Annotated in this window: 54 protein-coding genes (2 of these 54 running past the window's edge); 24 read left to right on the top strand and 30 right to left on the bottom strand. The window is 64.8% G+C overall.

The features are described 5' to 3' along the window. Positions 1–457 carry the 5' portion of a DUF1330 domain-containing protein gene (locus KUV82_RS04645; protein WP_219955721.1) on the bottom strand. It extends 317 nt beyond the left edge of the window, so only the first 457 of its 774 coding nucleotides appear in the window; the start codon lies at positions 455–457; its stop codon lies beyond the left edge, outside the window. Positions 458–559: 102 nt separating this feature from the next. Here KUV82_RS04645 and KUV82_RS04640 point away from each other — a divergent pair, with 102 nt between their 5' ends. The 3 genes from KUV82_RS04640 (at position 560) to KUV82_RS04630 (ending at position 3,563) form a co-directional block, all read left to right on the top strand. Beyond that, on the top strand, positions 560–1,429 hold the full coding sequence (locus KUV82_RS04640) for a LysR family transcriptional regulator (protein ID WP_219955720.1): 870 nt from the start codon (positions 560–562) through the stop codon (positions 1,427–1,429). A 97-nt stretch (positions 1,430–1,526) separates the two neighbouring features. Further along, the gene (locus KUV82_RS04635; protein WP_219955719.1) at positions 1,527–2,906 is read left to right on the top strand and encodes an NAD-dependent succinate-semialdehyde dehydrogenase; all 1,380 of its coding nucleotides are present in this window, start codon (positions 1,527–1,529) and stop codon (positions 2,904–2,906) included. Positions 2,907–2,963: 57 nt separating this feature from the next. Next, positions 2,964–3,563 carry an SDR family oxidoreductase gene (locus tag KUV82_RS04630; protein ID WP_219955718.1) on the top strand — a complete coding sequence of 200 codons (600 nt, stop codon included), beginning with the start codon at positions 2,964–2,966 and terminating at the stop codon, positions 3,561–3,563. Between the two features lie 88 nt (positions 3,564–3,651). Here the strand turns inward: KUV82_RS04630 and KUV82_RS04625 are convergent, their stop codons facing one another. Beyond that, entirely contained in the window at positions 3,652–4,437 is a 786-nt protein-coding gene (locus tag KUV82_RS04625; RefSeq protein WP_219955717.1) for an SDR family NAD(P)-dependent oxidoreductase, read from the bottom strand. Positions 4,438–4,465: 28 nt separating this feature from the next. Continuing rightward, positions 4,466–5,638, bottom strand: a complete 1,173-nt coding sequence (locus KUV82_RS04620) for an acetyl-CoA C-acetyltransferase (RefSeq protein ID WP_219955716.1) — start codon at positions 5,636–5,638, stop codon at positions 4,466–4,468. A 367-nt stretch (positions 5,639–6,005) separates the two neighbouring features. Between KUV82_RS04620 and KUV82_RS04615 the strand changes: the two genes are divergently transcribed. The 4 genes from KUV82_RS04615 (at position 6,006) to KUV82_RS04600 (ending at position 10,283) form a co-directional block, all read left to right on the top strand. Further along, positions 6,006–8,990 (top strand): TonB-dependent receptor domain-containing protein, encoded by a 2,985-nt coding sequence (locus KUV82_RS04615; protein ID WP_309148096.1) that lies wholly within the window; start codon positions 6,006–6,008, stop codon positions 8,988–8,990. A 185-nt stretch (positions 8,991–9,175) separates the two neighbouring features. After that, a complete protein-coding gene (locus KUV82_RS04610) occupies positions 9,176–9,454 on the top strand; it encodes a hypothetical protein (RefSeq protein ID WP_219955715.1) in 279 nt (92 codons plus the stop codon). A 130-nt stretch (positions 9,455–9,584) separates the two neighbouring features. Beyond that, on the top strand, positions 9,585–9,872 hold the full coding sequence (locus tag KUV82_RS04605; protein WP_219955714.1) for a hypothetical protein: 288 nt from the start codon (positions 9,585–9,587) through the stop codon (positions 9,870–9,872). A gap of 93 nt (positions 9,873–9,965) precedes the next feature. Continuing rightward, positions 9,966–10,283 carry a hypothetical protein gene (locus tag KUV82_RS04600; protein WP_219955713.1) on the top strand — a complete coding sequence of 106 codons (318 nt, stop codon included), beginning with the start codon at positions 9,966–9,968 and terminating at the stop codon, positions 10,281–10,283. Positions 10,284–10,299: 16 nt separating this feature from the next. Here KUV82_RS04600 and KUV82_RS04595 read toward each other — a convergent pair whose 3' ends face one another. The 3 genes from KUV82_RS04595 to clpB all read right to left on the bottom strand — a co-directional run bounded on the left by KUV82_RS04595 (position 10,300) and on the right by clpB (position 14,508). Continuing rightward, a complete protein-coding gene (locus KUV82_RS04595) occupies positions 10,300–11,319 on the bottom strand; it encodes a hypothetical protein (RefSeq protein ID WP_219955712.1) in 1,020 nt (339 codons plus the stop codon). A 25-nt stretch (positions 11,320–11,344) separates the two neighbouring features. Next, positions 11,345–11,812, bottom strand: a complete 468-nt coding sequence (locus KUV82_RS04590; RefSeq protein WP_219955711.1) for a hypothetical protein — start codon at positions 11,810–11,812, stop codon at positions 11,345–11,347. A gap of 119 nt (positions 11,813–11,931) precedes the next feature. After that, positions 11,932–14,508: an ATP-dependent chaperone ClpB gene (gene clpB, locus KUV82_RS04585; protein ID WP_219955710.1), complete on the bottom strand. Its 2,577-nt coding sequence runs from the start codon at positions 14,506–14,508 to the stop codon at positions 11,932–11,934. A 185-nt stretch (positions 14,509–14,693) separates the two neighbouring features. Here clpB and KUV82_RS04580 point away from each other — a divergent pair, with 185 nt between their 5' ends. After that, a complete protein-coding gene (locus KUV82_RS04580; protein WP_219955709.1) occupies positions 14,694–15,869 on the top strand; it encodes an acyl-CoA dehydrogenase family protein in 1,176 nt (391 codons plus the stop codon). On the opposite strand, the gene KUV82_RS04575 is transcribed toward KUV82_RS04580, so the two are convergent. Continuing rightward, positions 15,866–17,314, bottom strand: coding sequence for an ATP-binding protein (locus tag KUV82_RS04575; protein ID WP_219955708.1), 1,449 nt, complete (start codon positions 17,312–17,314; stop codon positions 15,866–15,868). The genes KUV82_RS04580 and KUV82_RS04575 overlap by 4 nt on opposite strands. A gap of 118 nt (positions 17,315–17,432) precedes the next feature. Between KUV82_RS04575 and KUV82_RS04570 the strand changes: the two genes are divergently transcribed. The 3 genes from KUV82_RS04570 to KUV82_RS04560 all read left to right on the top strand — a co-directional run bounded on the left by KUV82_RS04570 (position 17,433) and on the right by KUV82_RS04560 (position 22,945). Beyond that, positions 17,433–19,655, top strand: a complete 2,223-nt coding sequence (locus KUV82_RS04570; protein ID WP_219955707.1) for a penicillin acylase family protein — start codon at positions 17,433–17,435, stop codon at positions 19,653–19,655. 50 nt (positions 19,656–19,705) lie between these two features. Next, positions 19,706–22,573, top strand: coding sequence for a M16 family metallopeptidase (locus tag KUV82_RS04565; RefSeq protein WP_219955706.1), 2,868 nt, complete (start codon positions 19,706–19,708; stop codon positions 22,571–22,573). 66 nt (positions 22,574–22,639) lie between these two features. Further along, positions 22,640–22,945, top strand: a complete 306-nt coding sequence (locus KUV82_RS04560; protein WP_219955705.1) for a hypothetical protein — start codon at positions 22,640–22,642, stop codon at positions 22,943–22,945. Between the two features lie 72 nt (positions 22,946–23,017). Here KUV82_RS04560 and KUV82_RS04555 read toward each other — a convergent pair whose 3' ends face one another. Then, positions 23,018–23,194, bottom strand: a complete 177-nt coding sequence (locus KUV82_RS04555) for a hypothetical protein (RefSeq protein ID WP_219955704.1) — start codon at positions 23,192–23,194, stop codon at positions 23,018–23,020. A gap of 166 nt (positions 23,195–23,360) precedes the next feature. Here KUV82_RS04555 and KUV82_RS04550 point away from each other — a divergent pair, with 166 nt between their 5' ends. The 3 genes from KUV82_RS04550 to KUV82_RS04540 are packed head-to-tail and all read left to right on the top strand — an operon-like array spanning position 23,361 to position 25,368. Next, the gene (locus KUV82_RS04550; protein WP_219955703.1) at positions 23,361–24,149 is read left to right on the top strand and encodes a hypothetical protein; all 789 of its coding nucleotides are present in this window, start codon (positions 23,361–23,363) and stop codon (positions 24,147–24,149) included. Positions 24,150–24,160: 11 nt separating this feature from the next. After that, positions 24,161–24,841, top strand: a complete 681-nt coding sequence (locus KUV82_RS04545) for a hypothetical protein (protein ID WP_219955702.1) — start codon at positions 24,161–24,163, stop codon at positions 24,839–24,841. Continuing rightward, a complete protein-coding gene (locus KUV82_RS04540; protein ID WP_219955701.1) occupies positions 24,838–25,368 on the top strand; it encodes a hypothetical protein in 531 nt (176 codons plus the stop codon). The genes KUV82_RS04545 and KUV82_RS04540 overlap by 4 nt, the downstream gene beginning before the upstream one ends. Positions 25,369–25,371: 3 nt before the next feature. On the opposite strand, the gene KUV82_RS04535 is transcribed toward KUV82_RS04540, so the two are convergent. The 6 genes from KUV82_RS04535 to gatB all read right to left on the bottom strand — a co-directional run bounded on the left by KUV82_RS04535 (position 25,372) and on the right by gatB (position 32,274). Further along, the gene (locus tag KUV82_RS04535; RefSeq protein WP_219955700.1) at positions 25,372–25,608 is read right to left on the bottom strand and encodes a hypothetical protein; all 237 of its coding nucleotides are present in this window, start codon (positions 25,606–25,608) and stop codon (positions 25,372–25,374) included. Positions 25,609–25,715: 107 nt separating this feature from the next. Next, positions 25,716–26,312: a hypothetical protein gene (locus tag KUV82_RS04530; protein ID WP_219955699.1), complete on the bottom strand. Its 597-nt coding sequence runs from the start codon at positions 26,310–26,312 to the stop codon at positions 25,716–25,718. Beyond that, positions 26,309–27,496 carry a M48 family metallopeptidase gene (locus KUV82_RS04525; protein WP_219955698.1) on the bottom strand — a complete coding sequence of 396 codons (1,188 nt, stop codon included), beginning with the start codon at positions 27,494–27,496 and terminating at the stop codon, positions 26,309–26,311. The genes KUV82_RS04530 and KUV82_RS04525 overlap by 4 nt, the downstream gene beginning before the upstream one ends. Positions 27,497–27,528: 32 nt before the next feature. After that, a complete protein-coding gene (locus tag KUV82_RS04520; RefSeq protein WP_219955697.1) occupies positions 27,529–28,338 on the bottom strand; it encodes a hypothetical protein in 810 nt (269 codons plus the stop codon). Positions 28,339–28,529: 191 nt separating this feature from the next. Then, the gene (locus tag KUV82_RS04515) at positions 28,530–30,692 is read right to left on the bottom strand and encodes a S46 family peptidase (RefSeq protein WP_219955696.1); all 2,163 of its coding nucleotides are present in this window, start codon (positions 30,690–30,692) and stop codon (positions 28,530–28,532) included. Between the two features lie 79 nt (positions 30,693–30,771). After that, positions 30,772–32,274, bottom strand: a complete 1,503-nt coding sequence (gene gatB / locus KUV82_RS04510) for an Asp-tRNA(Asn)/Glu-tRNA(Gln) amidotransferase subunit GatB (protein ID WP_219955695.1) — start codon at positions 32,272–32,274, stop codon at positions 30,772–30,774. Between the two features lie 66 nt (positions 32,275–32,340). Between gatB and KUV82_RS04505 the strand changes: the two genes are divergently transcribed. After that, positions 32,341–33,081, top strand: a complete 741-nt coding sequence (locus tag KUV82_RS04505; RefSeq protein ID WP_219955694.1) for a class I SAM-dependent methyltransferase — start codon at positions 32,341–32,343, stop codon at positions 33,079–33,081. 17 nt (positions 33,082–33,098) lie between these two features. On the opposite strand, the gene KUV82_RS04500 is transcribed toward KUV82_RS04505, so the two are convergent. The 6 genes from KUV82_RS04500 to rpsU all read right to left on the bottom strand — a co-directional run bounded on the left by KUV82_RS04500 (position 33,099) and on the right by rpsU (position 37,729). Then, positions 33,099–33,299, bottom strand: coding sequence for a hypothetical protein (locus KUV82_RS04500; RefSeq protein ID WP_219955693.1), 201 nt, complete (start codon positions 33,297–33,299; stop codon positions 33,099–33,101). Then, complete coding sequence (gatA, locus tag KUV82_RS04495) at positions 33,299–34,780, bottom strand: Asp-tRNA(Asn)/Glu-tRNA(Gln) amidotransferase subunit GatA (protein ID WP_219955692.1); 1,482 nt, start codon at positions 34,778–34,780, stop codon at positions 33,299–33,301. The genes KUV82_RS04500 and gatA overlap by 1 nt, the downstream gene beginning before the upstream one ends. Beyond that, positions 34,780–35,082 carry an Asp-tRNA(Asn)/Glu-tRNA(Gln) amidotransferase subunit GatC gene (gene gatC / locus KUV82_RS04490; protein ID WP_219955691.1) on the bottom strand — a complete coding sequence of 101 codons (303 nt, stop codon included), beginning with the start codon at positions 35,080–35,082 and terminating at the stop codon, positions 34,780–34,782. Before gatC ends, gatA begins: the two co-directional genes overlap by 1 nt. A 58-nt stretch (positions 35,083–35,140) precedes the next feature. Beyond that, entirely contained in the window at positions 35,141–36,844 is a 1,704-nt protein-coding gene (locus KUV82_RS04485) for a DUF4153 domain-containing protein (RefSeq protein WP_219955690.1), read from the bottom strand. 21 nt (positions 36,845–36,865) lie between these two features. Next, entirely contained in the window at positions 36,866–37,426 is a 561-nt protein-coding gene (locus tag KUV82_RS04480; RefSeq protein ID WP_219955689.1) for an FKBP-type peptidyl-prolyl cis-trans isomerase, read from the bottom strand. Positions 37,427–37,522: 96 nt separating this feature from the next. After that, the gene (gene rpsU, locus KUV82_RS04475; RefSeq protein ID WP_034952298.1) at positions 37,523–37,729 is read right to left on the bottom strand and encodes a 30S ribosomal protein S21; all 207 of its coding nucleotides are present in this window, start codon (positions 37,727–37,729) and stop codon (positions 37,523–37,525) included. A gap of 216 nt (positions 37,730–37,945) precedes the next feature. Between rpsU and crcB the strand changes: the two genes are divergently transcribed. The 6 genes from crcB to KUV82_RS04445 are packed head-to-tail and all read left to right on the top strand — an operon-like array spanning position 37,946 to position 41,620. Continuing rightward, entirely contained in the window at positions 37,946–38,353 is a 408-nt protein-coding gene (crcB, locus tag KUV82_RS04470; RefSeq protein WP_219955688.1) for a fluoride efflux transporter CrcB, read from the top strand. After that, the gene (locus tag KUV82_RS04465; RefSeq protein ID WP_219955687.1) at positions 38,350–39,477 is read left to right on the top strand and encodes an RluA family pseudouridine synthase; all 1,128 of its coding nucleotides are present in this window, start codon (positions 38,350–38,352) and stop codon (positions 39,475–39,477) included. Before crcB ends, KUV82_RS04465 begins: the two co-directional genes overlap by 4 nt. Then, positions 39,477–40,076 (top strand): FMN-binding negative transcriptional regulator, encoded by a 600-nt coding sequence (locus tag KUV82_RS04460; protein WP_219955686.1) that lies wholly within the window; start codon positions 39,477–39,479, stop codon positions 40,074–40,076. The genes KUV82_RS04465 and KUV82_RS04460 overlap by 1 nt, the downstream gene beginning before the upstream one ends. After that, positions 40,073–40,732: an HAD-IA family hydrolase gene (locus KUV82_RS04455; protein ID WP_219955685.1), complete on the top strand. Its 660-nt coding sequence runs from the start codon at positions 40,073–40,075 to the stop codon at positions 40,730–40,732. The genes KUV82_RS04460 and KUV82_RS04455 overlap by 4 nt, the downstream gene beginning before the upstream one ends. Further along, positions 40,719–40,928: a hypothetical protein gene (locus tag KUV82_RS04450; protein ID WP_219955684.1), complete on the top strand. Its 210-nt coding sequence runs from the start codon at positions 40,719–40,721 to the stop codon at positions 40,926–40,928. Before KUV82_RS04455 ends, KUV82_RS04450 begins: the two co-directional genes overlap by 14 nt. After that, a complete protein-coding gene (locus tag KUV82_RS04445) occupies positions 40,925–41,620 on the top strand; it encodes an ATP12 family chaperone protein (RefSeq protein ID WP_219955683.1) in 696 nt (231 codons plus the stop codon). The genes KUV82_RS04450 and KUV82_RS04445 overlap by 4 nt, the downstream gene beginning before the upstream one ends. A 4-nt stretch (positions 41,621–41,624) precedes the next feature. On the opposite strand, the gene KUV82_RS04440 is transcribed toward KUV82_RS04445, so the two are convergent. Genes KUV82_RS04440 through KUV82_RS04420 form a run of 5 tightly spaced genes read right to left on the bottom strand, consistent with a single transcriptional unit; the run spans position 41,625 to position 45,887 of the window. Further along, positions 41,625–42,284, bottom strand: coding sequence for a DJ-1/PfpI family protein (locus KUV82_RS04440; protein WP_258319846.1), 660 nt, complete (start codon positions 42,282–42,284; stop codon positions 41,625–41,627). Between the two features lie 32 nt (positions 42,285–42,316). Next, positions 42,317–42,901 carry an ABC-type transport auxiliary lipoprotein family protein gene (locus KUV82_RS04435; protein ID WP_219955681.1) on the bottom strand — a complete coding sequence of 195 codons (585 nt, stop codon included), beginning with the start codon at positions 42,899–42,901 and terminating at the stop codon, positions 42,317–42,319. 11 nt (positions 42,902–42,912) lie between these two features. After that, positions 42,913–43,863 carry an MlaD family protein gene (locus tag KUV82_RS04430; RefSeq protein WP_219955680.1) on the bottom strand — a complete coding sequence of 317 codons (951 nt, stop codon included), beginning with the start codon at positions 43,861–43,863 and terminating at the stop codon, positions 42,913–42,915. Between the two features lie 3 nt (positions 43,864–43,866). After that, the gene (locus KUV82_RS04425) at positions 43,867–44,775 is read right to left on the bottom strand and encodes an ABC transporter ATP-binding protein (RefSeq protein ID WP_219955679.1); all 909 of its coding nucleotides are present in this window, start codon (positions 44,773–44,775) and stop codon (positions 43,867–43,869) included. After that, positions 44,775–45,887, bottom strand: a complete 1,113-nt coding sequence (locus KUV82_RS04420; RefSeq protein WP_219955678.1) for an MlaE family ABC transporter permease — start codon at positions 45,885–45,887, stop codon at positions 44,775–44,777. The genes KUV82_RS04425 and KUV82_RS04420 overlap by 1 nt, the downstream gene beginning before the upstream one ends. Positions 45,888–46,106: 219 nt before the next feature. Here KUV82_RS04420 and KUV82_RS04415 point away from each other — a divergent pair, with 219 nt between their 5' ends. The 3 genes from KUV82_RS04415 (at position 46,107) to KUV82_RS04405 (ending at position 50,496) form a co-directional block, all read left to right on the top strand. Further along, a complete protein-coding gene (locus KUV82_RS04415; protein WP_219955677.1) occupies positions 46,107–48,815 on the top strand; it encodes a valine--tRNA ligase in 2,709 nt (902 codons plus the stop codon). A gap of 43 nt (positions 48,816–48,858) precedes the next feature. Continuing rightward, complete coding sequence (locus tag KUV82_RS04410; RefSeq protein WP_219955676.1) at positions 48,859–49,674, top strand: M90 family metallopeptidase; 816 nt, start codon at positions 48,859–48,861, stop codon at positions 49,672–49,674. Between the two features lie 87 nt (positions 49,675–49,761). Next, positions 49,762–50,496, top strand: coding sequence for a 7-carboxy-7-deazaguanine synthase QueE (locus tag KUV82_RS04405; protein ID WP_219955675.1), 735 nt, complete (start codon positions 49,762–49,764; stop codon positions 50,494–50,496). A gap of 125 nt (positions 50,497–50,621) precedes the next feature. On the opposite strand, the gene KUV82_RS04400 is transcribed toward KUV82_RS04405, so the two are convergent. The 5 genes from KUV82_RS04400 to KUV82_RS04380 form a co-directional block, all read right to left on the bottom strand. Beyond that, the gene (locus KUV82_RS04400) at positions 50,622–52,640 is read right to left on the bottom strand and encodes an ATP-binding protein (RefSeq protein ID WP_258319845.1); all 2,019 of its coding nucleotides are present in this window, start codon (positions 52,638–52,640) and stop codon (positions 50,622–50,624) included. A 97-nt stretch (positions 52,641–52,737) separates the two neighbouring features. Next, positions 52,738–53,451, bottom strand: a complete 714-nt coding sequence (locus KUV82_RS04395; protein ID WP_219956211.1) for a TIGR02186 family protein — start codon at positions 53,449–53,451, stop codon at positions 52,738–52,740. 35 nt (positions 53,452–53,486) lie between these two features. Further along, positions 53,487–54,392: a sulfite exporter TauE/SafE family protein gene (locus KUV82_RS04390; protein ID WP_219955674.1), complete on the bottom strand. Its 906-nt coding sequence runs from the start codon at positions 54,390–54,392 to the stop codon at positions 53,487–53,489. A 46-nt stretch (positions 54,393–54,438) separates the two neighbouring features. Continuing rightward, entirely contained in the window at positions 54,439–55,569 is a 1,131-nt protein-coding gene (locus tag KUV82_RS04385) for a hypothetical protein (protein WP_219955673.1), read from the bottom strand. Continuing rightward, on the bottom strand, positions 55,566–55,792 hold the 3' portion of the coding sequence (locus tag KUV82_RS04380) for a glycosyl transferase family protein (protein ID WP_258319844.1). It continues 1,177 nt past the right edge of the window; only the last 227 of its 1,404 coding nucleotides appear in the window; its start codon lies beyond the right edge, outside the window — the gene reads right to left on this strand; the stop codon is at positions 55,566–55,568. The genes KUV82_RS04385 and KUV82_RS04380 overlap by 4 nt, the downstream gene beginning before the upstream one ends.

The following is a 55,792-nucleotide window of genomic DNA, read 5'->3' as shown; positions in this document are numbered from 1 at the left end:
AGGTCAGCGCGAGGTCCTGCTCCAGCTCAACGGTGTAGATCTTCAGTTCCTCCCAGCCGTCCGGACGCTGGTCGCGATAGGCCGGCCATTCGGGATGCGCCTCGAACATCGTGAAAGAAGCCGCGTCGGGCCAGGAGAAGAACAGGAAGGCGCCGGGATCGTAGTCGCTCACGACCTTCTGGCGCACGCTGAGGCCGCCCAGCCTCTCGAAACCCAACCGTTCGGCCTGGGGCAGGACGAAATCGTAATAGGCCTGCCGGGCTGCGCGGCTGTTTTCGCGCGATTGCGGGGCAATGATCTGGAGGACCTCGCCCGCCTCGAGCGCGAAGGAGACGGGCTGCACCGGCGCCGCGGCCTCGGTCGTCTGCGCCAGGAGTGGCGAGGCGACCGGCACGGTGAAGAGCGATCCGGCGGCAAGGCAGGCGCAGAGCAGAGCGTTGCGGGGGGTGAGATGCACGGCGGTTTCCTTTGACCTATTGAAACGTTTGTGCACCAATATCGCGGTCAAATCGCCCGATCATGGCTAGACTTTGGCCACGAGTGGTGCAAAATCGTTCCAATGCAGGATTGGGACGATTACCGCGTCATTCTCGCCGTCGCGCGCGCCGGATCACTGCGCGGTGCGGCCGGCCTGCTCGGCCTCACCCACACCACCATCGCCCGGCGGCTGGCTGCGCTACAGGATCGCCGCGGCATCCTGTTCGAGCGGACGCCCACCGGCTACCTGCCCACCGAACAAGGGCAGGCGGTTATCGATACGGCCGAACGGATGGAGCAGCTCGACCTCGCAAGCGAGCGAGCAGTCAAGGCGCGCGGTGAGGCAATTTCCGGATCACTGACCGTCTCGCTGCCCGAACCGATTGCGCAGTTCCTCCTGCTGGAAGAGCTGGTCGCGTTTACAGAGCTCTATCCCGAAGTCGATCTCAAGGTCGAAACCACCGCGCGCTTCGTCGACCTCGATCGCTCGGAAGCCGATGTGGTGCTGCGCGGTGTGAAGCAGCCGCCCGAACACCTCGTGGGTCGGCGCCTGTTTCCTGCCGGCCTCACCTACTACGCCAATCGCGAGTACCTGGAGCGAACCCCACCGGACAAGCTGCGCTGGATCGCTCCGGTGGACGATGGCGTGTGGCCCGACTGGCGCGAGCAGTCGCCCTTCCCCGACGCGCCGGTCGCGCTGCGGATCGACGACATCACCGCCCGCCACCGCGCGCTGGTCGCCGGGCTCGGCCTCGGACGCGGCGCGTGCTTCATGGCCGATCCCGAACCCGCGCTCATTCGCCTTACCGACCGCCCGCCGGTTCCCCAGCAGGACATCTGGATCCTGACCCATCCGGACCTGCGCGGGACGCCGCGTGTGCGGGTCTTCATGGCCTTCCTGGCCGAAGCGCTGCTGGCGAAGCGTTCACTGGTGACGGGCGCGCGCGACTGACTTTCGGGTTCCCGATTCTGCGAAAAATATTCTGCGGAACGCGCGGCATGTCGGCCTCGTTCGATGGACATACCCTCACACGAAAATCAGGTGCTCAATGCCCACTATCGAAACCAACAACCCTGCCACCCGCGAGCCGCTGGAAACCTATCAGCTGATGACGAAGGACGAAGCCTTCGGGATCATCGACGCAGCGCATGAGGCTTTCCTCGACTGGAAGACCCGCAGCCACGAAGAACGCGGCGAAGTGCTGCGCGCGATTGCCAAGGTGCTGCGCGACAACACCGACCGCATCAGCGCTCTGATGACCGCGGAAACCGGCAAGCTGCTGCGCGACGGCAAGGGCGAAGTCGAAATCTGCGCCCGCATCTTCGAATACACCGCCGACAACGGCCCCAGCGTACTCGCCGATGAAGAGCGCACCCATTCGGGCGGCAAGAAACAGGGCCTGGTGACCTATTCGCCGATTGGCGTGATCTACTCGGTCCAGCCGTGGAATTTCCCGCTTTACCAGCCGGTCCGCGTGCTCGCGGCAAACGCCATGGCGGGCAACGCGGTGGTCCTCAAGCACGCCTCGATCTGCACCGGCAGCGGGCTGCTGCTGCGCGACCTGTGCCTCGAAGCGGGCCTGCCCAAGGGCCTGTTCGACGTGATCCTGGTCGATCACGACCTGTCGGACGAGATCATCGCCCACGACAAGGTCCGGGCGGTCACCATGACCGGCAGCGATGGCGCGGGCCGCCACATCGGTACCAAGGCCGCCGAAGCGCTGAAGAAAACCGTGCTCGAACTGGGTTCGAACGACGCCTACCTCGTGCTGGAAGACGCCGACGTCGAGCTGGCAATCAAGACCTGCGTCACAGGGCGCCTCTACAACAATGGCGAAACTTGCGTGTCGGCCAAGCGCTTTGTCGTGACCGAGGCGGTCTATGACCAGTTCGTCGAAGGTTTCGTCGAACGGATGAAGGCGGCCAAGATGGGCGATCCCACGAAGGACGACACCCAGCTCGGCCCGGTTTCCAGCAAGGAACAGTTCGACACGCTGGTCGAACAGGTCGGCAAGAGCCTCGATGGCGGGGCGACCCTGCTGTGCGGCGGCGATCCGGAAGACGATCCCGATGGCTGGTACTACCCCGCCACCGTGCTCGCCGACTGCAAGCCGGGCACTCCGGCCTATGACGACGAGCTGTTCGGCCCGGTCGCCTCGATCATCCGCGCGAAGGACGACGAGGACGCGATGCGCATCGCCAACGACAGCCGCTACGGCCTTGGCGGCGGCATTTTCACCAAGGACCAGGACAAGGCCGTGCGCCTTGCCCGCGAACACTTCGATACCGGCATGGTGCGGATCAATTCCTTCGGCGCGGCCGACCCCAACATGCCCTTCGGCGGGGTTAAGGATTCGGGATACGGCCGCGAACACGGCGGCTTCGGCATGAAGGAATTCGTGAACACCAAGGCGGTGTACCTTCCCTGAGGCAAGGCTGCGCCCTGCGCCCTCCTACCCCTGCCTGAATTTCAACGGAGCAATTCCATGAACATCCTTATCGCAGGCGCCACCGGCAACACCGGTACGCGCCTCACAAGAGAGCTGTGCGAGCGCGGCCACACGCCCGTCGCCCTGGTGCGCGAATCCTCCGACACCAGCGCCCTTCCCGAGGGCGCGCAGCAGCGCATCGGCGATCTCACCGATCTGGCCGACGATGTCACCGATGGCTGTCACGCGGTGGTCTTTGCCGCCGGATCGGGCGGCGACACCAGCGCGGAAATGACCGACAAGGTCGACCGCGACGGGGCCAAACGACTGATCGATATCGCGGCAAAGTCCGGCGTCGATCGCTTCGTCATGCTGAGTTCCGTCGGAGCGGACAATCCCGAGCCCGAGGGCAAGCTGGCCCATTACCTCAAGGCCAAGCACGAAGCCGATGAACATCTCAAGCAGAGCGGTCTCGACTACGCCATCCTGCGCCCGGTCAGCCTGACGGACGAAGGACCGACCGGCTCGGTTCGCCTGGGCGACGATGTCGATCCCAAGGGCGAAGCTGCGCGCGGCGATGTTGCCGTGCTGCTGGCCGATGCAGTCGAACAGGACAGCTGGAGCGGAGCGATCCGCCTGATGGAAACCGTGGGCTGACCGCTCAAGGTTTCCACACCGGAAACGACAACGCCGCCCGCGCAGCGATGCGCGGGCGGCGTCTTTTGTTTGCCAGAGGGCCTAGTGCTTAGCGCGGAGCCATGCGGATCGCGCCGTCGAGGCGGACGTCCTCGCCGTTGAAATAGCCGGTCTCAATCATGGTCATGGCGAGTCGGGCGTATTCTTCGGGGTAACCGAGGCGCTTGGGGAACGGGACGGATGCGGCCAGCGCTTCCTTCACCTGCGGCGGGGCGGCGTTCATCAGCGGGGTGTTGAAGATGCCCGGCAGGATCGTGTTCACGCGGATGCCTTCGCGCATCAGGTCGCGCGCGATCGGCAGGGTCATGCCGACAACGCCGCCCTTCGATGCCGAATAGGCTGCCTGGCCCATCTGGCCGTCTTCGGCTGCCACCGAAGCGGTGTTGACGATGGCGCCGCGATCGCCGTCCTCGCTCAGCGGATCGAGCGTCATCATGCCCGCTGCCGACTTGGCGATGCAGCGGAAGGTGCCGATGAGGTTCACCTGGATCACGAAGTCGAAGGCCTGCAGCGGGAAGTGCTTGATTTCGCCCGTCTGCTTGTCACGGCTGGCGGTCTTGATCGCGTTGCCGATGCCGGCGCAGTTGACCAGGATACGCTCCTGGCCGTGGGCTTCACGGGCCTTGGCGAAACCGGCGTCGACGTCTTCGTCGCTGGTCACGTTGACCTTGCAGAAGATGCCGCCGATGTCCTTGGCGACCGCTTCGCCCTTTTCTTCGTTCATGTCGAAGATGGCGACCTTGGCGCCCTTTGCCGCGATGGCGCGGGCGGTGGCTTCACCGAGACCCGAGGCACCGCCGGTGACGACGGCGGGGGTATTGCTGCTGACTTCCATGGATATTCCTCTCGTGGGATTAAGGGCTTTAAAGGGCTTCGACGATGGTCACGTTGGCGACACCGCCGCCTTCGCACATCGTCTGGAGGCCGTACTTCTTGCCGCGCGCCTTGAGCGCGTGGACCAGCGTGGCCATGAGCTTGGTGCCCGAAGCGCCCAGCGGATGGCCGAGCGCAATCGCACCGCCATTGACGTTGAGCTTGTCCGGGTCGGCGCCGGTGTGCTTGAGCCAGGCAAGCGGCACGGGCGCGAAGGCTTCGTTGACTTCGTAAAGGTCGATATCGCCGATCGACATGCCGGCGCGCTGCAGCGCGCGGTCGGTGGCGAACAGCGGCTCTTCCAGCATGATGACCGGATCGCCCGCCGTAACGGTGAGATTGTGGATACGCGCCATCGGGGTGAGGCCGTGGTCCTTCAGCGCCTGTTCGCTGACGACCAGAACCGCGCTTGACCCGTCGCAGATCTGGCTGCTGGTGGCGGCGGTGATCTTGCCTTCGGGGCTCAGCAGCTTGACGCCGGCAATGCCTTCGAGCGTGGCATCGAAGCGAATGCCTTCATCGACCGTGTGCAGCTGCTCGCCCTCGGGCGTCTCCACCGGCACGCCGACGATTTCCTTCTCGAAGGCGCCCGACTTGGTCGCCTCGATTGCCTTTTCGTGGCTGGCGAGCGCGAAGCGGTCGAGGTCGTCCTTGGAGAAGCCGTGCTTCTGGGCGATCATCTCCGCGCCCATGAACTGGCTCCACTGGATGCCGGGGTATTTCTCTTCGAGGCCGGGCGATTTGTAGTTCCCGAGGCCTTCCTTCATGTGGAACATCGCGGTCGAACCCATCGGCACGCGGCTCATGCTTTCCACGCCGCTGGCGATGACCACGTCCTGTGTTCCGCTCATCACCGCCTGCGCGGCGAACTGGATTGCCTGCTGCGAGGAGCCGCACTGGCGGTCGATAGTGACCGCGGGCACGCCTTCGCCGAGGTGCTTGCTGGCAAGCACGGCGTTGCGGCCGACCTGCATGGCCTGTTCGCCGCCCTGGCTGACGCAGCCCATCACGACATCGTCCACCGCCTTCGCGTCGAGGCCGCTGCGCTCCATGATCGCATCGAGCGACTGGGCGGCGAGATCGACCGGGTGGACACCGGCGAGGCGACCGCCGCGGCGACCCCCGGCCGTACGGACGGCTTCAACGATATAGGCTTCAGGCATAGTCATCCTCTTGTCGTATTTCTGGAAGCGGTAGGTTTTGAATAGGGACCGGTTGCGTAGGCCCGCCTTACGTAAACGTCAACCGAAAGGGGGCAGGCGGTTTCCGACTCTTGCCGAGTCGCACCGTGCAGGCGAAATTTTTGGCCAAACTCTAGGTGTGACATAGGCGTCACACCCCTCACGCCAATCCGTCCAGAGTGTAACAAAAGCTTTGCATTGGACTGGGCCATAAAGGCACATGCGACCTTCCACTGGAGGGATTGCGCATACGTATGGCCGGAAGGCATGTGCGGATTCTCCTTCTCTCCCAGGGGTTCCTTGGAGATCCGACCTCAGGGGTCGGTCGATCAATAGAGGGATTATCAGAGTGAAACTCCACACTTACTTCAAAGCCAGTGCGGCACCCGCCGCTCTCGGTCTTGCGCTGATCGCGCAGCCGGCGATGGCTCAGGACGACGGCGAAACCGCCGAAGCGCCTGCAGCTACCACCGGTCCTGCGATCGTCGTTACGGGTTCGCGCATTTCGAACCCGAACCTTGAGCTGGCCAGCCCGGTTAGCGTCGTCAGCAGCGACGACCTTGAACTCGCCCAGACCAACGTTGCGGAAGAATTCCTTCGCGAACTGCCCTCGGCGGTTCCGAGCGTCGGTTCGGCCGTTAACAACGGCAACGGCGGTTCGAGCTTCGTCAACCTGCGCGGCGTTGGCTCCAACCGTAACCTCGTGCTGCTCGACGGTCGCCGCTTCACGCCGGCTGACACGACCGGCCGTGTTGACCTTAACAACATTCCGCTCGCCGTTATCGAGCGTACGGAAATCCTGACCGGCGGCGCAACCACCACCTACGGTGCTGACGCTATCGGCGGTGTTGTTAACTTCATCACCAAGCGCGACTTCGAAGGCGTCGAAGCAACCGCTTCGCAGCAGATCACCGAAGAAGGCGACGGCAACGTTTTCCGTGCCGACGTCACCATCGGTGCCAACTTCGACGACGGCCGCGGTAACGCAGTCCTGAGCATCGGCTACCAGAACCAGGACGCCGTCTACCAGGGCGACCGTGACTTCTCGCTGTTCAACATCGGTTCGTTCAGCGGCAACCCCTCGGGTTCGTCGAACTCGATCCCCGCAGTTATCGTCGGCCCCGTGCCGTCGGGCTTCGGTCAGATCGCACCGGACGGCGTTGGCTTCCGTGACGGCAGCTTCTACCAGCCGTTCAACTTCAACCCGTTCAACATCTTCCTGACGCCGTTCGAGCGCTTCAATGTTTACGGCTCGGCCCGTTACGAAGTGTCGGACGCTGTGGAAGTGTTCACGCAGGCTTCGTTCTCGAAGAACACCGTCTCGACGATCATCGCTCCGGGTGGTTCGTTCTTCAACACCTACCAGCAGAACCTGAACAACCCGTTCCTGCCTGCTGGTCTGGCACAGGCCTACTGTGACGGCCTCGGCCTCACCGCTGCCGAATGTACCGCTGGCATCAACACGCCGTTCGGTCCGACGCTGGCAGACGGTTCGCCGAACCCCGACTACGTCCAGTTCGGCAGCTCGATCCGTCGTCGTACGGTCGAAGCCGGCACGCGTAACTCGGACTTCACCACGACGCTGTTCAACCTGGTTGGCGGCCTGCGTGGCTCGATCACCGACAACATCAACTGGGAAGTCTCGGGCACCTACGGTGAGAGCGAGCGTATCCAGCGTCAGGGCGGCTTTGCTCGCTTCGACCGCCTCCAGCAGTCGATGCTCGCAATCCCCGACGGTGCTGGCGGCGTCCAGTGTATCGACACCTCGGGCGGCTGTGCTCCGATCAACCTCTTCGGTCTTCAGGGTAACCTGGGCACCCAGGAAGCGATCGACTACGTCTTCAGCCTGACCCAGCAGGTGATCACCCAGGCCTCGCTGCAGCAGGTCCAGGCGATCATCGACGGTGATCTCGGCTTCGGCATCGCGCCGACCCCGATCTCGTTCGCAGTCGGTGCCGAATACCGTAAGTACACCGCAACCCGCCTGTCGGACGAAGCTTCGCAGACCCCGGGTGCAGTTGTCGGTGGCGGCGGTGCCGCTCCGGACATCGACGGTTCGTACAACGTGAAGGACGTCTTCGCCGAGCTCGTTATCCCGGTCATCGAAGACTCGTTCTTCCGTGAAGTGACCCTGGAACTCGGTGGCCGTTATTCGGACTACTCGACCGCAGGTGGTGAATTCACCTGGAAGGCCGGCGGTACGATCACTCCGATCGACGAGCTGACCATCCGTGGTAACTACCAGCGTTCGTCGCGTGCGCCGAACATCGGTGAGCTGTTCTCGCCGGTCACCACTGGCCTGTCGAACCTGGCAGTCGACCCCTGCGCGGGCTCGAACCCGGTTGGCAACGCTGCCCTTACCGCAGTCTGCGTCCAGCAGATCGTGGCTGGTGGCGCCAGTGCCGCAACGGCCCAGAGCCTGATCGGCAGCATCCTGCAGCCGGCAGCTGGCCAGATCAACGTCACCGGTGGCGGTAACCCGCTCCTCGGCGTTGAAACGGCAACGACCTGGACCATCGGTGCGATCATCGAACCGATCTACAACCTGTCGCTGACCGTCGACTACTGGAACATCAAGGTCGAAGACGCGATCACGAGCCCGGCCGTGGCCGACATCACCGGTGGCTGCTACAACGCCCCGAGCACGTCGAACCCGTTCTGCTCGCTGATCTCGCGTAGTGCGACGACTGGTGGCCTCGACGGTTCGCCGAACGAAGTTCTGGGTCTGCTCCTGCAGTCCTCGAACCTCGGCCTGATCAAGACCGACGGCATCGACATCAGCCTGCGTTATCGTACGGACCTCACCGACAACATCGGTGTGCGTTTCTCGACCGACGCAACCTGGGTCAACAAGAACGTCTTCCAGGCAACCCCGACTTCGATCGAACGTGACTGCGTTGGCTTCTACTCGGTCAACTGTGGTTCGATCCAGCCGGAGTGGGTGGCCAACACCCGCCTGACGTTCTCGTTCTTCGATGAGCTGGATGTCTCGCTCCTGTGGCGTTACCTCAGCGGCGTCGAGTTCGAGCCCCTGCAGCGTGCTGCAAGCGGCGACGCCTTCATCGGCCAGATCGGTGCAGGCGCTGGTCCGGTTTCGGGTCAGGACGTCGACTTCAACGAGATCCCGTCGGAAAGCTATTTCGACCTGAGCGCTCGTTGGGCGGCCACGGAGAACATCGAGTTCGTCGTGACGATCCAGAACCTGTTCGACAACGATCCGACGATCGTCGGTTCGGACATCGGTTCGACCGCGTTCAACTCGGGTAACATCTACCCGTCGACCTACGACGCCCTCGGCCGTCGTTACGCGGCTGCGGTGAAGCTTCGCTTCTAATCGCATCCAACGGATGAAAAGAGTGGGGGCGGTGCTTCGGCACCGCCCCCATTTTTTTGGCCTGATGGCCCTGGTCGAACGGGCCTCGACCGCCCGCATTTCTCCCTCGCCCCCCCTGTGTGGTATCCTCGCTTTGCCGAGCTACCTCTGCTTGGCCTCAATCCCTACGCACTGGAGCGAATTCTATGAGCCGTCTCCCACTGATCCTGGCAGCTGCCACGCTGGCCGTGCTCCCCCTCACCGCCGCTGCGCAAACCGGGACCACACCCGCCGCAACGGCACCGGCTGAGGACGCCAAGGCGGAGGACCCGGTAATCTGCCGGACGGAGAAGGTGATCGGCTCGCGCGCAAAGAAGCGCAAAACCTGCATGAAGCGCTCGCAATGGGCGGCTGTCAGCCGGAAGGGCAACACCTTCGCTCGCCAGATGGTTATCGACCACGCGTCGATCTACAGCGCTCACTGATATCCGGATCACAGACTCGCTTTCGTCGGGCCGGCCAGGCACCGCCGATTTGTCCCTGATGGGCCGAACCGGGGGTTTCTTTCGTTCTGTAACAATGCAATGCTATAGGCTGCCCCAGCTAACGGAGAATATGATGCGAACCCTTTTTGCTGCCACCGCCGCGACCCTGCTTCTGGCCAGCGCTCCCGCTCTAGCCCAGACCAGCACGGACGAGCCGGAACGCGACGCCAAGGGCAAGATCACCGACAAGACGCACCCCGACTACGTAAAGTGCCGCACCGAATCCGTGATCGGCTCGCGCGCGAAGAAGCGTCGGGTGTGCCTGACGAACCGCGAATGGGAACGCGTTGCCCGCGATGGCAATAACGTCGCCGATCGCCTGGTCGAAGACATGGCTTCCGGCATGACCGGCAACTGATCGAGACGCCTCCGTTTCAGGAGGTCGGAAGGGGTCGCAACCGGCGCAACAGCCGGTCCCGGACAATCGACAGCTTCGAAACGGAGGCATCTTATGACGAACACCTACCTGCGCCCCCTGGCCCTTGCGGCCGTAGCGGGCGCGCTGGCTCTCTCGGCTCCCTCATCCGCACAGGAACCGGAAACCGCTGGATCCGGCGAAGCCGCAGCTGCGGACACCAAGGCCGAGGATAAGAAGCTCATCTGCCGGACCGAGAAGGTCATCGGGTCGCGCGCCAAGCGCCGCAAGACCTGCCTGACCCGCGCGCAGTGGGAACAGGTAGCGCGCAAGGGCAACGCCTTTTCCCGGGCGCTTGTCGCAAACGCAGCAACCGGCATGTGGGACGGCGCCCCGGACACTCCGGGCAACTAATCCCTCTCCAGTCAGACTAAGCGAGCAGGCTTGCTCCGGGCGCAATATCGATTCCCGCGCTCTGCGCCACTGCGCGCACCCATTCGGCGACCTTGGCAATCTCATCCGCGTTCGCAGCGCGCGTGGCCGCGATCTGCTCTTCGCGGTCTTCGCGCGAATAGTCGGAGCGATCCTTGGAATTCTGCGTGAAAGCGGGCCCTGTGGCGATCGTGGCCGCCTCCCCCTCGCCAAGTTCCAGCCCGAAATGCGAGAAACTGGCGCGGACTGTCGCTTCCGGATCGGCCAGCAGTGTCCGGCTGTCGCACAGCTTGATGCGATCCGCGCCGAAACGTTCGAGCAGCCGCGCGTAAATCCCGTGATGCGATAGCCAGCCCAGCCCTGCGACCTGCAAATCGGTCAACTCGAACAGCTCCTCGCCGCTCAATTGTTGCGCGACAACGCCGTCCTGTACCTGGCCGAGCAAGGCCTGGCGCACCCAGCGGCGGCCCCACAAACCCTTGACCGCGATGGAGGACAGGAAATCGTCGATCGGGGCGTAGAGCAGGATGGCCCGCGCATCCGGCCGCAGCCCCATCATGGCGGGAGCCAGCGAATTGACGATGTTCGATGGCTTCACCACCACCGCCTTGTCGCCCTCCATCGGGCGGGCGAGCAGCGCCAGCGCGGTATCGAGGACAGCGGCGATCCTCTGCGGCTCGGCCCCGCGGCGGCGCCAGCCGACGATGTCGTTGAGCACCACCGGTTCTTTCAGGCCCATCGCATGACCCGGCGCATCGAACATGCGCGCGACCAGCGTCGAGCAGCAATAGGCGGAGTGGAACACGAAATGGATCGGTCCCGTCGCCAGCGCCTTACGATCGATGGAGCCCGCGGCGACCGGTGTCGCCTTGTCCGTGCCGGTCAGGTGCTCTTCGGTCAGGAAGGTGACCGCGCGCTGCGCCTCGCGCGGGAGGTGCAGGAAGCGAAAAGTGTCGCCCATCTCGTCGTAGCGATGGGGCAGCCAGGCGGCGTCGCCGAGTAGGGATGCGTCAGTCATGCGAAACGGTGTGGCTCTACGCGGCTCAGCGCACGCGGATGACGCCCTTGAAGCCGGTCTTCTCCGGAATGCGGACCCGGTAGCCGCCCATCCCGCTCTCGCTGATGATGACCGTCATGCCGGGCTTGATGCGGGCGCGCAGACCGCCGCTGCTGGTGAGACGCCAGACCTGGCCGTTGTCGAGGCCGAAGGTGATCATGCCGGAGCGCAAATCTTCATCGACGCCGCTGACGACCGCCTCAAGTTCGGTCATCCGCATGCCCGAATCGTCCACCGGCAGGCCGAAACGGTCACGGCGGTACTGGGCGCGCTTTTCCTTCAGCTCTTCGCTGACGCCGTATTGCGCGTCGAGCGCTTCGTCATAGCAGCGCAGGCGGTCCTTATCGCTGCCGATCTCGCGGCACTCGAGAAGCGCCTGCGAGCCGCCGTCCTGCGCCGAAGCGGCGGCGGGGAAGGCAACAAGGGCGGCGACAATCAGACCGGTGCGAAGCATGCGATTTCCTTTGCGAAACTGTCGTTGGTGCATGCCTAGCCAGCCAGCCGCCGCTTGGCCAGAAAAAGGGGCCCCGGATCGCTCCGGAGCCCCTTGGGGTTCTTTGGGTCAGGCCGAGGTCAGGACACCTTCATGTCGAGCGCGCCGTCGCCTTCGTCGATCTTCACCGTCGAGCCATCGGGCACATCGCCGGCCAGGATCATGTCGGCCAGCGGGTCCTGCACATAGCGCTGCACCGCGCGCTTCAGCGGGCGTGCGCCATAGACCGGGTCGTAGCCGACGCGGCCGAGCCACTTCTTCGCGCCCTCCGTCAGGTCGAGCACAATCTTGCGCTCCTTCAACAGCTTCTGCACGCGCGCCACCTGGATCTCGACGATCGGGGCCATGTGCTCCTGTGCGAGGCGGTGGAACAGGATGATCTCGTCCAGCCGGTTGAGGAATTCGGGGCGGAAGTGCCCGCGTACCACGTCCATCACCTGCGGTTCGACATCCTCGACCTTCTGGTCGTCCTCCATCTGGGCAAGATACTGGCTGCCCAGGTTGGAGGTGAGGATGATCAGCGTATTCGAGAAATCGACCACGCGGCCCTGCCCGTCGGTCAGGCGCCCGTCGTCGAGCACCTGCAGCAGCACATTGAAGACATCGGTGTGCGCCTTCTCGACCTCGTCGAACAGCACCACCTGGTACGGCCGGCGGCGGACAGCTTCGGTCAGCACGCCGCCTTCCTCGTAGCCGACATAACCCGGAGGCGCGCCGATCAGGCGGGCGACCGCGTGCTTTTCCATGAATTCGCTCATGTCGATGCGCACCATCGCGTCGTCATCGTCGAACAGGAAGCCGGCAAGCGCCTTGGTGAGCTCGGTCTTGCCGACACCCGTGGGACCGAGGAACAGGAAGCTGCCGAGCGGACGGCCCGGGTCCTGCAGGCCCGCACGCGCGCGGCGCACGGCCTTGGAAACGGCGTCGATCGCCTGGCTCTGGCCGATCACCCGCTTCGACAGGATGTTTTCCATGTCGAGCAGCTTTTCGCGCTCGCCTTCCATCATCTTGTCGACCGGAATACCGGTCCAGCGGCTGACGACACCGGCGATGTCGTCTTCGGTCACTTCCTCACGCAGCAGCGCGTTGTCGGTCTGGCCGCTGGCTTCCTCGAGCTTGGTCTCGAGCGCGGGGATCGTGCCGTATTGCAGCTCACCCGCCTTGGCGAGGTCGCCGGCACGCTGGGCCTGTTCCAGCTCGAGCCGCGCCTGATCGAGCTCTTCCTTGATCCGGCCTTCGGCGTGGATCTTGTCGCGCTCGTTCTGCCAGCGCGTAGTCAGCTCGCTTGACTGCTGTTCGAGTTCGGACAGCTCCTTGCGCAGTGCCTCGAGGCGGTCCTTCGAGGCGCTGTCGGTTTCCTTCTGCAGCGCCTGTTCCTCGATGCGCAGCTGGATGATGCGGCGGTCGAGGCCTTCGATTTCTTCGGGCTTCGATTCCACTTCCATGCGGATGCGGCTGGCCGCTTCGTCCATCAGGTCGATGGCCTTGTCGGGCAGGAAGCGGTTCTGGATGTAGCGGTCGGACAGGCGCGCTGCGGCAACGATCGCGCCATCGGTGATGCGCACGCCGTGGTGCAGCTCGTACTTGTCCTTGATGCCGCGCAGGATCGAGACGGTGTCTTCCACGCTCGGCTCGTCAATATAGACCGACTGGAAGCGCCGCTGCAGCGCGGGATCCTTCTCGACATACTTCTGGTATTCATCGAGCGTGGTTGCGCCGATGCAGTGCAGCTCGCCGCGCGAAAGGGCGGGCTTCAGCAGGTTGGAGGCATCCATGCTGCCTTCGCTCGCGCCCGCGCCGATCAGCGTGTGCATCTCGTCGATGAACAGGATGATCTGCCCGTCGGCGCCCTTCACCTCGTCGAGCACGGCCTTGAGGCGTTCTTCGAACTCACCGCGATACTTCGCGCCTGCGATCAGCGCGCCCATGTCGAGCGACATGAGCGTGCGGCCCTTGAGGCTGTCGGGCACGTCGCCATTGGCGATGCGCAGCGCGAGGCCTTCGGCGATCGCGGTCTTGCCGGTGCCGGGTTCGCCGATAAGCGCCGGGTTGTTCTTGGTGCGGCGGGCGAGAATTTGCACCGTGCGACGGATTTCCTCGTCGCGGCCGATCACGGGGTCGAGCTTGCCGTCGCGCGCCGCCTGGGTGAGGTCGCGCGCATATTTTTTCATCGCGTCGTAGCTCTCTTCTGCCCCGGCGCTGTCGGCGCTGCGGCCGCCGGTAACTTCCTGGATGGCTTCCTCGAGCGACTTGGCATCGACCATCGCCGCCTTCAGCGCCTTGCCCGCGGGCGTGTCGCCAAGGGCAAGCGCCTGCAGCAGGCGCTGCACGGGCACGAAGCTGTCGCCAGCCTTCTCCGCCAGCTGTTCGGCCTGGTCGAGCGCACGCACGGCGTCGTTGTCGAGACCCGGCGTCTGCTGGGCTCCGCCACCCGAAACGGCCGGCACCTTGGCCAGCGCGTTGTCGATTTCGGTAATCGCCACGCCCGGATTGCCGCCCGCGCGCTGGATCAGCTGCGCGGCCATGCCCTGCTCGTCGTCGAGCAGCGCCTTGAGCAGGTGCGCGGGCGAAATCCGCTGGTGGTTCATGCGGATAGCGACGGTCTGCGCCGCCTGCAGGAAGCCCTTGGCGCGGTCGGTGAACTTTTCGAGATTCATGCAAACACCCCAATCAATAATGCCGCTCGAATATGGTGTTGCGATAATGCAACACAACCCCTCCCCCGCGTTTTCTCGCGAGGTGTGTTACTCGCATATAGGGGTCAGGACCGCGTTGACGAGGGGGAGCGACAAATTTTTGTCCCGGATTGACCGCGCGGCCCGACCGCGCAAGTCTCTGCTCCATGACAGCTTTCGACGAGTGGCGCGCCCGTTCCCCCTTCTATGACGAGACCCATGAGGCGCTCGCACAAAGCGTGCGGCGCTTCGTCGAGCGCGAGATTTCGCCGCATATCGACCGCTGGGAGGCGGAAGGCGAATTGCCGCGCGAGCTGCACCGCAAGGCGGCTGAGGCGGGCATTCTCGGCCTGCGCTATCCAGAGGAATACGGCGGGCACGAGGAAGGCTTCGACATCTTCCACGGGCTGGTGATCACCGAGGAACTGGCCGCCGTCGGCGCGGGCGGCCTCGGTGCCTCGCTGATGACGCATGGGATCGGCCTGCCGCCCATCCTTGCGCTCGGATCGGACGAGCTGAAGCAGCGTATCGCCCCGCCCGTCCTGGCGGGCGAGAAGATCATCGCTCTCGGCATTACCGAAGCGGGCGGCGGCTCTGACGTCGCGAATCTTGCCACCACGGCGGTGCGCGACGGCGACCATTACGTCGTCAACGGCGGCAAGATGTTCATCACCTCCGGCATGCGCGCCGACTGGCTCACCTGCGCCGTGCGCACTGGCGGCCCAGGCGCAGGCGGCATTTCGCTGCTGCTGATCGAAATGGACAGCGAAGGGGTGGAGCGGACCCGGCTCGACAAGATGGGCTGGCGCTGTTCCGATACCGCCGCGATCCATTTCTCCGACGTACGTGTGCCTGCGGAGAACCTCATCGGGCCGGAGAACGGCGGCTTCATCGGCATCATGCGCAATTTCAATGGCGAGCGGCTGGGTATGGCGATGGGCTGCTGCGCCTATGCGCGCGTGGCCATGGCCGAGGCCGCAGACTGGGCGCAGAACCGCGAGACCTTTGGCAAGCCGCTGGTCGGCCACCAGTCGATCCGCATCAAGCTCGCCGACATGGAACGCCAGATCGAGGCGACGCAGGCCTGGGTGGACCTATGCGCCTGGCAAGTGCGCGAAGGCCGCGACCGTCCCGCCGATTTCGCCATGCTCAAGGTCCAGGCCACCCGCATGCTCGAACATGTCGCGCGCGAGGCGGCGCAGGTGCTCGGCGGCGCGAGCTACATCACCGGCAGCAAGGTTGAGCGGATCTACCGCGAGGTGCGGGTGAACGCGATCGGCGGAGGCAGCGAGGAAATCATGCTCGACCTTGCAGGCCGGCAGCTGTTCGGCGGGTCGCGCTAGCCGGCGCCCACGCCTTCGAGGCCGGGCACCATGACGGTGCGATCGCCGCCGAAGTCTTCGCGCACGACCACCAGGCCCTGCCGTTCCAGATGGTCGAGCAACCGGCGAATACGCCCCGGAGAGCTCGTGCCATAGGCACGGGCCAGTTCGTTTTCGTCGACCTGGGTTTCCCCGGCATGGGCTGCCTTTGCGATCACCAGGAAGGGGCCGAGCAGGTCCTCTTCCACCGCGCTGGCAAGCTGCATGATCCGCGCCTGCATCGCCTCATCGAGTTCGTCCAGCCCAGCGCCCGCAATGGCGAAACGGCGGCGGAAGGCGCGCATATCGGGCATCGGGCCGATAAGCCGCTCGCGGCGGCAGCGCGTCAGGAAAGTCTGGTACTGCGCGCTGGCCGACTGGAAGGCGATGCCCTCCTCGCCCGCCAGTTCGGCGATCAGTTCCTCGATCCGGATGGCGACGTGCGAGGTGTCGATCGGTTCGGCTGGCGCATCGACTTGGCGTTCCTCGGCGCGGGCGATGCTGTCTTCCATCTCATCCACCCGCGGGGCGGGCGGCGGCGCCGGAGGAGGCGGCGCGGCGGCGACTTCGCTCGCCAGATCGGCGGTGAGCAAGGCTTCCATGTCTTCAGGCGCGGTGTCCGGCAGCGCCATCAGCCCTTCGCTCTGCACCGTATGGCCGGTCTGCACCGGGCCGATCTTGCAGGCGAGCGGCACGCGGGTGATGGCCGGGCCGAGCGCGAGGAAATGCCCGCGCTCGAGCTCGCGGATGCGCTCCGCCTGCCGCCGCTCCATGCCCAGCAGGTCGGCCGCGCGCACCATGTCGATATCGAGGAAGGTGCGCCCCATCAGGAAGTTGGAGGCTTCGGCGGCCACGTTCTTGGCCAGCTTCGCCAGCCGCTGGGTCGCGACAATCCCGGCAAGGCCGCGCTTGCGCCCGCGGCACATCAGGTTGGTCATGGCGCCTAGCGTCATTCGGCGGGTGTCTTCCGCCATCTCGCCTGCGGCGGCGGGCGCAAACATTTGCGCTTCATCGACCACAACCAGCGCGGGGTACCAATGTTCGCGCGGAGCATCGAACAGGGCAGTCAGGAACTGGGCGGCGCAGCGGATCTGCTGTTCGACCTCCAGCCCGTCGAGGTCGAGCACCACGCTGGCGCGGTGTTCACGGATGCGGCGCGCCAGCGCCTCGATCTCGGGCGGAGAGTAAGCGGCGCCGTCGATCACCACATGGCCGAACTTCTCGGCCAGCGAGGGGAAGTCCCCTTCCGGGTCGATCACCACCTGCTGGACCATTCCAGCGCTTTCTTCGAGCAAGCGGCGCAGCAGGTGCGACTTGCCGCTCCCCGAATTGCCCTGGACGAGCAAGCGGGTCGCGAGAAGCTCCTCGATATCGAATTCGACCGGTTTGCCGGAGGATTCGTGGCCGATGGTGATCTGCGCTGTCACAGAGGTCTGGGTAGCGCGGCGAATCCGCAAACGGGAACAGGCGTTCGCGCGGTTTTGCCCAACCGCATTGCGGCTGGCCCGCCCTGCGGCTAGGCAGGGCGCAAGAGAGGACACATTCATGACGTCATGGTTGGGGCGCATCGGGTTTGCGCTGCTGATACTCGTGCTGGCCGCGTTCATCGCGCTCGCCACCTGGGAGCCCTTCTGGGCCAAGCGCGACGGCGTGGCCCTGTCGGACGAGACCTACACCGCCGAGATCATCCGCGACGAATTCGGCGTGCCGCACATCTACGGCGAGCGCGACCGCGACGTGGCCTATGGCGTGGCGATCGCCCATGCGGAGGACGATTTCAGCACCCTGCAGGACGTGATCGCGATGGCGCGCGGGCGCTACGGCGCGATTGCCGGGCAGGACGGCGCGGCAATCGACTATGTCTACCACTTGCTCGATGCGCGCGGCACCGCGGAGAGCGAGTATCCCAAGCTGCCCGCCGATACACAGGCGCTGTTCGAAGCCTACGCAACCGGTCTCAACGACTACGCCGCGCAGCACCCGGGCGAGCTGAAGCTCGGCAATCTCTTCCCGGTCGAAGGCAAGGATGTCGCCGCCGGCTTCGCGCTGCGCCAACCGTTCTTCTTCGGCCTCAACGGGGTGATCGAACCGCTGGTGACAGGCGGCGACCTGCGACGCGAATTCGGGCCCGACATTCCCGGTTTCCCGCGCGAAGGCTCGTCCGACACCGCGCTCCAGCCGGCAGAAGATGCCGCAGAAGATGCAGAAAAGGAAAGCCTCGCCTACTCGCCCTTCGGCCGCGATGGCGCGCACAATGGCTCCAACGCCTTTGCCGTGACGCCCGAACGATCCGGCGGACCGACCACGCTTATCTCCAACAGCCACCAGCCGCTGCGCGGCGGGGTCGCGTGGTACGAATTCAGCGTGGAAAGCGAAGAAGGCTGGCACTTCACTGGGGCGAATTTCCCCGGCTCGCCCTTCCCCTTCCTCGGCCACAACCGCACGCTCGGCTGGACCAACACGGTCAACATGCCCGACATGGTCGACGTCTACGAGCTCGAGCTGGATGAGAGCGGCACGCGCTATCGCTTTGCCGACGAGTGGCGCGATCTGGAAACGCGCACCGTGACCCTGCCCGTGCGCTTTGGCCCCGTGGTCCTGCCGATCCGCCGCGAGATCCACCGCAGCGTCCACGGCCCGGTGATCAAGAACGACAAGGGCGCCTTTGCCTTCCGCTATGGCGGGATCGGCAATCTCGGCCAACTCGACGCCTATTACCGGCTCAACAAGGCGACCAATCTGGAAGAATGGGAAGCCGTGCTCTCCCGCATGGATATTCCCTCGACCAACTTCATCTACGCCGACGCCGAGGGCAACATCGCCTATGTCTACAACGCAGCGATCCCCGACCGGCCGGAAGGGGCCAACTGGCGCGGCGTCCTCGACGGGTCGGACCCTGCTCTCCTGACCGACGGCCCGGTCGAATACGAAGAGCTGCCCCGCTACGTGAACCCGGCGAGCGGCTGGCTCTACAACGCCAACAACACGCCGTTTACCGCAGCAGGCGAAGGCAGCGACCTCGCACCGGAAGACTTCGCGCCCGAACTTGGCGTTGAACTCAAGCAGACCAACCGCTCGCGCATGGCCTGGAAGCTGCTGAGCGAGGCCGGCCAGCTCGACCGCGCCGCGCTGGAGCGGGTCAAGTATGACACCGGATACATGCGCGCAGGTTACATCGCGGACCTCTGGGACGGGCTTGAAGCGCTCGACTTGTCCGAGCGTCCTGACTTGGCCCCGGCGCGCGATCTCCTGATCGAATGGGACTTCACTGCCGACAATATCGGGCCGGCCGACAGCCTCGCCCTGCTGATCATCCGCGAGTTCATGTCCTGCCGCTACCAGAACAAGGGCTGCCCGACCGTGCTCGAAGAGCTGGAGAAAGCCGTGACCCACCTCGACACGCATTTCGGCCGCCTCGACGTTCCGATGAGCGAGCTGCTGCGCCTGCGCCAGGGCGATGTCGACCTGCCGCTCGATGGCGGCTCCGACACCCTGCGCGCCTCGACCCTGTGGCACGTTCATGATGACGGCCGCCTCGCGCTGCGCCATGGCGACAGTTTCATCCAGTGGGTCGAATGGATGCCGGGCGAACGCGTTACCTCGCGCTCGATCCAGCCCTTCGGCGCGGCGACCACCCGGCCCCGCTCGCCGCACTACACCGACCAGATGCAGCTGTTCGTCGAGAAGCGGCTGAAACCCGTCCATTTCTGGCGCGAGGACGTCCTTGCAAACGCCCAGACCCGCAAAACGGTGACGAACCGCCGCTGAGGCGATAGCGTCCCGTCCGACACATCCATCGAATCGACTATCGAGGTACCATGCGCAAACAGCATTTCCTGACCGCCAGCGCCTTTGCCCTAGCCCTTGGGCTGGGGGTCACCGTTACCGCTCCGACCATTGCCCAGGCGCAGGCCGCGGCGGCCGATGAGGTCAAGCCCGCAGAGCTCACCGCGCTGGTCGACGAAGTCGATATTCCCTACGAGAAGTTCACGCTCGACAACGGCCTCGACGTCATCGTCCATACCGATCGCAAGGCGCCCATCGTGGCCGTGGCCGTGTGGTACAATGTCGGTTCGAAGGACGAGCCGGAAGGCAAGTCGGGCTTTGCCCACCTGTTCGAACACCTGATGTTCAACGGCTCGGAAAACGCACCCAACGACTATTTCCAGTACCTGCAGGAAATGGGCGCGACCGATTACAACGGCACCACCAATTTCGACCGCACCAACTACTTCCAGACCGTTCCGCGCCCGGCGCTGGAACGCGCGCTGTGGCTGGAAAGCGACCGCATGGGCTACTTGCTGGGTGCCGTCACGCAGGAGAAGCTCGATAACCAGCGCGGCGTGGTGCAGAACGAAAAGCGTCAGGGCGACAACCAGCCCGGCGGCCTGATCTTCTACGAGATCATCAACACGCTCTTCCCGGCACCCCACCCCTACGACCACTCGCCGATCGGTTCGATGGCCGACCTCGACAGCGCGAGCATGGACGATGTGCGCGGCTGGTTCCGTGACAAGTACGGCCCGAACAACGCCACCATCGTGCTGGCCGGCGATGTCAGTGCCGAAGAAGCCCGCCCGCTGGTCGAGAAGTACTTCGGCCCCATCGCTCGCGGCCCGGTGAACAACCCGGCCGAAGCGGAGATCACCGAGCTTGCCGAAGATGTTCGCACCGTGATGCGCGACCAGGTCGCGGCCACCAGCATCAACAAGTACTGGACCGCGCCGGGCATTACCGACCGTGAACTTATCGCGCTGGACATCGGCGCGCAGATCCTCGGCGGCCTGTCCTCGAGCCGCCTCGACAACGCGCTGGTGCGCGATGAAGGGCTGGCCGTCAGCGTTTCGGGCGGCAACTTTGCCTTCCAGCGCGTCGGTATCCTCACCGTTTCCGCGACCGCAGCGCCGGACGCCGATCCGGCCGTGGTCGAACAGCGCCTCAACGAACTCGTCGCGCAGTTCATCGCCGAAGGCCCGACCGAAGACGAAGTACGCCGCGCCGCCACCAGCAGCGTAGCCGACACCATCCGCGGCCTCGAACAGGTCGGTGGATTCGGCGGCAAGGCCGTGACGCTCGCGCAGGGAGAGGTCCTGGCCGACGCGCCGGACTTCTACGCCAAGCAGTTCGAAGTCCTCTCCTCGCTCACCCCGGCTGATGTCCAGGCGGCAATGCAGCGCTGGCTGACCCGTCCGTCGATGACGCTGGTCCTTGAACCGGGCGAGCGCGACAGCGATTACGAAGAAGCCGCAAGCGTGGCCGCCGAAGCCGATGATGCCGTAGCCGATCCCGCCGCAAGTGAGCTCACCGTCACCAAGGTGCGCCCGGCCCCGCCGATTGAATCGGTCGCGGAACTCGACTTCCCCGATGTCGAACGCACCACTCTCGCCAACGGCATGACGCTGCATTACGCCAACCGCACGGCAATCCCGGCGACCTATGTGACGCTGTCGTTCAACGCCGGCAGCGCCGCCGATCCGGCCGACAAGCGCGGCCTTGAAAGCCTCGCGCTGCGCCTGTTCGAAGAAGGCACCACGACCAAGAGCTCGCGCGTCATCGCCGAGACCAGCGAACGCCTTGGTGCGGACATTTCGCTGGGTGGCGGCGCCGACCGGTCGACCTTCACCCTGTCGGCGCTTTCGGCCAACCTCGTACCTTCGCTCGAGCTGATGTCCGACATGGTCCGCAACCCGGCCTTCGCCCCGGCGGAGATCGAGCGCGTGCGTGCCCAGCAGGTCACCAGCGTCCAGCAGGCGATGCGCACCCCTGCCTCGATTGCAGCCCGCACGGCCGCCCCGCTGATCTACGGCGCGGACAGCCCCTATGCGGGTCCGGGCGATGGCACGGTGGCCTCGCTTGGCGCCATCACGCGTGAGGACATCACAGGGTTCAAGAACCGCTGGATCCGCCCCGACAACGGCGAAGTGTTCGTCGTCTCCGACCGTCCGCTGGAAGAGGTCGCTGCTGCGCTCAACGAAGTGTTCGGCGACTGGCAGGCTCCGGCCGTTGCCAAGGGCGAAAAGACCTTTGCCAGCGCCGCGGCCTCTTCGGATGAAGGCAGCCGCATCGTGCTGGTCAACCGGCCCAACTCGCCGCAGAGCTACATCTACGGCGGCCAGCTGACCCCGGCTGATGCGCGCGACGAGACCTATGTCGACTTCCTCAACGCCAACAACGCGCTGGGCGGCAACTTCCTCGCTCGCCTCAACATGAACCTGCGCGAAAGCAAAGGCTGGAGCTACGGCGTACGCGGCGCTCCGCTGACCAACGAGAACGCGGTTGCCTACACCGTGCGCGCACCGGTCCAGGCCGACCGCACGGGCGATGCGCTGGCCGAGCTGATCCGCGAGACGGGCGAGTTCCTCAGCACCAACGGCGTGAACGAGGAGGAAATCACCCGCATCGTCACCGCCGAGATCGGAGAGCTTCCGGGCCAGTTCGAAACCTCGGGCGCGATCCTGCGCGCGATGCAGAACAACGCGCTCTACGGCCGTCCCGACAACTATTACGAGCTGCTGGCCGATCGCTACCGTGCGCAGACGCAGGCCAGCCTCGATGCCGCTGCACGCGCCACCATCGATCCGGACGGTTTCGTCTGGGTGGTTGTGGGCGATGCCGAGGTGGTCGCACCCCAGCTTGAGCAGCTCGGCCTCCCGGTCGAGCAGGTCGAGATGGGCTCAACCGAGTAATTGACATTCATGTCAGCAACGCCGAAGGAACGGCAATCTTACCCCTAGCCAAAGAGAGGAATACCCATGTCCGTAGCAGGTACCTATGACACCGTCGTGAAGAGCCCGATGGGCGACCAGAAGGGCACCCTCACTGTCGTGCCGAGCGATGACGGCAGCAGCTTCACCGGCTCGATGGCCGGCGGCATGGGCTCGATGGACATCACCGACGGTTCGGTCGATGGCGACACCATCAACTGGAAGATGGACATGACCGTCCCGATGCCGATGACCCTCAACTGCACCGCCACCGTCAATGGCGACCAGCTGACCGGCACCGTCAACGCCGGTGCGTTCGGCGACATGGCCCTGACCGGCCAGCGCCAGGGCTAAGCGGTCCTACACGTTACACGAAGGGCGTCGGGAGCGATCCCGGCGCCCTTTTTGCGTCCGCTGGTGGAGGCCTCAGTGAGAATAGGGCCAGACGATATTGAAGATGGTCATGACGATAAAGACGCCCACGAATATCCGCCAGTCCCAGCGACGTTTCGCATCGGGAGGATCGTTTCGCCGGATCAGCCAAATCGTGAGAAAAATGAGTACGGCGGCCACGGCTGCGTGGGCGATGTCGAGATGGGTCATGGGTTCCTCTCCTCAATTCTCGCCGAGTCTGCCGTCAAGCTACCAAAAACGGTAGTCTTTTCTTTCGAGTGCTTCGTGATAGCTTTGCTCTTGCATGCCGAGTCGTTTCGGCGAGCGAGACGGCCCGGATCGTGCACGCTGACACGATGGAGAGGGACTGTTCGCCATGAGAAAGCTGCTTTCGAAAACCGCCCTGCTGGCCGCCGCAACCGCCATGACGGCGACCCCGGTGCTGGCTGAAAAGGCCAACCAGCTGGTCGACATCAACGGCATGTATGGCCGCGACGGTGAACGCGCGCTGCGCGATCGCGGGTTCTCCCACGTGTCCACGCACAAGAACAACATGGGCTACGTCTACAGCTATTGGTGGGACGAGCGCGACGATGATTGCGTCAATGTCGAGGTCTACGACGGCCGCATCATGACGATCAACGATGCCTCCGACCAGGATTGCGGCCATCACAAGGGCGGCGGTGCGGGCGCTGCGGTCGGCATTGCGGCGGGCGCCGCCATCCTCGGCGCCCTGCTGAGCCACAAGTCGCATCACCATGACAATGGCCGGCATCACGACGACCGTGACGACGAGCGAGCCTATGAGCGCGGCTACAACGACGGGCTCCACAACGTCGCCTATCACAATTACGACCGCTCCACGCCCTATCACAACGGCTACACTGCCGGCGTCCAGCAGAGGGCTGCGAACACCGGCTACCACCAGGGCCACGGCGGCTACTACCAGGCGGCACAGTACCGTGACCTCCAGGGCGTCCGCGCAAGAAGCGGCATGGACACCCTTGAGCGCCGCGGCTTCCGGCAGGTCGACAACTTCACCAGCGGGAACACGCGCTATTCGATCCAGTACGATCGCACCGGACGCCAGTGCATCCAGGTGACAATCGCCGATGGCCGGTTCTACGACCTGCGCGACATCGGTCGCCATCCGCAGTGCCGCTGAGGGGAAAGGTCATGAACCCCCTTGCGAAAACCGCCTGCTGCGTTTCGGTGCTGGCCCTCGCCGCCTGCTCTGGCGCGGCGGAGGATTCCAGCGGCAGCGAAGCGCCTGTCGAAGAGCTCGCCGTGATACCGGAAACGCTCGCCCCCTTCGGAGACGGCTATCCCGCGTCCGGCGATCCCTGTCGGCGTCTCGGCGAAAGCGCTGCAACGTCGAACTACCTCGACGACAGCGCCATGCTGATCGGCTGTCCTACCGAAGCGTCAGCCGAAGCGCTGGGTGGAGAGATCGTCGACAACATCGACGGGGTGCGCCTTGTCAGCGTGCCGATGGGCGACGCCAATGTTGGAATGGCTCCAACGGCCGAGGAAGACGCGCTGGTGGCCGGCACCGATTACAACGCCACCACCATGCTCCCCTGCGGCTTCGACGGCAGTCCGCCCGAGGGCACGTGCGAGGCCGGCGTTAAGCGCAACTGGGGCGAAGATGGCACCCACCTCGTCGAAGTAACCAAGCCAGACGGCATGAAGCGCGCGTTGTTCTTTACCGGCACCACGCCGACCAGCGCCGACAGCGCGCAGGCGGACGGATCGGCCGGGTGGGACTTCACCACCAGCCGCGAGGGCGATCAGGTGACGATCAGCTTCGGACCGGAAACCTATGTGGTCGTCGACGCGCTGATCGAAGGCGGATGACCGGCGCGCAGCGCCGCCTCTCCCTTGGTGCGCTGCTGGCTTTGTGGGCGGCAGCGCCGCTGGGCGCACAGGAAGCTCCGCCTCCCGGCCCGGACTGGGACTTCGTCGCCTTCGAAGTGAAGAGCTGGGGAGCGCCGGTTTCATCCTGGCGCATGACACCCGATGGCGGAGGCAGCTGGACCGAGGCGCTTCGCGACGACGGCGCGCCCTTCAACCGGCCGCCCTCACTCGCCTGGCACACGATCAAGCCCGCGGCGGCCAACTACACGGCGCTCCAGGCGATCTTGCGCAAGCTGCCCCAAGTCGCCCCTGATTACGATGACTGCCAGAACCGCATGACCGATGCCGCCTATGGCACCATCCGGCTTACCAAGGGAGCGACGACTACCGAGATCGCTTGGAACGACGGGTGTTTCGACGCGGATTACCGCGCCTTCCTGTCGGTCCTCAAAGAGGCCGATACGCATGTTGCGGCACTCGGGAAGGCGGCGCCGATTGCGCGGGTCGATCCGCCAAACGGAAACTGACGCCTAGCGCTTCCAGATCGCGTACAGGATCGCCGCGTTGATGGCGGGCGCGAGCACGGCCGTCAGCCAACCGCCAAAGCCAAGCCGGTCGGCGATGATCGTCCACGGAAGGCCCAGCGGCATCAGAAAGACGCCTGAGAGGGGGTCCCTCTCCTGTCCGAACCAGCCGAAGGTTCCGACGGCCAGGAGAAACAGGGCGACGGCGTAGAGGCCGACGAAGACGAAAAAGGCCCATTTCATGGCGAACGCTCCCTTCCAAGCGACAAGGCTAGGACCTTTCCGCCAAAACGCAAAGGGGCCGCCGGATCGCTCCGGCGGCCCCTTATGTGTCGGGAACAAGCCCCCGCTTACATCGTCGCGCTGGCGATGATCTGTTCGACCTTGGGAAGGTCGCGTTCGAAGAAATAGGTTTCCGGCGCCACGAAGGTCACCAGCTGCAGCTGGCCGCCGACGATCGCACCGATGCCCATGCCCTTGCGCTTGAGGGGGCTGCCTTCGACCGCGTAGTCATAGGTGAAGCGCACGGCGGGGTGGCCGGCCAGCTGGGCGGGTTCGACCGAGGTCATGTTGAAGACCGAGGTATTGAGCGCCAGGCGGGTCGAGCTTTCCACGAACTCGGGGATCTCGGTGAGGTCCATCGAGGACGAGAACTTGGGCAGCGGGCGCTCCTTCTTGTTCGCGTCGCGGAACAGCGTCTTGCCGCTGGGCAAGTTCGACACGAAGTAAAGCTCGTTCAGCGAAGTCCCGTCGAGCGTCCAGATCTCGCTGGTCTTGATAGGGCGCACGCTCCAGCGGTTCCAGTCTTCGCCCGGCGTCACATAGAGGCTGCCCTTGGCGACCTTCACGGATTCGCCCTGTTCCATGAGCTTCCACCCGGCAATGGCCGGCGTGACAGGCGCGGTGACGAGCGCGAAGCCCAGCAGTGCTGCGATCAGTTTTTTCATTGGATCCCTCCGGAAATCATCGAAATCATTGCGTGGTCCGCGGCTTCGGGCGCGCGGACGAGATACTCTTCAAGGTCGGCTTTCGCCGCGGCCGGCTGGCCGAGCTTTTTCAGGGCGAGGCCACGGCCGCGCCACAGTTCGGGCAGGTCACCGCCTGCCGCGATGGCTGCGCTGTAATGCGATACAGCGGCCTCCAGCGCTTCGGGCGTGCCCTTCCGGCGCGCCAGCTCGCCGCGACCAAATTCGAGCCAGGGCGTTGAGCCGTTGGCGTTGATCATGGAATCGAGCAGGTAGGTGCTCGCCCCGTCATCGTTCATCTTGAGCTGGTCGTCGAGGAATACCGGCCACCAGTTGCGCATGGCCCGCTGGTATTCGGCAAGGCCTGTCTGGCCCGGCGTTCCGGGTGTCCCGGCAGCCGCTTCGCGCAGGTAGTCGATACGCTGCTGGTTGGCCGGGTGGGTATCGAACATGCCCGCCTTGGCCTTGCGCTTCTTCTTCTTCCCGCGAGCGAGGCGCGTTGCGTCCTCTTCGTTGATCAGCTGCTGCCACAGCACCGCGGCCTCGCTGGTGTCGTATCCAGCCGCATCGAGCAGCGCGAGCCCGCCGAGATCGGCTTCCTGCTCCTGCTCGCGCGAGAACTTGAAGATCGATCCGGCGATCGCGATCGAGGCGATCAGGCCGATGCCGGTAAAGGCAAGCCAGGCTGCCGTATTCGACTTCTCCTTGGCCTCGCGGAACAGCTTCACCCCGTGGCGTTGGCGGAAATGCGCGTATTCATGCGCCAGGACGGTGGCCAGCTGGGCTTCGTTCTGGGTGCGCAGCAGCAGCCCCGACCAGACCTGCATGACGCCGTTGGGCGCCATGGTCGCGTTGAAGTGTGGCGTGTGCGAGATGTAGAGCCGGATGTTCTGGCACTCCGCCTCGCCCACCATCTTGCAAAGGACGGAGCGCACATAGGCGTTGAGCTCAGGATCATGAATGACCTGGCGCGAGGATTTCAGATCGCGCTCATACTCATCCATGCGCAGCCACAGGCCGCGCTCCAGATCGTCCTGCGGCTGGTAGAGTTCGGGCAGCGGATCGGCGGCAGCAACCGCATCGGCAACAGCCGTGTCGCTTGCGGCGGCGGCAAGTGGCTGAAGAGCCATCGCCGCTGCACCTGCTGCGAGGCAAAGCTTGCGCATGGTCAGATTACCCCTGACAGGCGGCTCTCGGCCTACTCGGCCACGCCGCTAGCGCCGTCTGCTTCCTGGCGTTCGGGGAAGCCTTCCATCAGCTGGCGCACGCGCTTTTCCGCACCATCGAGCTCGCGCGGGTCGCCGCCCATCGAGAGGTCGGTGTTGAACCACACGATGTTGCCGGTCTCCAGGTTCACGAGACCCGCATAGCCAACGTGAACGCCCGCCTTCACGATCACGCAGGCACCGATGAGGCAGCCCAGCATGCCGACGGCCTGCGCGGCCTTGCGGCCGGCATCGCCATAGGCGTCGTAGGTAAAGACGAACATGGCGTAATCCGCGCCGGTCGCTTCCTTGAGCTGTGCGGCGCCCGGGCCGAGCGTCCAGTCGAGCGACGGGAAGGTGCGCTCCCGCACGCGACCGTTGTTGTTGTGCATCCGGCGCACTTCCTTGGTCTTCAGCGTGTCGCCCTGCGTAACGTGCTGGAAGACAGCGCCGGAAACCGTTTCGAACAGCGCGCGGTATTCAGTCAGCAGCTCTGCATCCTCGCCTTCGAGTTCATCGACAAAGGTGACATTGGCGTTGAGCTGGCCGGCTCGCGCTTCGAGCTGCTGCTGGATGTTGGCGCGGGCCTGTTCGGTCCACTCGGCGTTGGGCTCGTCCATACCGCCGACCTTCATCGAACCGACGCTCACGTCGGGGCGGAAGACCACGATGTTCATCTGGCCATCGGCCGGGAAAGTGAAGCCTTCGCGCGTCATCGAACCGGCGCTGGCCGGAACCGACGTGACAGCAAGACTCGCGCAAGCAACCGCCGCAAGAGCGGCGCGGAAAGTTTTGGCAGGCATATTTGCGACCCCCTTATAGTATCCCTGTGCGCCATTTATTCGAAAGACTGATGCAGCTCAATTCGGATTTGGAGTGCGAAAATTCGAAAATCGCGAATGCGGCAATTCTGACACAGTAAAGCTGGGCCTCCATGAAGAAAGGGCCCCGGATCGCTCCGGAGCCCCTCGATTTTCTTCGCAGGCGCAAAAGATCAGCGGACCACGTCCATTTCCTCGATGAGGTTTTGCGCGCCGTCGACCTTGTCCATCACCCACAGCATGTAGCGGGTGTCGACATGGATGGTGCGCGTGGTGCGCGGGTCGAAATCCCAGTCCGAGTTCACGCTTTCGAATGTGCCGTCGAACAGCAGGCCAACGAGTTCGGCACGGCCGTTGAGAGTGGCGGAGCCGCTGTTGCCGCCCGTGCTGTCAAGGTCGGAGAGGAAGTTCACCGGCACCGTGCCAAGGCTTTCGAGCGCGTAGCTGCCGTAATCCTTCTCGCGGATTTCCTTCAGCTGCGCTTCGGGCGCGTTGAACGGATCTTCGCCCGTGTCCTTTTCGAGGATGCCCTCCAACGTGGTGAACGGCAGGTAGGCCATGCCGTCCTTGGGCGAACCGCCCAGCACCGTGCCATAGGTCACGCGAAGCGTGCTGTTGGCGTCCGGATAGGTCGCCAGCCCCTGCTCGCGCTGCCAGCCGGTGATCGCTTCCATATAGGCGGGGCGAAGTGCCAGGCCGCGGCCGGACCGCTCCTCGCTCGCCTCCTCCAACTCGCGCTCGTAATCGTAGAGCGCGATGGCGAGCTTCATGAAGGGATCATCGCTCGCTTCGAGATCGGCAACGCTCGCGTCCATCAGGCCAAGGCGCGTGTCGCTGTCACCCAGCGCGGTGCCGGCGTAATAGCCATCCACCAGCGCTTCGAGCTGCTTGGCATCGTCTACGCCCGTCAGGCCCAGGGCCTCATCGAAGACTGTCACGCGCTCGGCTTCGGGCTGCGCAAGGTATCCGGCGAGGAACAGCAGCCACTCGGCCTTGTCGACGCTGGCGTCGTAGCGGCGGTCGAGCGCCTGCAGGCCCTGGCGGAAGAACGCCATGTCGCGTTCCTGGTACCCGCTTTCACGCTGCGCGTTGGGCTTTTCCTTCTCCTTGGCGAGACGGTAGAGACGCTGCGCTGCGCTCAGCAATTGCGGGCGGGTTGCGTTATTGTACCAGAAGTTGGTGCGCGAGGCGGTGGCGCTTTCTTCCGACAGCACGTCCAGCGCGGCAATCGCCTCGCCATAGGCCGCGCGCGAAGCATCAGCGGCGATCCACGCATCGAGCGCCTCTTCGCGGGCCGCGCGGCGGTTCACCAGGCCGACCCGGCGCGCGCCATCGATCTGGCCCCGCAGGTTCTTCTCGAAGTTGTTGAGGCCAGCGAGGCGCGATTCGTACTTCACCCGCGCGTCGGACCCTTCAGGCGCCGCCGCCTCGATCGTGTCGATCCAGTCGTTGATCAGCGTAACGAAGGTCGGATAGCTCCACTCGAAGGTGTTCTTCACTTCGCCGAGACGCGTGTAACGATTGGTCGAGCCGGGATAGCCCGCCGCCATGACGAAATCGCCATCCTCGAGACCGGCGGCGCTGACCTTGAGGTGATGTTCGGGACGGTAGGGTACGTTATCTTCCGAATACTCCGCCGACGATCCGTCCGGGCCGACATAAGCGCGGTAGAAGGCGAAATCGCCCGTGTGGCGCGGCCACATCCAGTTATCGATATCGCCGCCGTACTTCCCGATGGCGTCCGCCGGGGCGTAGACGAGGCGCACGTCCTTCACCTCGAGCCGCTTGATCAGCGTGTAATCCTTGCCGCCATAGAAGCTGCCGACGAGACAACGGTAACCCGCCTCGGCCTCGCATTCGGCGGTGATGTCCTTCACCCGCTGGTCGACCGTGTCGTAGCGCTCGGAAGGGGAGAGGCCGTCGAGCCCGTCGCGCACCCGCGCGGTGACGTCGGTGATCTCGGTCGTGACATAGACGCGCGAACCGGGGGCTGCGGGCAGCTCCTCGCCCTTGGTCTTCGCCAGGAAGCCGTTGACGAGGTAGTTGTTCTCGGCGGTCGAGTTGTACTGCACCGAACCGCGCGCGCAGTGGTGGTTGGTGACGACAAGGCCTTCACCCGAGACGAAGCTTCCCGAGCAACCCTGGAGTTGCACGATGGCGCCCATCGGAAAACCCGTGAGATCGGAAAGCGCTTCGGGCGAAACTTCGAGTCCCGTCTGACGCAGATCGTCGGCAATCTCGGGAAGCTGGCCGGGGGTGAACATCCCCTCCTTGGCAGCCAGTGGGGCGGATGCGGCGCAGGCGAGCAGCGCTGCGACGGTGGTTATCTTGCGCATGGATGCGACTCCTCTCTCGATGGTCGGGCGGCCGCAAACTGTTATGCCCACCCGAATATGCGTTTCGTGGGCCGGTATCTTAGCCCAGCTTGTCTTTCAGGATCTGGTTGACGACTGCGGGGTTGGCCTTGCCCTGCATGGCCTTCATCGTCTGGCCGACGAAGAAGCCGAACAGCTTGTCCTTGCCGCCGCGGTATTCCTCGACCTTGTCGCCGTTCTTGGCGATGATGTCGTCGATGGCCGCTTCGATCGCGCCGGTGTCGGACACCTGCTTGAGGCCGCGTTCGTCGGCGATTTTCTCCGGTTCGCCGCCTTCCTTGAGGACGATTTCGTAGATTTCCTTGGCCTGGCCGCCGGAAATCTCGCCCTTGTCCTGCATGGCAAGGATGCTGGCCTGCGCTTCGGCAGTGGCGTTGGCCATGTCGGCCTCGTCGCCGAGCGACTTGGCGACGCCCGGAGCAACCGAGAGCGCCCAGTTGGCAACCTGCGTCGCGACCTTGGCTTCGGGTTTGCCGATCTTGGCGGCGGCGGCCGCAAGCAGCGTCTCGAAGCGCGCGAAGGTTTCGACCTCGGCGGTCAGTTCGCGCGCGTTGTAGGGAGTAAGGCCCAGCTCGTTTTCATAGCGAGCGCGCTTGGCATCGGGTAGCTCGGGCAGCGATGCGCGGCATTCCTCGAGGAACGAGTCCTCAAGTTCCAGCGGCAGCAGATCGGGATCGGGGAAGTAGCGATAATCATGCGCGTCTTCCTTCGAGCGCATGGTCCGCGTGGTGCCGGTGTTCGGATCGAACAGGCGCGTTTCCTGGTCCACCGTGCCGCCGTTTTCGAGCACGTCGACCTGACGGTTCGCCTCGTATTCGATGACCTGCATGACGAAGCGCACCGAGTTCACATTCTTCGTCTCGGTCCGCGTGCCGAATTCCTCGCCCGGCTTGCGCACGGAGACATTGACGTCGGCGCGCATCGAGCCCTCTTCCATATTGCCGTCGCACGAGCCGACATAGCGCAGGATCGAGCGCAGCTTGCGAACGTAAGCTCCAGCTTCGGCCGGCGAGCGCATGTCCGGCTTGGACACGATTTCCATCAGCGCCACGCCCGAGCGGTTGAGGTCGACATAGGACATGGTCGGATGCTGGTCGTGCATCAGCTTGCCCGCGTCCTGCTCGACATGGATGCGCTCGATGCCGATGACCTTGTCTTCGCCGATCCCGGCCTTCTCGTCGGCCTCGATCAGCAGCTGCCCTTCGCCCACGATCGGGTGGTAGAGCTGGCTGATCTGGTAGCCTTGCGGCAGGTCGGCATAGAAGTAGTTCTTGCGGTCGAACCGGCTGTATTTGTTGATCTCGGCCTCGATCGCCATGCCGGTGCGCACCGCCTGGCGGATGCATTCCCGGTTGGGCACGGGCAGCATGCCGGGCATCGCCGCATCGACGAGGCTGACCTGCGTGTTCGGCTCTGCGCCGAAAGCGGTCGAAGCGCCCGAAAACAGCTTGGCGTTGGAGGTGACCTGCGCGTGGACTTCGAGGCCGATCACGACCTCCCATTCGCCCGTTGCGCCCTGGATGCGGTAAGTGCTGATCGTCATGCGGCTCCAATATGCCGAGTAGTCTGCTATGCCAAGCGCTCAAGCGTCGAATTCTAGGGTTCCGAAATGCCGAAACTGGATTCGCTGGGCCAACAGGCCCGGCAGAGGGAATACTATTCACGAACCGCTGCCGAATACGACAGTTTGCACCATCACCAGCTGGACGAACACCAGTTCGCGCTGTCCATGATGTGCGGCGCGATAGAGCTGTTCGGCTTCAAGTCCATTCTGGACATCGGTTCCGGCACGGGCAGAGCCTTGTCGCTTCTGCAGGCAAGATTCCCGGATGCTCGGATCGTAGGTATCGAACCCTCGGCCCAGCTGCGCGAGATCGGATACGCCAAGGGCATCCCTGAAGACATGCTCATCGATGGCGATGCCATGAACCTCGGGTTCCCTGACGGTGAGTTCGATCTGGTGTGCGAGTTCGCAACCCTCCACCACATCCCGCACCCTGCAAAAGCGGTCGACGAGATGCTCCGTGTTTCAAAAAGTGCTGTTTTCCTGTCCGATTCCAACAAGTTCGGTCAAGGGAGCGTGCCCATGAGAGCATTTAAGACCGTCGTCGAAAAGCTGGGCCTGTGGAACGCCCTGGATTGGGTTCGCACGGGCGGAAAGGGATACATGGAAAGCGAAGGCGACGGGCTCTTCTATTCCTATTCACTCTACGACGATTACCGCAGGATCGAGCGAGCCTGTGCATCCGTCCACACGTTCAACACGCTCGGCAAGGGAACCAATCCGAAACGTCAGGCCCCGCAAGTGGCCATGCTGGGATTGAAAGAAGCGCTCATCGGCAGCAGTTAGCCGAGCGCAAGCGAGAGCTAGTCTGCGCTCTTCTCGCTTTGCGTGACGGTCACGCTCGCATCCGCCTTGTCGTCGGCCGGTGGCTGGGTGGGAAGTTGCTCCCCGCCGGGGCCGAAGCGCGCTTCGCCGTGCTCGACATTGCGCGCAACGTAGAACGCCACCGCTCCGGTGAGGAACATGGCCCCGAGGATGACCAGGAACATCCCGATCCCGGGCATTACCACCACTTCTCCGGCTGCGCCTCGAACCCGGCGCGCTGCTGGATCGCGAGGCCGGCGTTGAGCACGCCCTGCTCGTCGAAGGGCTTGCCAACCAGCTGGAGGCCGAGCGGCAGGCCATCGGAATTGACCATGGCGGGCACGCTCATGGCAGGGAGGCCCGCCAGCGATGCGGGAACGGCGAAGACGTCGTTCAGATACATCGTCAGCGGGTCCTTATCGAGGCTGCCCAGCGGGAAGCTCGCCGTCGGCGTGGTCGGCGCGAGGATCGCGTCGCACTGGGCGAAGGCCTTCTCGAAGTCCTGCGCCACCAGCGTGCGGATTTTCTGCGCCTGCGTGTAATAGGCGTCGTAGAAACCGGCGCTGAGCACGTAGGTGCCGATCAGGATGCGGCGCTTGACCTCGTCGCCAAAGCCTTCGGCGCGGGTCGCAGCGTACATGTCCTGCAGGCCCGCCCCATCAGGCAGGTCGCGCAGGCCGTAGCGCACGCCGTCATAGCGCGCGAGGTTGCTCGAAGCTTCGGCAGGCGCAACGATGTAATAGGCGGGCAGCGCGTATTTGGTGTGCGGCAACGAGATATCGACAATCTCGGCGCCCGCATCGCGCAGCCATTCCTTGCCCTGCTCCCAGCTCTTGAGAATCTCCTCATCGGTACCGTCCATCCGGTATTCCTTCGGGACACCGATTTTCTTGCCCTTGAGGTTTGCATCGAGGCCCGCTTCCCATGCGGGAACGTCCATCTTGAGGCTGGTCGCGTCCTTGGGGTCGAAGCCGGCCATGGCTTCGAGCATGATCGCGCAATCCTCGACGCTGCGGGCCATCGGGCCAGCCTGGTCGAGCGAGCTTGCGAAGGCGACGACGCCCCAGCGGCTGCAGCGGCCATAGGTCGGCTTGATACCGCAAATGCCGGTGAAGGCGGCGGGCTGACGGATCGAGCCACCCGTGTCGGTACCAGTCGCAGCCGGTGCAATGCGCGCGGCGACGGCGCTGGACGAGCCGCCCGACGAACCGCCAGGGCTCATCGCGGCGTTGGTGCCGTCCTTCTTCCACGGCGAAGCGACATTGCCAAAGTAGCTGGTCTCGTTCGAGCTGCCCATCGCGAACTGGTCGAGATTGAGCTTGCCGAGCATGCCCGCGCCCGCATCCCAAAGGTTCTGCGAGACGGTGCTTTCGTACTGCGGCGTGAACCCTTCGAGAATATGGCTCGCGGCGGTGGTCTGCACGCCCCTGGTGGCGAAGAGGTCCTTCATGCCGATCGGCACACCGCCCATCTTCCCGAGGTCTTCGCCCTTGGCGCGCTTGGCGTCCGTGGCATCTGCCGCGGCGAGCGCGTGGTCGGGGGTGGTGACGATGAAGGCGTTGAGGTCTGCAGCAGCAGCCACGGCCGCGTTGAAGGCTTCCGCCACTTCGCGCGCGGTAAAGTCGCCGCCGGCCACGCCGTCACGGATCTGCTTGACGCCAAGCTGGGTAAAGTCGGTCATTATTCGATCACCTTGGGCACGCCGAAGAAGCCGTGTTCGGCGGCAGGAGCGTTGGCGAGCACATCCTCGCGGCGGCCGCCTGCGGTCTCGGGGATCGCATCGACGACATCGTCGCGCAGGCGCAGCGTGTTGGGAATGACCGCGGTCATCGGTTCGACGCCGCTGCAATCGACCTCGCCCAGCTGTTCGACCCAGTCGAGGATACCGTTCAATTCGGGGACCATCTTGTCGAGCTCGTCATCGCCCATCTTGATACGGGCGAGCGAGGCGATCTTGGCCACTTCTTCGCGTGTGACTGACATGGGTTCGCGCACTAGCCGCGAGGGGGCCGCGCTTCAAGCGGGATAGCGCGGCGAATTGCTATTCGAAGGGCTCGCCTGCCGGCTTTCCATCGATAAAAACCCTCCGGCCGGTCCAATCGCGGATTTCGACCGTGGAATCGGCGCTCTGTTCGGGGATCTGGGTGATCGCGGTCGCCGCGGCTTCGACTTCCTTCGCAGTGCCGTCATCGGCCGGTCCGAAGCTTTCGTAGTAGACGCGGCCGCTTTCAACGAGGGCGACAATGCGCTGCCCATCCTCGCGCCTTCCGAGATCAAGCGCCACGCACGGCTTGCCGCAGCGCCAGGAGGACGTTTGCACGTGCTCGCGCACCTGCGCGGAAAGCGCCTCGTCCTCGAACTCGATCCGCAGGTTCGCAAGGCGTTCATCCTGGCGGCTGCGATCCTCGCGCGAGCGATAGGGACGCATCTTCTGGGCCTGGGCAGCAGCGGCAAGTTCGGCCACCTCCTGATCATCGGACTGCGCAAGGCCCGCCAGCGCCTCCCTGCCCGCATCGCCGAAATCCCAGCGCAGCGCGGCAAAATCGAACTCGTCCACCGTGACCTCGCCCGCTTCCAGCCGCGCGATCTGGTTCTTCGCGGACAGAGCGCCGAAATCGAACAGCGGCAGGGCAAGGACGAAGGCGAGGACACAGGTGCCAAGCGCCAGGTGCATGTTGGCGGTGCGCACCCGCTCCATCCATCCCGCCATGTGCCCGCGGATCGGCGCGATCAGATAGGCAAGGCCGTAGGCAACGGCCACGGCAAGCGCGATGATGCCCCAGATGCGTTCCGGGCTGAGGCCGTATTCCGCGATGCGCGTGCCGGTGGAGACCGCGCCCATCAGCGCCAGCGGGAAGATCATCACCGCCAGCGCCAGGGCCGCCCAGCGCAAGATGCGGCTGTCGCTCGCCTCTTCATCGCCATTGCGCACCACCGCGTTCACGAGCACGAAGGCCGCCACCGCGACAGAGAGCAGCAAGGGCGTGGGGCTTTCGGTCGCGTTCCAGAGCACGGAAATACCGCTCGCCAGCACCGCCAGCAGGAAGATCGCCAGCGCGATCGCCAGCGGGACCGCAATGATCGAGAAGACCAGCATCACCACCGATTGCAGCGTGCCGATGATCTTCAGCTGGTTGCGCAGCACGCCCAGCGCCGCGCCAAAGGCCGCGCCGGAGAACATCCAGCCGAACCAGTCCTTGTCGATCAGGTTCTTGAGAAAATCGATCTCGATCGCGGCGAACAGCGCGGCGAGGAGGAAGAGCAGCATCCACGAGAGGCCAAGGAAGGCCATTGCGCCTGCAAAGCTGATCGCATCGGTCCAGACATGGAAGTGGGTCGCGTCATAGGGCGTCTTCCAGCGCAGCCTGTGAAAGCCCGCCTGGAACAGCGGCAGGGCCAGCGCGCAGGCAACGACGCCGGCGGCAAACCAGTAGACCTCGTCAACGTAGCGATCGCCCGCATTCGCGACGCGCCAGGCAATGCCCGCCATGACCAGCGCGACCAGCAGGGCAAAGGCCAGCGGCGCCTGCCAGCGTTTGGGATCGAGCGTGAAGGCGAGCGCCAGCGGTCCGAAGGCAAAGGCCGCCGTCAGCGCCGCGCGCCAGGGCTGCCATTGTGCCTCGTCCCATTCAGCGGCGAGGTGGATGCCAAGCCCGGCGAGCGCCAGCAAAACGGCCAGAGCCCAGGGCCGCAGCGGCCATTCGGTTTTGGGCTCGGGCGCGGTGTCCGTCGCTATGCCGGTCATGCGCCCTCCCCCATTATCCGGTTACTCGGCCGGCGGCGGTGCGGCCTCGGCGCCCGGGCCGCCCTGGCCCATCATCGACTGCAGCGCTTCGGCGCGGGCCTGGAAGTCCTCGCGGCTCATGAAATCGATGACATCGACTTCGAAGACGAGGTCGGCGTTGGGCGGGATCGGCGAGCCCGGCGGCGGTTCGGCACCGTACGCCTGGTCGGCCGGGATGGTCAGGATGTAGCTGCCGCCCTTCTGCATCTGCGTGAGGCCGGTAATGAAGCCATCGATGATCGCGCCTTCTTCCAGCAGCAGCGGGTTGCCTTCGGGGAACAGGCCCGGCGGAACCGGCAGGGGCTGCGAGCGATCGAACTCCGTCCCGTCGGTGAGTTTGCCGACGTACTGCACGAAGACCACATCCCCGACCTGGGGCGATTCGCCGGTACCGGCGGTCACCGTTTCGACCTCGAGCCCCTTGGGCACGGCGGCCCAGGCAAGGCCGGCGCCAAGCAGCACGGCGACAAGGACGCCCAGCCACAGCTTGGTCAGCGAGCCTTTCTTGATCGGCTGGAGGGGAACGCGGGTAATCTCGGTCATGTGTAAGTCTTCCCGTTAGGCCTGGGGCCGATACGCAAAGGGCGCGGATTGCTCCGCGCCCTCATGGCTTAGCTTGGTTGTAGCCGCAATAGCGACTTACTTGATGCCGTCGCGCTCCATGCGCTTACGCTCAAGCTTGCGAGCGCGGCGAACGGCAGCTGCCTTTTCGCGAGCGCGCTTTTCGCTGGGCTTCTCGTAGTGGCGGCGCAGCTTCATTTCGCGATACACGCCTTCACGCTGCAGCTTCTTCTTGAGCGCGCGCAGGGCCTGGTCGACATTGTTATCGCGAACGATGATCTGCATAAATTCAAACACCTCACTAAGCGGGACAGAGCCCGCCGCTGCGGGTGTGCCTCCTGTAAAACGATTTCGCTTAAAGAACGAAAAACGCGCCGAATCCGTTCCGGACCGGCTCGAACGGGGGCGCACATACGGATTCTCCTCCGGATTGGCAAGCCCCTGCTGCGCGATCACGCAGGTGGATGACGAACGCGCAATTGGCGGCTAAGGCGAGCCGCAATGTCCTCTTATTCACCTTTCCTGGCAGCGCTGCACGTGTTCATCGGCGGCGGGGTCGGCGCCGTACTGCGCTGGCAGCTCGGCCGTGTCATGACCGGATGGCTCGGCGCGCCGATCGTCACTGCGTTTCCCTTCGCCACGCTTGCGGCCAACGCCGCCGGCAGCCTTGCCATGGGCCTGCTTGCCGGGTTCCTTGCCCGCAGCGGCGGCGATGGCGAACAGCTGCGCCTGCTGCTCGGCGTCGGCCTGCTCGGCGGGTTCACAACCTTCAGCGCCTTCAGTCTTGAAATGGTGCTGCTGATCGAACGCGGCCAGTATCTCTTCGCCCTGCTCTACGCGATCCTTTCGATTGCGCTGGGAATCACCGGGCTGATGGTCGGCCTTGGAGTCGCGAGGATGGCAGGATGAAGACCTCCGACGAAGTCCGCAGCTTCACCGTCGAAGCCGATGACGACGGCATCCGCGTCGACCGCTGGTTCAAGCGCCATCTGCCGCAGGTCGGTTTCGGCACGGTCAGCAAATGGGCGCGCACCGGACAGGTGCGGGTCGATGGCAAGCGGGTAAAGCCCGACGACCGGCTCGAACAGGGCCAGCAAATCCGCGTGCCACCGGGCGGCGATGCGCCGCACAAGAAAGCCAAGCCCAAGCGCGAACTGAAGCCTGCCGAAATCGAGCAAGCCGAAGCCATGGTCATCACACAGACCAAGGGCGCGCTGGTTCTGAACAAGCCGCCGGGCCTTGCCACGCAGGGCGGCACCAACACCTTCAACCATGTCGACGGCCTGCTCGACGCCTTCGCGCCCGGCGAAGAAGACGTGCGCCCGCGCCTTGTCCACCGGCTCGACAAGGACACGAGCGGCGTGCTGCTCGTCGCCCGCACGCCGGGCAGCGCGGCCTTCTTCTCCAAGCGTTTCTCTGGCCGCAGCGCCAAGAAGATCTACTGGGCGCTGGTCATCGGCGTGCCCGACATCAAGGAAGGGGTGATCGAAGCCCCGCTCGCCAAGCAGCCCGGATCGGGCGGCGAGAAGATGCATGTCGATCACGAAGGCGGCCAGCCGGCCAAGACCAAGTACCGCGTGGTCGATGCAGTCGGAAAGAAAGCCGCCTGGCTGGAATTGCAACCGATGACCGGCCGCACCCACCAGCTGCGCGTCCACTGTGCAGCGATGGGGCATCCGATCGTGGGCGACGGCAAGTACGGCGGGCGCGATGCCTTCCTGACCGGCTCGATCAGCCGCAAGATGCACCTCCACGCGCGCCGGCTGATCATCGACAGTCCCGACGGTCCGGGCAAACTCGATGTCACGGCAGACCTCCCCGAGCATTTCGCAGCCTCGATGGAGCAATTGGGCTTTGAGGAAAGCAAGAGCGACGCAACGCCCATGCGCGACGATCCGCCGCCAAAGAGCCGCGAGGAAAAGAAACAGCAGGCCCGCCAGCACGCGAAGAACTACCGCAAGTCGCAGCGCGGCCCCCGTCGTGGCCGCGGCGGCGCGCAGGGCAGGCCAAGCAAACCGCGGGGCAAGCGCTGATGCATCCCAATCCGTTGTTCCACAGCTCGGACCACGCGCTGATGCGCGAATGGATCGGCGGGATTGCGTTCGGATCGGTTTTTCTGACCACGCCCGACGGTCCGCGCGTTGCGCATACCCCGCTGATGCTGCGCGGTGACGACACGCTGCAATTCCACCTGGCGCGCAGCAATGCGTTGACGCGATATCTGGATGGCATGACGGCGCTGGCGACCGTGACAGGGCCGCACGGCTATGTCTCGCCGCGTTGGTACGACAATCGCGATACCGTGCCGACCTGGGACTACGTAGCAATCGAGCTCGAAGGCCCGGTGCGAAGGCTGGCGGACGAGGAGTTGGACACGCTGCTCTACGATTTGATCGACACACATGAGGAGCGTCTCGGCGGCAAACGCTGGAACGCCGAGGAAGCGAGCCGCGACATGTGGGACGGGTTGTTCAAGGCGATCGTCGGCTTCGAACTCGACGTGCGCGAATGGCGCCCGACCTTCAAGCTGTCGCAAAAGAAGAACCGTGACGAGCGTGCGACGATCGCTGCGGGACTGGCCGATGCGGGCAATCCGGCCCTTGCGACCGCCATGCACGAGCACGCCGCATGAGCCGCCTCGCCGTATTCGATTGCGACGGCACGCTCGTCGACGGGCAGGCGGCGATCTGCGAGACCATGGAACAGGCCTTCGCCAGCGCCGGCCTTGCCGCGCCGGACCGGCACCTGGTGCGCCGCATGGTCGGCCTCTCGCTACCTTACGCCCTGCGCGAGCTGGCTCCGCACGCCACCGACGATGAACGCCACGCGGTTGTGGAGGCCTACAAGGTGGGCTTTCGCGACCTGCGCCTGTCGGGCGCGCTGCGCGAACCGCTGTTCGATGGCATCGGTGCGCTGATCGAGCAGCTCGATGCGGAAGGCTGGCTGCTGGCAGTCGCCACCGGCAAGAGCGATCGCGGCCTTCACGCCTGCCTCGACACGCATGGCATCAAGCACCGCTTCGTCTCGCTCCAGACCGCCGACCGTCATCCCTCGAAGCCGCATCCGGCGATGCTTGAAGCAGCCCTCGTCGATGCCGGCGTTTCACCAGCCGATGCGGTGATGATCGGCGACACCAGCTTCGACATGGAAATGGCGGTCGCCGCCGGGGTGCGCGCGATCGGAGTGTCCTGGGGCTATCACGAGGCGCAGGAACTGTTCGACACCGGCGCCAGCGCGGTCGCCGACACAGCACAGCAATTAGGAGACATGATCCGTGGACCAGCATGATCCCGCCAAAGCCCGTTTCTTCGCCATCCAAGGCGTGCGCCTGTCGGGCGTCATAATGGGTATCCTGGGCGCTCTGGTGCTGGGCGAGATCCTGCCTTTCCCGCCGGTCGTCGGCTACATCCTGCTGGCAATCGCCGCCGCCGAGATTTTCATCCTTCCGCTGGTCCTCGCCAAGCGCTGGAGAACTCCTGAGTGAAACGTTTCTATAAGGCCGTAACGGTCGAAGAGGGCGAGGCGGGCTACCACGTCGCGCTCGATGGCCGCCCCATGAAAACGCAAGGCGGCCGGCCGCAAGTGGTCGCCGCGAAAGCGCTGGCCGAGGCGCTGGCAGCGGAGTGGGACGCGCAGGGCGAGAAGATCGATCCCGCGCTGTTCGTGTTTCGCGACATGACCGACTACGCGCTCGACATCGTACCCGGCACGCGCGACGAGCTTGTCGCCAAGCTGCTGCGCTACGCCGAGACCGACACGCTGTGCTACCGGGCGGACCCGGACGAGCCGCTCTGGCACCGCCAGCGCGATGTTTGGGACCCTCTGGTCGAGGCGCTCGAAGCGCGCGAAGGGATTACGCTGGAACGGGTGAGCGGGATTGTCGCAAAGCCGCATCCCAAGGACAGCATGGCACGGCTCCAGGCGCGGCTGGAAACACTCGACGCTTTCGCCCTCGCCGCGCTCGAACAGCTTACCTCTCTCGCTGCCTCGCTGTGCATCGGACTTGCCGCCCTTGAAGAGGGGGCCGATGGCGAAACGCTATGGGCGGCCGCCAATCTCGAAGAGGACTGGCAGGTCGAGCAATGGGGCGAGGATGAAGAGGCCGCCGAGCGCCGCGCAAGGCGGCTCGGCAGTTTCCTGAAAGCTATGGAATTCGTAGCGCTGGCCCGGCGCTAGAGCGCTAGGACAATCTGGCCGCCGCTTCGCGAACCTTACGGGCGCGCTCTGCCTGACGCGCTTCGCTCGCGGCGCGAACAGTCGCAACGGTTTGAGCATCGGCGCTTGCAGGCGAACCGTCCGCAAATGGCGGCGCGGGGTCATATTCGAGGGCCAGCTGGACACGCCTCGCGTGGTCCTCGCCGCGAATGCGCGCGGAAAGCTCCAGCGCGAAGTCGATACCCGCCGTCACACCGCCGCCTGTGACCAGCTTTCCGTCAAACACGACCCGCTCTTCGACCGGAATGGCGCCAAACTCGGCCAGCAAAGGGCGCGACAGCCAATGGGTCGTTGCCCGCCGACCAAGCAACAGCCCCGCCGCTCCCAGCACGAGGGCGCCGGTGCACACACTGGTGATCCAATGGGCGTGCTCGGCTGCAGCACGCAACCAGTCGAGTAGTGCCTCGTCCGCCATGGCGTCGTCGGCCCCCATCCCTCCCGGAACGCAGATAATGTCCGGTCCGGAACACTCGGCGTAGGTCGTGGTCGGGTTGATCGAGAAGCCGCAGTCCGTCGGCACGGCGTCCATCCGGCTCGCAACCAGTTCGATCCGCGTGTCGCCCAGATGGTTTAGCACTTGCACCGGACCGGTCAGGTCCAGCTGGGTCACATTGGGGAAAAGCACAAAGGCCGCCGTCAGCGGGCGCGGCACGGCTCCTACCCCAGCCAGTCGGCGACCTGGCCCGCAACTTCGTTGGCCGCCTGGTTGAGCGCCGGTCCGACGAAGTTCGTCTCTGCCACGGCCACCGGCACGCGCGATTCGAAGCGCTGGGTCATCACCGCGCCGCCATCGCCGCGGCGCACGGCGTCGAACGTGACGACCGCTTCGCGGGTCCGGGCGTCGTAGCCGAAAGCGCGGAGCGAGCCCTGGAGGCGTTCGGCTGCGGCAAGGCCAGACGTGTCGCCATCGATCACCACGCGGCCCGTGCGGGTGCGGATGGTCTCGGCCAGCAGGCTGCGGAACAGGCGGCCCGGGCGTTCTACCCAGACAGCGTCCTGCAAATAGGCAAGCTGCGTGTCGGTGACCTGCACCGGCACGCGGGTGACGTCGATCGCCTTGGGCACTTCGAACGCGTCGATCGCGAGCGCGCTTTCCTGTCCGCCCGAGCCGCCAGTGCCAGCGGGCGCCATGGTCGAGGGCGTGAGGGTCAGCAGGCTGTCGGGCGCTTCGCCGCCCAGGCTGAGGCATCCGCCAAGCAGGAGGGCCGGTGCCAGGGCCGCGAGTTTCAGTGTGCTGGTCATGGCTCTACCTCTCACGGCTTGTAGTCGGGCAGCGGCTGGCTCGACAGCAGGGCGCCGGCGCCCTGTTCGTCCAGTTTTTCGGTTACGCTACGCAGAGCCTGGCTGGTCGCGCGCAGGTCCTTCAGCGTGGCTTCGGCGGCCGGAAGCGTGCTTTCAGCAAGCTGCTTTGTCGCAGGGCGTGCATCTTCCAGCGTCGCTTCGAGCGCCTTGGCCGCGCCGCTGGCCGAGGTCAGCGTATCGCGCAGCTGCTTGGCGAGCTCCGCGCCTTCCTGATTGATCAGCTTGTCGGTGGATGCGGTGACCTTCTCGAAGGCGTCGAGCGCTTCGCTCGATTCGCGCAAGGTCACCTGCAGTTCGTCGAGGACCCGTTCGACCTTGGGCGTTGCCGCCGCGAGGTCCGCAGTCATCTTCTCGCTGTTTTCGAGAATGCCTTCGAGCGATTGCTGGTTCTTGTCCGACAGCAGCAGCGTCAGCCGTTCGGTCAGCGTGGCGAGGCGTTCGAGCAGCAGCGGGGCGCTGGCAAGCACGGCGCCGAAACCGCCGCCTGCGGTCGGCGGAATGATCGGCACGCCTTCGGTGCAGGCCGTGGTCTCGCAGCTGATCGGCGGGGCGCCGCTGCGCGCGCCGTCGAGCGTGATGGTCGACACGCCGGTAAAGCTGCCTTGGATGGTCGCGGTGGTGCCGACGAGGATCGGGACCTCTTCCTGAACCTTGATGCGCACGCGGACGAATTCGGGGTCCTTGTCCCACAGCACGATCTGCGTGACCTGGCCCACCGGAACGCCAGCGAAATCCACCGAGCTGCCATTGGCAAGGCCGGCGACCGATTGCTTGAAGAAGATGTCGTATTCGTTCTGGGCGCCGCCCCCCAGCCGCGCCAGCCAGACGATGAACAGGGCGAGCGCTCCGAGGATCGCCAGCGTGACAACGCCCACCCACACATGATTTGCCCGCGTTTCCATGTACTAAGCCTTATCCTTGCTGAAGTCCGCTTTGTCCAACGCTTTGACCGCGTGCGCCGCCATGGGCTTATCCATGTGCTGGCGCAATTCGTCGAGCGCCTGCGCCGTGAGAGCCGCCCGTCCGCGCGGCCCGTTGAAGTATTCCTGTATCCAGGGATGGTCGAGTTCCATGAGATTGGGGACGGTATCAACCGCGATCACCCTCTTGTCCGCCAGCACCGCCACGCGGTCGCAAATCTCGTGCAGCGTATCGAGGTCGTGGGTGATGAGGAATACGGTCAGGCCCAGCGTTTCCTGCAATTCGTCGGTCAGCCGGTCGAAGGCCGCAGCCCCAATCGGGTCGAGCCCCGCCGTTGGTTCGTCGAGGAAGAGCAGTTCGGGATCGAGCGCCAGCGCGCGGGCAAGACCGGCACGCTTCTTCATGCCGCCCGACAGCTCGCTCGGGTATTTGTGCACCGCTTCCTCGGGCAGGCCCGAGAGCATGACCTTGTAGCGTGCAATCTCGTGGCGCAGTTCGGGCGCGATATCCGGGTAGAACTGCTTGAGCGGCACTTCGACATTCTCGCCCACCGTCAGGGTGGAGAACAGCGCCCCGCCCTGGAACAGAACGCCCCAGCGGTTGCGAATGCCTTCGTCCTCTTCGGGCACGATGTCGTCGATGGACTTGCCGAACACCTTGATCTGGCCCGCGGTGGGCGGCTGCAAGCCGATGATCGAGCGCATCAGCACGCTCTTGCCCGTACCCGAGCCGCCGACCACGCCGATGATCTCGCCGCGCCGGACCTTGAGGTCGAGATGCTCGTGAACGACCTGCTCGCCGAACTGGTTCTTGAGCCCTTCGACCACGATCGGGTGTTCGCCGCGATAGCGTTCGTGCTTGTCGAGCGGGCGGCCGGTGTCGTCCTGCGCCATCAGCCCCACCCGATCTCGGTGAAGAAGACGGCGAAGAACGCATCGAGCACGATCACCGCGAAAATGCCGGTCACCACCGCCATGGTGGTCCTGAGGCCAACCTCCTCGGAATTCCCCTTCACCTGCATACCATGGTAGCAGCCTGCGAGCGCCACGATCAGGCCGAAGACCGGGGCCTTGATCAGCCCGACCCAAAGATCGTAGGTCGGCACCACGTCCTGGATGCGCGCAAGGAAGGTCCAAAAGGGGATACCCAGCATCAGGTCACCCACCACCGCGCCGCCGACAATAGCTACGCCTGCCGCATAGAAGCCGAGCAGCGGCATCATCAGAATCGCGGCCAGGATGCGCGGCATGACCAGCGCTTCGACCGGTGAAATGCCGATGGTGCGCATGGCGTCGACTTCTTCGGTAAGCTTCATCGTGCCGATCTGCGCAGCAAAGGCGCTGCCCGAACGGCCTGCAACCATGATCGCGGTCATCAACACGCCCAGTTCGCGCAGGGTAATCCGGCCAACGAGGTTCACGGTCAGCGTCTCGGCCCCGAACTGCGCCAGCTGCACCGCGCCCTGCTGGGCAATGACGATCCCAATGAGGAAACTCATCAAGCCGATGATCGGCAAAGCGGAGACACCGACCAGCTCGAGCTGGCGGATCAGCGCGAGATAGCGAAACCGGCGCGGATGGCGGATGAGGCTGCCAGTGGCGACGATCAGCGCGCCAAGGAAGCTCAGGACGCCCAGTATGCCGCCGCGCATGGCGTAGACCCGTTCGCCCATGGCAAGGGGTACGCGTTCCCAGACCGGGTCTTCAGCGGGCTCGACCTGTTCGGTGGCGGCTATGCCGTCGAGTGCTTCGATCAGCCGGCTGGCTCGTTCCGTCGCGCCCGTGACGGCAGCTCCGTGTTCTTCGGCGAGGCTGCACGCCATCCACGCGCCGACCGTATCGATCTCGCTCACACCCGAAATGTCGACTTCCGACAAGGGTATGTCGAGCGCCAGCAAATCGTCGTCGATGGAGCCGATTGTGGAGACCAGATAGGGGCCGGTCAGGGCAAGCACCTTGCCTCCGTCGTCCCCCTCGACGAGTTCGTATCCGGCCAAACCACCCATTGCGATGCGGTATGCGGGGAAATCAGTCGCTTGCCAAGCGGCTATATCCCCAAGGCACCAATGGCGTTGCATCGCACAATGCCCGCTGGCATGGGATTTCCAACCGAACCACCGCGCCGGCCCTCTCCGCCCGCCCGGCCACCCATAAACTACTGTGCCGTGGGTGGCCGGGCGGGCGGAGAGGGTCGGTGCCGCACACAAGCGTCAGCGACGAGATACATGAGCACCGAGCTACCCAAGACTTTCGACCCTGCCGATATCGAAGCGCGCTGGTACGCGCATTGGGAGGAGAACGGCCTGTTCCGTCCGGAACGCGCCGACGCGCAGCCCTATACGATCGTGAACCCGCCGCCCAACGTGACTGGCAGCCTTCACATCGGGCATGCGCTCGACAACACTCTGCAGGACGTAATGGTCCGCTACGAACGCCTGCGCGGCAAGGACGCGCTGTGGGTCGTGGGCACCGACCACGCGGGCATCGCGACGCAGATGGTCGTGGAACGCCAGCTCGAGGCGAAGCAGGACAAGCGCACCAACTACAGCCGCGAGGATTTCGTGGCGAAGGTGTGGGAGTGGAAGGAAGAAAGCGGCGGCACCATCACCCGCCAGCTGCGCCGCCTTGGCTGTTCGATGGACTGGTCGAGAGAGCAGTTCACGATGGACCCGCACTTCACTGACGCCGTGCTCAAGGTCTTCGTGGATCTCTACAACGACGGGCTGATCTACCGCGACAAGCGGCTGGTGAACTGGGACCCCAAGCTCAAGACCGCGATTTCCGACCTCGAGGTCGAGACAAGCGATGTGAAGGGCCATTTCTGGCACTTCAAATACCCGCTGGAAGACGGCGTCACGCTGGATGATGGCCGCGACTATATCGAGGTTGCGACCACGCGCCCCGAAACAATGCTCGCCGACATGGCGGTGGCCGTACATCCCGATGACGAGCGCTACAAAAGCGTTGTCGGCAAGCATGTCGTCCTGCCGATCACCGGCCGCCGCGTTCCGATCGTGGCCGACGAGCATGCCGATCCCGAACTCGGCTCGGGCGCGGTGAAGATCACGCCGGGCCACGATTTCAACGACTTCGACGTCGGCAAGCGCGCCGGCATCGCAGCGGCCGACATGCTCAACATGCTCGATGGCGAAGCGAACGTGTGCCAGACCGCCGACGGGCTGGTGCCGGAGGAATTCCTCGGCCTGCACCGCTTCAAGCGCGACGGCGTGGACGGCGCGCGCGAGCTGGTCGTGGCGCGCCTCAAGGAGCTCGGCTGCCTGATCCCGCACATCAGCAAGACCAAGAAGGGCGAAGAGATCGAACTCGACGCCGAACCGCGCACTATCGCCACGCCCTTCGGCGACCGCGGCGGCGTGGTCATCGAGCCCTGGCTGACCGACCAGTGGTATGTTGATGCGGAGAAGCTCGCGGCAACGCCGATCGAACAGGTGAAGAGCGGCGCGATCGAGATCGTGCCCAAGGCCTGGGAAAAGACCTTCTTCAACTGGATGGAGAACATCCAGCCCTGGTGCGTCAGCCGCCAGCTCTGGTGGGGTCACCGGATCCCGGCGTGGTACGACGAGGCCGGCAAGGCCTATGTCGCCATGACCGAGGAAGAGGCGCAGGACCAGGCCGGCGACGGCGTTGCACTGACCCGTGACAGCGACGTGCTCGACACCTGGTTCTCGTCCGCCCTGTGGCCCTTCGCCACGCTCGGCTGGCCGGAAAACACCGACCTGCTGGACAAGCACTTCCCCAACGACTTGCTCATTTCCGGCTTCGACATCCTGTTCTTCTGGGATGCGCGCATGATGATGATGGGCCAGTACAACATGGGCCAGGCGCCCTGGCCCAAGCTCTACCTGCACGGCCTGGTGCGCGCGGCGGACGGGCAGAAGATGTCCAAGTCCAAGGGCAATGTCGTCGATCCGCTCGGCCTCATCGACCAGTACGGCGCCGATGCGCTCAGGTTCTTCATGGCGGCGATGGAAAGCCAGGGCCGCGACATCAAGATGGATGACAAGCGCATCGAGGGCTATCGTAACTTTGCGACCAAGCTCTGGAATGCCACGCGTTTCTGCCAATCGAACGGCATCGGGGCGAGCACCACGCTGGAAGCGCCCGCCGCCTCCCACGCGGTCAACCGCTGGATCATCGGCGAGGTCGTCGAGACCAAGAATGCGCTCGACGCCGCGCTCGCCGAACTGCGCTTCGATGCCGCCGCGAACACGATCTACCACTTCGTGTGGGACCGGTTCTGCGACTGGTACCTGGAGCTCATCAAGGGCTCGATCGACGAGGAGACCAAGGCTGTCGCCGGCTGGGCGCTCGACCAGATCTTCGTCATGCTGCACCCCTTCATGCCGTTCATCACCGAAGAGCTGTGGTCGAAGCAGGGTGACCGCGCGGACTATCCGCTGATCACCGCCAAGTGGCCCGAGCCGGGCGCGAGCGTGGACGCCGACGCCAAGGCCGAGATCGACTGGCTGATCGCCCTCACCAGCGCAACGCGTACGGCCAAGAACGAACTCGGCATTTCGCCGGGCGCGAAACTGGAAGCCTTCTGTGCTGCGCCCAGCCCGCTGGCGAAATCGGTGGTGGGTGCCAGTGCGGCTGCGATAGAGCGTCTCGCGCGCCTGACGCCCGTCACCTTCGGCGAAGCTCCGGCCGGTGCTGCCATGCAGATCGCGGCGGGCGAGGACGAGTTCGTCATCCCGCTCGAAGGCGTGATCGACATTGCGGCGGAAAAGGCCCGTCTAGAAAAAGCCCTCGAATCTTCGCGCAAGGAAGCCAAATCGCTCGAAGGGCGTCTCGGCAACGCCAACTTCGTGGAACGCGCCAAACCCGAAGCGGTCGAGAAGGCCCGCGCCGACCATGCGCACCACACCGCCGAAGTCGAACGCCTCGAAGCGGCGCTTAAGCGTCTGGGATAGGAACGCCTCTACCAATCGCGCAGGTGCATCCTACCTCTGAGGCATGACCTCGTGGATCGTACTTGGCGCGCTCCTGCTCGGCGCAGCTTTGCTGGCTGCACGCTGGCTATGGCGGCGCCAGAGGCGCGCAAAGCTTCTGGCATCGCCGCTCGGCGCCGAGCAGCGCGCGGTGGTCGAGCGGCTTGTGCCGCTTGTCACGCGCCTGCCCGCCCCTTTGCGCGCATCGCTCGAGGGGAAGATGAACCTGTTCTTCGACCAAGTGACCTTCCGGGGCATCAACGGGCTGGAAGTGACCGAGGAAATGCGCCTCTCGATCGCTGCGCAAGCCTGCCTGCTGATCGTCAACAGTCCGGCGTGGTACGATACCTTGCGGAACGTGCTGGTCTATCCCGCCGCCTTCCTCACCGGGCGTGGCACGCCCGATGGCGAGTTGGTGCACGACAGCCATCATGCCACCCTCGGCGAAAGCTGGGCGCATGGTCCGGTGGTTCTGTCATGGGACGATGCGCTGCACGGCGGACTCGATACGAGCGACGGCCACAATGTGGTGATCCACGAATTCGCCCATCAACTCGACGGGCTGAGCGGCCACGTCAACGGCATCCCAATCTTGAGCAAGGGCCAGCGCTATGCCGGGTGGGAGCAGGCGATGCTCGAGGCCTACGAGGACCATATTGGTCGTCTCGAGCGCGGCGAGCCTACGCTGATCGACCCTTATGGCGCGACAAACCATCAGGAGTTTTTCGCCGAGGCCATCGTCACGTTTTTCGAGAAACCGCAGGCGCTGCGCCGCGAAGAGCCTGCCCTGTACGTTCAGCTCCAGAAGCTTCTGGCGATCGACCCGGAGCAATGGCACTGAGCAGCGCCGGGCAGAGGAATTTCCCACGTCGGCGTTTCGTGCCATAGGGCCGCGCAGCATGACCACCGCAATCCAAAACGCCTACCCATGCCCCTAATCCTTGCCACCGACGACAGCGGCGGGCCAGAGATCTTTGCCTCCGTCCAGGGCGAAGGGCCGAGCATGGGCTCGCCCTGCACCTTCGTGCGCCTCTCGCGCTGCAACCTTGCCTGCGTGTGGTGCGATACGGCCTACACCTGGCATTTCGAGGGCGACGACCGGCCGCACCGTGATGGCGTGACGTTCGAACGCAAGGCCAATCAGGTCACGCTGGAGGTGGCCGAGGTGGCCGCGCGGATCGAGGCGCTCGGCCAAAACCGGCTCGTCATCACCGGCGGCGAGCCGCTGCTGCAGGCGCCCGCCCTCGCCCAGTTGCTCGAACGGCTGCCCGATATGACGGTGGAAGTCGAAACCAATGGGACCACCAAGGCGCCCGTGCCGCTCGATATCCGCATCGACCAGTTCAATGTCAGCCCCAAGCTTGCACACAGCGGCAACCCGGCCGAGCTGGCGCTGCTGCCCGAACGGCTCGACGCCTACGCCACCGACCCGCGGGCGTGGTTCAAGTTCGTGATTGCCGAGCCTTCGGACGTGGATGACGTGCTGCTCTTGCGCGATCGCTACCGCTTCAGGCCGGGTCACGTCTTCCTGATGCCCGAAGGCACCGACAGCGCGACCTTGCGCAACCGCGAGGCATGGCTCGCCGAGCTATGCGTGAAGCACGGTTTCCGAATGAGTGACCGCCTGCATATCCACCTCTTCGGGGATACGCGCGGAACTTAGCCGGCAAGCGGCTGTACCGTTCGCGATCAGCGAACGGCAAGGGCGACCGCCCGCCCGCAGCGGGTGCGGCTTGCCGCACATCTAGCGAGGACGAACCCGCGGATGCGGGTTCGATAAGCAAGATATCAGCCTTGGCTCCGCCAGCGCTGCACGGTGCGCTGGACGATATCCTCTTCACCGCCGGTCTTGTTCCACAGCTCGACGAAGCTGGGGTCTTCCGAGGCCGGACGTTTCGATTCCTCGAGGTTGTCGAAGCTCACGCGGATCGGGATGGCGACACCTTCGCCGCAGACGATGACCTCGCGGTTGCGCAGCGCCGGGATCGCATCGAGGAAGCCGCGTGCGCCTTCGGGCATGGCTGCGCGCACAAATTCCTGGTCACGGTCGTTGTTGAGGCGCATCGAGAGGATCGTACCGCACTGCGACAGCACGCCTTCGGCAAGGTCGGAAGGACGCTGCGTGATCAGGCCTAGCGAGATGCCGTATTTACGGCCTTCCTTGGCGATACGCGACAGGATGGTGCCGACCGAGTTGCCGTCGGCGTTCTTCTCGCTCGGCACGTAACGGTGGGCTTCCTCGCACACGAGCAGGATCGGCGAGGTGCGTTCCTCGCGGCCCCAGATGGCGAAATCGAACACCAGGCGGCTGAGCACGGCGACCACGGTCGCGGTGATGTCGGAAGGCACGCCAGAGACGTCGATGATCGAGATCGGCTTGCCGTTCGACGGCATGCGGAAAACCTTGCCGATGAAGTCGGCCATGGTGTCGGCCACGAGCATGCCGGAGAACATGAACTGGTAGCGCGGATCGCCCTTGATCTCTTCGAGCTTGTTCTTGATTCGCATGTAGGGCGCCGACGTGGTCGACTTGTCGAGCTTGCCCATCGCGTCCTGGATCGCGTTCGACAGGTCGGACAGCAGGTAGGGAATCGGCGAATCCACCGTGATCTTGCCCATGCTTTCGGCAAGCCGGCTCTTGCTGCGCGCATGGAGCAGCGCCTTGGCGAGAATGTCGGCATCGACCTGCCGGTCGTTGCCGTTGCTGGTCAGCAGGACTTCGCAATGTTCCTCGAAGTTCATGATCCAGTACGGCATCTGCAGGTTCGAGACGTCGAGAATGACGCCCGTATTGCGGAAGGCGGCCGAGTATTCGCCGTGCGGGTCGATCATCACGATGTGACCTTCAGGCGCGGCCTCGCAGATGCGGTGCAGGATCAGCGCAGCACTGGTCGATTTACCGGTACCGGTCGACCCCAGCAGCGCGAAGTGCTTGCCGAGCATGGCGTCGACATAAAGGCCAGCGCGAATGTCCTTGGTCGGATAGACGCGCCCGATCGTCACCGCGCTGCGGCCATCGCTGGCGTAGACCTGCTTGAGGTCGGGCGTCGAGGCGGGATAAACCATGGCGCCAGGAGTCGGATAGCGGGTCACACCGCGGCGGAAGCCGTGCAGCTTGCCAGTGAGCTTTTCCTCGATCCCTTCGCCGAGGAAGTCGATGTTGGCCAGAATGCTGCCCGCCTTGCGGTCCTGTTTCTGGTTGCGGACGCTGGCGAGAAGCCAGCTGTTGCCGACGCGGATTTTGATCTGCGAGCCAACCTGGCCGGCCATGGCGATCGACGGGTCCTCGTCCTCGGCGCATTCGTTGAGGCGCTGGAGGTCGATGGCGATCATCGATCCCGAACCGGCGATTTCCAGCACGACACCGATCGGCTGCAGCGCGTTTTCGCTGACGCTGTCAGGATCGGCCTTGGGTTCGGGCTTCTTCTCTTCGACGGGCTTGGCGGCCAGTTCCGAGGGGCGCGGCGGCGCTTCGCCGAGCTTGGGAGCTGGCTGGGCCTGCGCTGCGGGGCGCTGCGCAGGCGCTTCGGCCACGGGCTGCTTTGCGGGCGCGGACGGCGCGTTCTGCGCCGGGGCCTCGCTGGCGGATTTGGCGGGTTCAGCCGGGCGCGGTTCGGCGGCAGGCGCTGCGGCTTCTGGCTGCTGGTGGACATAGCCCGAGGGCGATACGGACGGCTTAGCGCCTGTCTGTTCGGCGCTGCGACGAATCCGGTCGCGCAGCGAATTGCTGCGCGGCTGCGGCGGTTCCGCCCCGTCTTCCTTGGACGGGTCGAAAGTGCGGTAGTTCGGATTGCCCATATCGTTCATGTTCTGGCTGTGCCCCGTTAAACGCGCGCCCGATGCGCTTAGAGCCTGCCTGCACGAAAGTGCTTAACATGTGGTCAACGATAGACCCTGCGAGGGGTTAGATAAGGGCGAACAACCGGCCCGCCGCCCAGCCCATGCCCACCGACAGCATGACCGCCAGAAGGCCATAGATCAGCGCCAGATCCTGCGAATATTCCTCGACCTTGCCTTCAAAGCCCACTTTCTGGACTTCGACCTCGGTCATGGCCGAGGCGATCACGCGCCCACCGCGCACCGCGAAGGTCTCGGCGGTGTAGGTACCGGTGGTAACGTTGGACGGCAGGTTGATGCGCGCTTGGTAGAGCACCTGTTCGCTGATCTGCACGCCTTCGAAATTCTCGCTGTAGAGCTCCTGCCGGGTTTTCAGATCGACAAGGCCGGCGGCAAATCGGGCCTGTTCTTCCGGGTCGATCACGCCGCTGGGCGAGAGCTGGATATAGCGCGTGCCGAATTCGTAGATCGCCGCGGTTTTCTCATCCACGATATCAGTGATCGGCTTCGACGAGGCGACCGCGAAATAGGAGGGGACCGAGCGGAAATCGCTGCTCGCCGCGTTGACCCAGACACCGGCGAAGCGCTCCTTCTCGCGCAAGCGGACGGGTTCGGAAGGGCCCTTGAGGACCACCACGATGTCGTAGTCGTTCCCGGCCGCGCGCCCCTGCGGGTCGAGCACGGCCCCAAACAGCAGCAATTCGGTGCCGGTGAAGCCCTGGCGCACCTGCACCTCGTGCTGGCTGACCTCGGGCACAAGGATGGGGTCGCGCTGGCCCATGAGCGCAAAGGCGAAGAGGATCAGCAGCAGCGCCCTCACAGCGGGTACACCGTGTAGATTTCATCCGGCTGGTAGAAGAGGCCGAGGAACATGCGGAACGCCACCAGCAGCACGATCGTGGCAAGGATCAGGCGCAGGATCTCCGGCTTGGCCTTGACCGCGATCTGCGAGCCGATCTGCGCGCCCGAGACCGAACCGAGCAGCAGGAGGAACACCAGCACGATGTCGACCGCCTTGGTCGTCAGCGAATGCATGATGGTGCTCGCCATGGTAACGAAGAGGATGTTGTAGAGCGAGGTGCCCACGACAACATTCGCGCTCATGCCGAGGATGTAGAGCATGGCTGGCACGAGGATGAAGCCACCGCCAACGCCCATCAGCATGGTCAGGATGCCGACGGCCACACCGACCAGCAGCGGGGCAATCGGCGAAATGTAGAGACCCGAGCGGTAGAAGCGCCAGCGCATCGGCAGGCTGGCGACGAGTGGATGGTGTCGCCTGCGCGCAGCCTGCGCGCCGCCGGTGCCGCGCAGGCCCTGCGTCGCCTCGCGTGCCATCAGCATTCCGATGGTGCCGAGCAGGATCACGTAAAGCGCGCTGATCACCACGTCGATCTGGCCGATCGACCGGAAGAACCGGAACAGCAGCGCGCCGAAGCCCGCCCCGATCACCCCGCCTGCGACCATGACGAGGCCCATGCGGTAGTCGACCCCGCCGCGGCTGCCATGGGCGAGCACGCCGGTCACGCTGGCGCCTGTCACCTGTGTCGACGCCGAGGCGGCGGCAACGGTCGGCGGAATTCCGAAGAAGATCAGCAGCGGCGTGGTGAGGAAGCCTCCCCCCACGCCAAAGAGACCCGAAAGGATGCCCGTCAGCCCGCCCAGCGCGACGATCCACAGTCCGTTCACGGACAGGTTCGCAATGGGGAGATAGACATCCATGGAAGCGCCCTATCGCACGCTCGTCACGGATAAAAGCTGAACCGTGTCAGAAGCCGGTCGAAAGCGTCAAAACGCCGCCATTGCCCGGCTCCGCATTGCCTGCAAGCCGCCAGCGGTAATCGGCTTCGAGCCGCGCCGGAGTCTCGCCAAGGCGAATATCGAGCGACAGTGTCGGGCCTATGTCGAGCCGGTGTGCTCCCTTTTGTGCCCCGCCCCAGGCGCCCACGCCAAGTGAAGCCTTGCCGAGATCGAACGAGGCCACCTCGCGATCGGCAACGATCTTCCCATCGGCAAAGGCAGTCGCGAAATCGCCATGGACGTAACCCGCCTGGCCATACCCACGAGCACGCAGGCCAGCAGGAAGGTCCACGCGCTCGAATCCCCCGGCAAGGAAGGCGGCGGGCCGGACTTCGGTTTCACCGGGCCGCTCGGTCACCCGTGCTTCAAGATGAAGGCTGACCGGCAGGCGCGGAAGCGGGCGAGCGCTGAGGCCCAAGGCGACCTCGCGCTCGCCTGCGGCGACCAGAGCCTGGCTGGCGCGGGCGTAAGCAGAGGGTTGGCGTCGACTGGACGGCGCAAGCCGGTAGGCCAGCACAGAGCCCATCTGGCTCGCCCCGTAGCTGGCGGGCTGCGATCCTGTTCCAGACAGGCCGGCGCCCCCTTGGCGCAGGACAACCCAGCTGTCGAACCGCCAGCGCTTTGTCGGCTGGGCTGGCACTGATGCCTCAGCCGAAACGCGGCTCTCCGCTTCCTCATCGATAATGCGTGCAACGCTGGCGGGCAGCGGCAGGCTGGCCATGCCCGCGGCGAACAGCATCGCGTGACCAACTCCGCGCCGATGCGGATCAAAAACGTCCTCCCGCGGCGGAGAAACTGGAAGCGGCGCTGCGAGAGGCGGCGCGACGGGGTTTTGCGAGACCGGTGCCGGAACTGGCCCCCATGGGGCGGGAAGTAGAGGCGCTGGCGGCGGATCATCGGCAGCCGGCTTTTCTTCCGGCGTGATCGGCGCGGCTTCCACTTCCATGCCGGTGCCTGCGAACCGCAAAGGCTCGGCAAGGAGCGGCGCAGGTGCCAGCGGGCTTTCCCATGTCACAATTCGCAGCAGCAGCCAGCCGGTTGCCAGCAGGCCAAGGAACAGGATCGGCTGGCCCTGCCTCCGGGCTATCGCGTTGTTCATGCCGGTTCCTCACGCGGGATGGCCAGCGCCGGGTGGTCGCGATGCTCGGTCTTGTCCCAGATGATGGGTGCACCGCGCAGCGTGCCGACATAGGCCGCCAGCGCCCGGCGCCCCGCCATGATCGCGATGATGTTCGATACGAAGGTGCGCGGGATCGCGAGCAAGCCCTGGCGCCAGCCGTGCTCGCGCGCGGTGAACACGGCGCGCACGGCAAAGCGCATGG

Source organism: Qipengyuania flava (assembly GCF_019448255.1).
Classification (GTDB): domain Bacteria; phylum Pseudomonadota; class Alphaproteobacteria; order Sphingomonadales; family Sphingomonadaceae; genus Qipengyuania; species Qipengyuania flava_A.
This window is presented reverse-complemented; position numbering and strand designations above follow the sequence as displayed.

Bases quoted from the DNA above. Each gene is read 5' to 3' on its own strand.
- KUV82_RS04580 (WP_219955709.1), top strand. From the start codon at position 14,694: ATGACAGCTTTCGACGAGTGGCGCGCCCGTTCCCCCTTCTATGACGAG.
- KUV82_RS04595 (WP_219955712.1), bottom strand. From the start codon at position 11,319: ATGACTGACGCATCCCTACTCGGCGACGCCGCCTGGCTGCCCCATCGC.
- KUV82_RS04460 (WP_219955686.1), top strand. From the start codon at position 39,477: ATGCATCCCAATCCGTTGTTCCACAGCTCGGACCACGCGCTGATGCGC.
- clpB (WP_219955710.1), bottom strand. From the start codon at position 14,508: ATGAATCTCGAAAAGTTCACCGACCGCGCCAAGGGCTTCCTGCAGGCG.
- KUV82_RS04605 (WP_219955714.1), top strand. From the start codon at position 9,585: ATGATGCGAACCCTTTTTGCTGCCACCGCCGCGACCCTGCTTCTGGCC.
- KUV82_RS04590 (WP_219955711.1), bottom strand. From the start codon at position 11,812: ATGCTTCGCACCGGTCTGATTGTCGCCGCCCTTGTTGCCTTCCCCGCC.
- KUV82_RS04545 (WP_219955702.1), top strand. From the start codon at position 24,161: ATGAACCCCCTTGCGAAAACCGCCTGCTGCGTTTCGGTGCTGGCCCTC.
- KUV82_RS04640 (WP_219955720.1), top strand. From the start codon at position 560: ATGCAGGATTGGGACGATTACCGCGTCATTCTCGCCGTCGCGCGCGCC.
- crcB (WP_219955688.1), top strand. From the start codon at position 37,946: ATGTCCTCTTATTCACCTTTCCTGGCAGCGCTGCACGTGTTCATCGGC.
- KUV82_RS04530 (WP_219955699.1), bottom strand. From the start codon at position 26,312: ATGAAAAAACTGATCGCAGCACTGCTGGGCTTCGCGCTCGTCACCGCG.
- KUV82_RS04415 (WP_219955677.1), top strand. From the start codon at position 46,107: ATGAGCACCGAGCTACCCAAGACTTTCGACCCTGCCGATATCGAAGCG.
- KUV82_RS04455 (WP_219955685.1), top strand. From the start codon at position 40,073: ATGAGCCGCCTCGCCGTATTCGATTGCGACGGCACGCTCGTCGACGGG.
- KUV82_RS04625 (WP_219955717.1), bottom strand. From the start codon at position 4,437: ATGGAAGTCAGCAGCAATACCCCCGCCGTCGTCACCGGCGGTGCCTCG.
- KUV82_RS04485 (WP_219955690.1), bottom strand. From the start codon at position 36,844: ATGACCGGCATAGCGACGGACACCGCGCCCGAGCCCAAAACCGAATGG.
- KUV82_RS04540 (WP_219955701.1), top strand. From the start codon at position 24,838: ATGACCGGCGCGCAGCGCCGCCTCTCCCTTGGTGCGCTGCTGGCTTTG.
- gatB (WP_219955695.1), bottom strand. From the start codon at position 32,274: ATGACGATCAGCACTTACCGCATCCAGGGCGCAACGGGCGAATGGGAG.
- KUV82_RS04400 (WP_258319845.1), bottom strand. From the start codon at position 52,640: ATGAACGATATGGGCAATCCGAACTACCGCACTTTCGACCCGTCCAAG.
- KUV82_RS04425 (WP_219955679.1), bottom strand. From the start codon at position 44,775: ATGGCGCAGGACGACACCGGCCGCCCGCTCGACAAGCACGAACGCTAT.
- KUV82_RS04390 (WP_219955674.1), bottom strand. From the start codon at position 54,392: ATGGATGTCTATCTCCCCATTGCGAACCTGTCCGTGAACGGACTGTGG.
- KUV82_RS04600 (WP_219955713.1), top strand. From the start codon at position 9,966: ATGACGAACACCTACCTGCGCCCCCTGGCCCTTGCGGCCGTAGCGGGC.
- KUV82_RS04610 (WP_219955715.1), top strand. From the start codon at position 9,176: ATGAGCCGTCTCCCACTGATCCTGGCAGCTGCCACGCTGGCCGTGCTC.
- KUV82_RS04525 (WP_219955698.1), bottom strand. From the start codon at position 27,496: ATGCGCAAGCTTTGCCTCGCAGCAGGTGCAGCGGCGATGGCTCTTCAG.
- KUV82_RS04385 (WP_219955673.1), bottom strand. From the start codon at position 55,569: ATGAACAACGCGATAGCCCGGAGGCAGGGCCAGCCGATCCTGTTCCTT.
- gatA (WP_219955692.1), bottom strand. From the start codon at position 34,780: ATGACCGACTTTACCCAGCTTGGCGTCAAGCAGATCCGTGACGGCGTG.
- KUV82_RS04555 (WP_219955704.1), bottom strand. From the start codon at position 23,194: ATGACCCATCTCGACATCGCCCACGCAGCCGTGGCCGCCGTACTCATT.
- KUV82_RS04480 (WP_219955689.1), bottom strand. From the start codon at position 37,426: ATGACCGAGATTACCCGCGTTCCCCTCCAGCCGATCAAGAAAGGCTCG.
- KUV82_RS04515 (WP_219955696.1), bottom strand. From the start codon at position 30,692: ATGCGCAAGATAACCACCGTCGCAGCGCTGCTCGCCTGCGCCGCATCC.
- KUV82_RS04465 (WP_219955687.1), top strand. From the start codon at position 38,350: ATGAAGACCTCCGACGAAGTCCGCAGCTTCACCGTCGAAGCCGATGAC.
- gatC (WP_219955691.1), bottom strand. From the start codon at position 35,082: ATGTCAGTCACACGCGAAGAAGTGGCCAAGATCGCCTCGCTCGCCCGT.
- KUV82_RS04520 (WP_219955697.1), bottom strand. From the start codon at position 28,338: ATGCCTGCCAAAACTTTCCGCGCCGCTCTTGCGGCGGTTGCTTGCGCG.
- KUV82_RS04395 (WP_219956211.1), bottom strand. From the start codon at position 53,451: ATGGGCCAGCGCGACCCCATCCTTGTGCCCGAGGTCAGCCAGCACGAG.
- KUV82_RS04505 (WP_219955694.1), top strand. From the start codon at position 32,341: ATGCCGAAACTGGATTCGCTGGGCCAACAGGCCCGGCAGAGGGAATAC.
- KUV82_RS04635 (WP_219955719.1), top strand. From the start codon at position 1,527: ATGCCCACTATCGAAACCAACAACCCTGCCACCCGCGAGCCGCTGGAA.
- KUV82_RS04550 (WP_219955703.1), top strand. From the start codon at position 23,361: ATGAGAAAGCTGCTTTCGAAAACCGCCCTGCTGGCCGCCGCAACCGCC.
- KUV82_RS04420 (WP_219955678.1), bottom strand. From the start codon at position 45,887: ATGGGTGGTTTGGCCGGATACGAACTCGTCGAGGGGGACGACGGAGGC.
- KUV82_RS04565 (WP_219955706.1), top strand. From the start codon at position 19,706: ATGCGCAAACAGCATTTCCTGACCGCCAGCGCCTTTGCCCTAGCCCTT.
- rpsU (WP_034952298.1), bottom strand. From the start codon at position 37,729: ATGCAGATCATCGTTCGCGATAACAATGTCGACCAGGCCCTGCGCGCG.
- KUV82_RS04560 (WP_219955705.1), top strand. From the start codon at position 22,640: ATGTCCGTAGCAGGTACCTATGACACCGTCGTGAAGAGCCCGATGGGC.
- KUV82_RS04435 (WP_219955681.1), bottom strand. From the start codon at position 42,901: ATGACCAGCACACTGAAACTCGCGGCCCTGGCACCGGCCCTCCTGCTT.
- KUV82_RS04630 (WP_219955718.1), top strand. From the start codon at position 2,964: ATGAACATCCTTATCGCAGGCGCCACCGGCAACACCGGTACGCGCCTC.
- KUV82_RS04430 (WP_219955680.1), bottom strand. From the start codon at position 43,863: ATGGAAACGCGGGCAAATCATGTGTGGGTGGGCGTTGTCACGCTGGCG.
- KUV82_RS04500 (WP_219955693.1), bottom strand. From the start codon at position 33,299: ATGCCCGGGATCGGGATGTTCCTGGTCATCCTCGGGGCCATGTTCCTC.
- KUV82_RS04410 (WP_219955676.1), top strand. From the start codon at position 48,859: ATGACCTCGTGGATCGTACTTGGCGCGCTCCTGCTCGGCGCAGCTTTG.
- KUV82_RS04405 (WP_219955675.1), top strand. From the start codon at position 49,762: ATGCCCCTAATCCTTGCCACCGACGACAGCGGCGGGCCAGAGATCTTT.
- KUV82_RS04570 (WP_219955707.1), top strand. From the start codon at position 17,433: ATGACGTCATGGTTGGGGCGCATCGGGTTTGCGCTGCTGATACTCGTG.
- KUV82_RS04620 (WP_219955716.1), bottom strand. From the start codon at position 5,638: ATGCCTGAAGCCTATATCGTTGAAGCCGTCCGTACGGCCGGGGGTCGC.
- KUV82_RS04535 (WP_219955700.1), bottom strand. From the start codon at position 25,608: ATGAAATGGGCCTTTTTCGTCTTCGTCGGCCTCTACGCCGTCGCCCTG.